The sequence below is a fragment of the Roseivirga sp. UBA838 genome (genome assembly GCF_002296035.1).
GTDB classification, from domain to species: Bacteria; Bacteroidota; Bacteroidia; order Cytophagales; family Cyclobacteriaceae; genus Roseivirga; species Roseivirga thermotolerans.
Genome location: NZ_DBHC01000027.1, coordinates 17,104 through 72,649, shown reverse-complemented (window position 1 = coordinate 72,649; position 55,546 = coordinate 17,104). Strand labels below are relative to the sequence as shown.

Annotated in this window: 39 protein-coding genes; 31 read left to right on the top strand and 8 right to left on the bottom strand. The window is 43.2% G+C overall.

Annotated features, from left to right (window positions below; genetic code table 11):
* The 26 genes from B3O12_RS09400 to B3O12_RS09275 all read left to right on the top strand — a co-directional run.
* Nucleotides 1-2,140: FtsX-like permease family protein (locus B3O12_RS09400; RefSeq protein ID WP_286756108.1), on the top strand; the 2,140-nt coding region annotated here is incomplete at its 5' end.
* Nucleotides 2,133-3,122 (top strand): M28 family metallopeptidase, encoded by a 990-nt coding sequence (locus B3O12_RS09395; RefSeq protein WP_286756107.1) that lies wholly within the window; start codon nucleotides 2,133-2,135, stop codon nucleotides 3,120-3,122. The genes B3O12_RS09400 and B3O12_RS09395, both read left to right, overlap by 8 nt.
* The gene (locus B3O12_RS09390) at nucleotides 3,119-3,535 is read left to right on the top strand and encodes a hypothetical protein (protein ID WP_286746749.1); all 417 of its coding nucleotides are present in this window, start codon (nucleotides 3,119-3,121) and stop codon (nucleotides 3,533-3,535) included. The genes B3O12_RS09395 and B3O12_RS09390 overlap by 4 nt, the downstream gene beginning before the upstream one ends.
* 15 nt (nucleotides 3,536-3,550) lie before the next feature.
* Nucleotides 3,551-5,974, top strand: a complete 2,424-nt coding sequence (locus tag B3O12_RS09385) for an ABC transporter permease (protein WP_286756106.1) — start codon at nucleotides 3,551-3,553, stop codon at nucleotides 5,972-5,974.
* A 24-nt stretch (nucleotides 5,975-5,998) separates the two neighbouring features.
* Complete coding sequence (locus B3O12_RS09380; protein ID WP_286756105.1) at nucleotides 5,999-8,404, top strand: ABC transporter permease; 2,406 nt, start codon at nucleotides 5,999-6,001, stop codon at nucleotides 8,402-8,404.
* A 172-nt stretch (nucleotides 8,405-8,576) separates the two neighbouring features.
* Nucleotides 8,577-9,146, top strand: coding sequence for a DUF4255 domain-containing protein (locus tag B3O12_RS09375; protein ID WP_286756103.1), 570 nt, complete (start codon nucleotides 8,577-8,579; stop codon nucleotides 9,144-9,146).
* Nucleotides 9,143-9,979 carry a hypothetical protein gene (locus B3O12_RS09370; RefSeq protein WP_286756102.1) on the top strand — a complete coding sequence of 279 codons (837 nt, stop codon included), beginning with the start codon at nucleotides 9,143-9,145 and terminating at the stop codon, nucleotides 9,977-9,979. The genes B3O12_RS09375 and B3O12_RS09370 overlap by 4 nt, the downstream gene beginning before the upstream one ends.
* Before the next feature lie 27 nt (nucleotides 9,980-10,006).
* Complete coding sequence (locus tag B3O12_RS09365) at nucleotides 10,007-11,587, top strand: phage tail sheath family protein (protein WP_189629973.1); 1,581 nt, start codon at nucleotides 10,007-10,009, stop codon at nucleotides 11,585-11,587.
* A gap of 43 nt (nucleotides 11,588-11,630) precedes the next feature.
* The gene (locus B3O12_RS09360) at nucleotides 11,631-12,086 is read left to right on the top strand and encodes a phage tail protein (RefSeq protein WP_189629974.1); all 456 of its coding nucleotides are present in this window, start codon (nucleotides 11,631-11,633) and stop codon (nucleotides 12,084-12,086) included.
* A gap of 20 nt (nucleotides 12,087-12,106) precedes the next feature.
* A complete protein-coding gene (locus tag B3O12_RS09355) occupies nucleotides 12,107-12,550 on the top strand; it encodes a phage tail protein (RefSeq protein WP_189629975.1) in 444 nt (147 codons plus the stop codon).
* A 7-nt stretch (nucleotides 12,551-12,557) separates the two neighbouring features.
* A complete protein-coding gene (locus B3O12_RS09350) occupies nucleotides 12,558-12,722 on the top strand; it encodes a DUF5908 family protein (RefSeq protein WP_189629976.1) in 165 nt (54 codons plus the stop codon).
* Complete coding sequence (locus tag B3O12_RS09345) at nucleotides 12,722-13,375, top strand: LysM peptidoglycan-binding domain-containing protein (protein ID WP_286756101.1); 654 nt, start codon at nucleotides 12,722-12,724, stop codon at nucleotides 13,373-13,375. Before B3O12_RS09350 ends, B3O12_RS09345 begins: the two co-directional genes overlap by 1 nt.
* Before the next feature lies 1 nt (nucleotide 13,376).
* Nucleotides 13,377-15,167 (top strand): type VI secretion system tip protein VgrG, encoded by a 1,791-nt coding sequence (gene vgrG, locus B3O12_RS09340; RefSeq protein ID WP_286756100.1) that lies wholly within the window; start codon nucleotides 13,377-13,379, stop codon nucleotides 15,165-15,167.
* A gap of 5 nt (nucleotides 15,168-15,172) precedes the next feature.
* Nucleotides 15,173-15,472 carry a PAAR domain-containing protein gene (locus B3O12_RS09335; protein ID WP_189629979.1) on the top strand — a complete coding sequence of 100 codons (300 nt, stop codon included), beginning with the start codon at nucleotides 15,173-15,175 and terminating at the stop codon, nucleotides 15,470-15,472.
* A 3-nt stretch (nucleotides 15,473-15,475) separates the two neighbouring features.
* On the top strand, nucleotides 15,476-15,901 hold the full coding sequence (locus B3O12_RS09330; RefSeq protein WP_286756099.1) for a GPW/gp25 family protein: 426 nt from the start codon (nucleotides 15,476-15,478) through the stop codon (nucleotides 15,899-15,901).
* The gene (locus B3O12_RS09325; RefSeq protein WP_286756097.1) at nucleotides 15,898-19,989 is read left to right on the top strand and encodes a hypothetical protein; all 4,092 of its coding nucleotides are present in this window, start codon (nucleotides 15,898-15,900) and stop codon (nucleotides 19,987-19,989) included. Before B3O12_RS09330 ends, B3O12_RS09325 begins: the two co-directional genes overlap by 4 nt.
* On the top strand, nucleotides 19,986-22,652 hold the full coding sequence (locus tag B3O12_RS09320; protein ID WP_286756096.1) for a hypothetical protein: 2,667 nt from the start codon (nucleotides 19,986-19,988) through the stop codon (nucleotides 22,650-22,652). The genes B3O12_RS09325 and B3O12_RS09320 overlap by 4 nt, the downstream gene beginning before the upstream one ends.
* Nucleotides 22,649-25,945, top strand: a complete 3,297-nt coding sequence (locus B3O12_RS09315) for a contractile injection system tape measure protein (protein ID WP_286756095.1) — start codon at nucleotides 22,649-22,651, stop codon at nucleotides 25,943-25,945. Before B3O12_RS09320 ends, B3O12_RS09315 begins: the two co-directional genes overlap by 4 nt.
* The gene (locus B3O12_RS09310) at nucleotides 25,909-27,276 is read left to right on the top strand and encodes an ATP-binding protein (RefSeq protein WP_286756094.1); all 1,368 of its coding nucleotides are present in this window, start codon (nucleotides 25,909-25,911) and stop codon (nucleotides 27,274-27,276) included. Before B3O12_RS09315 ends, B3O12_RS09310 begins: the two co-directional genes overlap by 37 nt.
* Before the next feature lie 96 nt (nucleotides 27,277-27,372).
* Nucleotides 27,373-30,444 (top strand): hypothetical protein, encoded by a 3,072-nt coding sequence (locus tag B3O12_RS09305; RefSeq protein WP_286756093.1) that lies wholly within the window; start codon nucleotides 27,373-27,375, stop codon nucleotides 30,442-30,444.
* 31 nt (nucleotides 30,445-30,475) lie between these two features.
* Nucleotides 30,476-31,318: a hypothetical protein gene (locus tag B3O12_RS09300; RefSeq protein ID WP_286756092.1), complete on the top strand. Its 843-nt coding sequence runs from the start codon at nucleotides 30,476-30,478 to the stop codon at nucleotides 31,316-31,318.
* A gap of 61 nt (nucleotides 31,319-31,379) precedes the next feature.
* Nucleotides 31,380-32,321, top strand: coding sequence for a hypothetical protein (locus B3O12_RS09295; protein ID WP_286756091.1), 942 nt, complete (start codon nucleotides 31,380-31,382; stop codon nucleotides 32,319-32,321).
* Nucleotides 32,322-32,551: 230 nt separating this feature from the next.
* Entirely contained in the window at nucleotides 32,552-33,043 is a 492-nt protein-coding gene (locus B3O12_RS09290) for a hypothetical protein (RefSeq protein WP_286756090.1), read from the top strand.
* Nucleotides 33,044-33,126: 83 nt separating this feature from the next.
* Nucleotides 33,127-34,641 (top strand): DUF4157 domain-containing protein, encoded by a 1,515-nt coding sequence (locus B3O12_RS09285; protein ID WP_286756089.1) that lies wholly within the window; start codon nucleotides 33,127-33,129, stop codon nucleotides 34,639-34,641.
* A gap of 79 nt (nucleotides 34,642-34,720) precedes the next feature.
* On the top strand, nucleotides 34,721-36,223 hold the full coding sequence (locus B3O12_RS09280; protein WP_286756088.1) for a DUF4157 domain-containing protein: 1,503 nt from the start codon (nucleotides 34,721-34,723) through the stop codon (nucleotides 36,221-36,223).
* Between the two features lie 235 nt (nucleotides 36,224-36,458).
* Nucleotides 36,459-37,694 carry a hypothetical protein gene (locus tag B3O12_RS09275; RefSeq protein ID WP_286756087.1) on the top strand — a complete coding sequence of 412 codons (1,236 nt, stop codon included), beginning with the start codon at nucleotides 36,459-36,461 and terminating at the stop codon, nucleotides 37,692-37,694.
* 10 nt (nucleotides 37,695-37,704) lie between these two features.
* Here B3O12_RS09275 and B3O12_RS09270 read toward each other — a convergent pair whose 3' ends face one another.
* Together B3O12_RS09270 and B3O12_RS09265 are read right to left on the bottom strand one after the other, a co-directional pair.
* The gene (locus tag B3O12_RS09270; protein ID WP_189629989.1) at nucleotides 37,705-38,439 is read right to left on the bottom strand and encodes a tetratricopeptide repeat protein; all 735 of its coding nucleotides are present in this window, start codon (nucleotides 38,437-38,439) and stop codon (nucleotides 37,705-37,707) included.
* Entirely contained in the window at nucleotides 38,432-39,022 is a 591-nt protein-coding gene (locus B3O12_RS09265; RefSeq protein WP_189629990.1) for an RNA polymerase sigma factor, read from the bottom strand. The genes B3O12_RS09270 and B3O12_RS09265 overlap by 8 nt, the downstream gene beginning before the upstream one ends.
* 241 nt (nucleotides 39,023-39,263) lie before the next feature.
* Here B3O12_RS09265 and B3O12_RS09260 point away from each other — a divergent pair, with 241 nt between their 5' ends.
* The 3 genes from B3O12_RS09260 (at nucleotide 39,264) to B3O12_RS09250 (ending at nucleotide 44,292) form a co-directional block, all read left to right on the top strand.
* Entirely contained in the window at nucleotides 39,264-41,153 is a 1,890-nt protein-coding gene (locus tag B3O12_RS09260; RefSeq protein ID WP_286756086.1) for a CHAT domain-containing protein, read from the top strand.
* Between the two features lie 131 nt (nucleotides 41,154-41,284).
* Nucleotides 41,285-41,617 carry a PadR family transcriptional regulator gene (locus B3O12_RS09255; RefSeq protein ID WP_286746757.1) on the top strand — a complete coding sequence of 111 codons (333 nt, stop codon included), beginning with the start codon at nucleotides 41,285-41,287 and terminating at the stop codon, nucleotides 41,615-41,617.
* Nucleotides 41,614-44,292, top strand: coding sequence for an ABC transporter permease (locus B3O12_RS09250; protein WP_286756085.1), 2,679 nt, complete (start codon nucleotides 41,614-41,616; stop codon nucleotides 44,290-44,292). The genes B3O12_RS09255 and B3O12_RS09250 overlap by 4 nt, the downstream gene beginning before the upstream one ends.
* 116 nt (nucleotides 44,293-44,408) lie before the next feature.
* On the opposite strand, the gene B3O12_RS09245 is transcribed toward B3O12_RS09250, so the two are convergent.
* The 5 genes from B3O12_RS09245 to B3O12_RS09225 all read right to left on the bottom strand — a co-directional run bounded on the left by B3O12_RS09245 (nucleotide 44,409) and on the right by B3O12_RS09225 (nucleotide 49,165).
* Nucleotides 44,409-45,104, bottom strand: coding sequence for a hypothetical protein (locus tag B3O12_RS09245; RefSeq protein WP_286756084.1), 696 nt, complete (start codon nucleotides 45,102-45,104; stop codon nucleotides 44,409-44,411).
* Nucleotides 45,105-45,185: 81 nt separating this feature from the next.
* Entirely contained in the window at nucleotides 45,186-45,650 is a 465-nt protein-coding gene (locus tag B3O12_RS09240) for a DUF6265 family protein (protein WP_286756083.1), read from the bottom strand.
* 38 nt (nucleotides 45,651-45,688) lie between these two features.
* The gene (locus tag B3O12_RS09235) at nucleotides 45,689-46,702 is read right to left on the bottom strand and encodes a polysaccharide deacetylase family protein (RefSeq protein ID WP_286756082.1); all 1,014 of its coding nucleotides are present in this window, start codon (nucleotides 46,700-46,702) and stop codon (nucleotides 45,689-45,691) included.
* Entirely contained in the window at nucleotides 46,702-47,544 is an 843-nt protein-coding gene (locus B3O12_RS09230) for a glucosaminidase domain-containing protein (protein ID WP_189629997.1), read from the bottom strand. Before B3O12_RS09230 ends, B3O12_RS09235 begins: the two co-directional genes overlap by 1 nt.
* A gap of 79 nt (nucleotides 47,545-47,623) precedes the next feature.
* Nucleotides 47,624-49,165: a hypothetical protein gene (locus B3O12_RS09225; protein WP_286756081.1), complete on the bottom strand. Its 1,542-nt coding sequence runs from the start codon at nucleotides 49,163-49,165 to the stop codon at nucleotides 47,624-47,626.
* 186 nt (nucleotides 49,166-49,351) lie between these two features.
* Between B3O12_RS09225 and gltB the strand changes: the two genes are divergently transcribed.
* Nucleotides 49,352-53,830 (top strand): glutamate synthase large subunit, encoded by a 4,479-nt coding sequence (gene gltB, locus B3O12_RS09220; RefSeq protein ID WP_286756080.1) that lies wholly within the window; start codon nucleotides 49,352-49,354, stop codon nucleotides 53,828-53,830.
* Nucleotides 53,830-55,275: a glutamate synthase subunit beta gene (locus tag B3O12_RS09215; protein WP_286756079.1), complete on the top strand. Its 1,446-nt coding sequence runs from the start codon at nucleotides 53,830-53,832 to the stop codon at nucleotides 55,273-55,275. Before gltB ends, B3O12_RS09215 begins: the two co-directional genes overlap by 1 nt.
* Before the next feature lie 52 nt (nucleotides 55,276-55,327).
* Here the strand turns inward: B3O12_RS09215 and B3O12_RS09210 are convergent.
* Nucleotides 55,328-55,546, bottom strand: a 219-nt coding sequence (locus tag B3O12_RS09210) for a hypothetical protein (protein ID WP_286756078.1), incomplete at its 5' end; no start/stop codon positions are given.

Genomic DNA, 55,546 nt, shown 5'->3' with positions numbered 1-55,546 from the left:
TAAGAACAACTACTCGGGTATAGCCGATGTGGTTAAAATTCGTAATAACAGCTATTCTATTATGCCACAGGGAAACGAGAACCGGAAAGTTTCGGTTGACTCGTGGTCTTCCAGCGCCAACTTTTTCGAATTTTTTGGATTTCCCCTTATTGAAGGTGACCCCACCACTGTACTCAACGATCCTTCGGCCATAGTGCTCACTGAAAGCACTGCGCGAAAACTGTTTGGTAATGCCAATGCAATGGGCAAGACGGTAACCATCAGGGTGGCATCGTTCGATAAAGAATTGGTTGTGAAGGGTATAGCCCAGGATGTTGAAAATACACACATTCCCTTTGAAGCAATTATACCATGGGAAATGACAGATTCAAGGGGCCGCAGTATTCCACACATGTGGTATCAGGCCTCTTTGTATACCTATATAAAACTGGCCGATGGTTACCCTATAGACCTGATCAGGCAAAGCCGAAATGCAAAGATCGCTGAAGAAGATCCGGAGCATGCCGATATGTATCGGTTTGATTATGTGCCTTTAACTGATATGTATTTGGGTACAAGTCATGTACAGTTCATGGCTTTTGAGTCGGGCAACATCAACATAGTCAATACCTTACTCTTTATAGCCATTACCGTATTGTTAGTGGCATGCATAAACCATGTAAATCTGCAAACGGCCAAAGGGTCTAAGCGTGCTTTGGAAGTAGGTGTGCGTAAGGTAATGGGAGCTCACCGTAAACAACTCATTTATCAGTTTCTGGGCGAGTCGGTAGTTGTAACCACTATGGCTGCGGCTTTAGCCGTTTTAGTGATAGATATTGTACTACCCTCGTTCAATCAGTTGTCGGGAAAATCATTTACCACCGGTTCTTTAATAGAGGTAGGTTTATTTCCCTTATTAATCATTATTACACTGCTCACGGCCTTTTTTAGCGGGGTGTATCCAGCGTTGGTCTTGTCTTCTTTTCAACCTTCGAGAGTGCTTAAAATTTCGGCCAATGCCAATTTAAAAGGAACCAAAGCCAGAAAGGTGCTAATCTTCTTTCAGTTTGCCATATCTCTTTTTCTTATTGCGGTTACGGCCATAGCCTATCAACAAACCCGCTATATCAATAGCAAGGAGCTGGGTTTTAACAAAGATCAGGTATTAACCTTCAGTATTTCTACCAAAAACCTGAGTGGTAAGTTAAGGGCCTTTCAGGCGGAGCTAGAAAGCAATCCTGGCGTTTTATCTACCTCAGCCAGTACAGATATTTTAGGATTGGGCTATACTAATAATTCGGGCGAATTTTACCCCAAGTCTAATCCTGAACAAAGCATTCGTACCACGTTGTTTGGTGTAGATCATGACTTTTTGGATACTTATCAGATTGAGGTGATTGAAGGACGAAACTTCGATAGAACACTTTCTTCCGACTCCATGGCACTAATTGTAAACGAAACATTTGTAAGCCAGCTTGGGGGCACCAATCCGCTCAATGAAAAAGTAGCACTTTTTAATGCTCAAAATGAAGGATTGCCAATTATAGGTGTGGTTAAGGATTTTCATTTCCAGAAATTGCACCAGGAGATTAGCCCGGTGGCTTTTAGAATTGCGCCATGGAACATTTGGAACCTTTCCGTATTGGTAGATAAGGAGCGGATTGCAGAAACTCTGTCTTTTTTGGAAACCAAGTGGAACGAATTTGAGCCAGAAGAAGCATTTACCTATTCTTTTGTAGACCAAAAGTTTGAGCGTTTTTATGAGTCGGAAATGCGATTGCTCAAAGCCATTACGGTGTTTTCCATCATCAGTATTGCGCTCACAGCTTTGGGGCTTTTTGGTATGGTCACTTTTGTAATAGAGCGAAAAACCAAAGAAATAGGTATACGCAAAGTACTGGGTGCCTCTGTTTTGCAAATCAACAGTATTATTTTTAGGGAGTTTCTTCTGCTTTTAATTATTGCTGCGGCAGTGGCCAGTCCACTCATTATTTGGGCAGGACAAGACTGGCTCTCGCAGTTTGCCTATCGAATAGATTTTGGAATAGCTCCCATATTTTTAGCGGTGCTGCTAACGCTCGTAGTCATTAGCCTCACGGTGGGTTTGCAGAGCATAAAAGCCGCCCAGCAAGACCCTGTAAAGTCGCTGCGCAATGAGTAAGCCCTTCAACCCAAAGATTGCCCGGAGAGAGAGTCCTTCCCGATTTTCGATGGGACTTCCGGTTTTAATATGGCTGATATTGAGTGCGTGTAACTCTCAGAACCAAGGAATAGTCTCACTTAATGAGCTACCTCAAAATCGGGCCGATTATCAGTCGGTAATGGTAGCCGAACTATCGGGGCATCAGACCTTGCCCGATGGCTCCAAAATGGTTAGCAGGTGGTCAGCAGATGGTAGGGCACAGGCCAAGGACTACCTAAAGGCCCGACTGGAGGAGTTAGGGCTAACTGCCAGAGAACATAACTATAAGGCGCCAAACCTTTCCCCGGCCATAGACCTGATTCTCAACCCCTTTAAAGGGAGTAATGTGTATGCAGTACTACCTGCCACTGAAGAAAGTAACGAGTATGTGGTGTTGGGAGCCCACTATGATACGGGAAAGAGGGGAGCGCCTGGTGCAATTGATAATGCTACAGGAATAGCTTTAGTATATAGTGTGTTGAAAGAATTGACTCAAACAGACCAACGGGCCAGAAATGTTATGGTCGTGTTTTTCGATCAGGAAGAAGAGGAGCTTATTGGTAGTCAGGCTTTTGCAGGTTGGCTGGCCGATACGGATTGGGAGGTCCACTCGGTGCATTGCTTCGATATGGTGGGCTGGGACTCTAACGGAGATTGGGCTATGGAGACTTTCTCGCCCAATGAGCAACTCAGTGAACTTTACCGCCAGGTAGCGCAAAAGCGGGGTATTCCTCTGTTTCAAAAAGCAATTAACCCTGTGGGTTTTGAAGTAGGAGCAACGGACTTCGATGCGTTTGTTCTGCCCGGATTCAGTGTAATAGGAGCCGGGGAGTGCTATTATCATGGAGATTCTAGTCCGTACAAAGACACTCCGAAAGACACCTACGAAACCGTAAATTTTGACTATCTGCTGTCTTGCACTCAGTTGGTAGAGGAGGTCATTAAATCTATAGTGATATGAGAGACAGCGAACAAACTACGATTGAGGATTTTAAGGCGCACTCTTTGCCTGGCCTGGCCCTGCTTTTAACTCTTTTGTTTTTTGCTTACAGGGGAGTAACCTATGCATGGTTGGGCAGTTGGCTGCCATTGGCTCTGGTTGCATTGGTGATTTTCTTATTGTTCTTTTCGCTGCAAAAGTCTGCCAAAGGCTTTGGTCGTGCGCTACGTTTTTGGGCGGTGTTACTCATTATCTGGTCTTCAATTCGACTGCTTCTTAGTACAGTAAATCAGTTTCTTAAACCGGTGCCGGAGGCTCATATTGCCGAACAACTGGGGTTTTTGGGAGCGTTAACCAGCCTGTTGTTTCTCTTTTCGGGCATAATACTTTATCGTTCTTCTTCCCGATTCTTAAAAAAGTCTCAGACATCTTAAGCCAACCGATCGACCATGCTTAAAAACTATCTCATCACTGCATACAGAAGCCTAAAGCGTAATAAAGCCTATACCATACTCAATGTATTGGGACTAACGTTGGGCATTACCTGCTTTGTATTGGTAGGCTTGTATGTGGAAAATGAATGGAGTCACGATCGCTTTATAAGTCATCCGTCTTACCGCTTTTTACTTACCGAACAAACCGGTGATGGGGAAGAGAGAACGTATGGTACGGTGGGAGTAAAAACTTTTAACACCATAGAAGAGCAAATTTCGGGTGTAGAAGATATTCTAATGGCCAGGGATCATGGTGCGGGGCCTTTGTTGGTAGAGCACGGTCAGGTTAAGTTCAAGTCAAGGAAGTTCTTTTTCTCCGAACCTGAGTTTTTCGATTATTTCGACATTGAGCTATTGCAAGGCAATGCCAAAACCGCCCTGGCTGAGCCCCAAAATGTAGTAATCAATGCCTCTACTGCCCGTAGAATATTTGGAGAGGCAAACCCAATTGGCGAAATGCTTCATTTTTCCGGAAGCATGAATTTTACAGTTCAGGTGACAGGCGTTATTGAGGATGTGAAGAACTCTCATTTGCAGTTCGATTTTCTCTTCAACTTCAATTTACGTGATGAAAAGGAAGACTATCAAATTATTCGCGAAGGCTTTGCCAATTCTGTGTATGGTTATTTCACCCTGTCGGAAGGAGTAGCTCCCGAAGAAGTGGCCAGTCGAATTAAGGCCTATTACAAGGAGCTCTACAGAGATAATGCAGAGGTATATGCTGCGCTCGATAGGGAGAGCTATGTGCTGCAACCGGTACACGATATCTACTTTGGTTCTAACCATGTGACTTTCGATGAAGGTTTTAAAAAGGGCAATAAAGACAACCTGCTATTGCTGGCTACAATTGGCTTTTTTATACTGACCATCGCCTGCATGAATTACATCAACGCCTCTACGGCCAAAGCTATCAAGCGAGTAAAAGAGATAGGGGTTCGGAAGGTATTTGGCGCTTACCGTATTCAGTTGTTCAGTCAATTTATGGGTGAGGCCCTGCTAGTCACACTTTTGGCAGTGCTCTTTTCCATTTTACTAACCGATCTGGCCTTACCCTATTTCGAAAACTTTATGCAAACCTCCTTTCGGCATCATTTACTGGCCAATCCGGTGTATTGGTGGGGGCTTTTTTTCATTTTAATCTTGGTAACCTTATTGGCCGGGACCTATCCGGCTGTGTTTGTAAGTGGCCTTAAACCCGGAGAGTCGCTGCGTCAGGGGCTCAGGCCGGGCTGGTTGCGTGGCAATGGGCTAAGATCCTTGCTGGTAGGAACACAACTGTTTTTTGCCGCTCTTCTAATGAGTTCTATTTTTCTCATCTTAAAGCAGAATAAATTTTTGATGCTCAGGGAATTAGGTTTTAGTAAAAATGATATTCTCATTGTGCCGAACAATTCTCAGAAGGTGGCCGACCAGCTTACCACCTACAGAAACGAATTGCTCAAAAGCCCTTATATCTATGCTGCAACCACCGGCATGGATGTACTTGGTTTTGGTTCTACTAACAATTCCGGTACGGCAGTACTCGATGGCCAGTCGATAGATAGAGCTCCGGTTTCCACCTATTTTACCGTAGGCATGGACTTTCTGGAGATACAAGAAATTGAGGTGGTTGCCGGTCGTTCGTTTGCACCTGGCCATGCCGCAGATAGTTCGGCAGTTTTAGTCAATGAAGCTTTTGTACGAGCCAATGGATTGAGTATAGAACAGGCACTGGAACAAAGGCTCCGTTTATATGGTCCGGAGTCGGGGAGAAGGCCGATTATTGGCGTGGTTAAAGACTTTAACTTTCAGTCCTTACACTCCAAGGTGGCTCCGGCTGTTTTTACGGTAAGTGGAAAAACCAATTGGTTCTGGACCATAAAAATTGATCCTAATCGCAAGAAGGAGGCCATTGCTCATGTAAAAAACAGTTGGGAGGCCATTGAAACCAATTACCCCATGGGTTACTGGTTTTTGGAAGACAACATTAATGGCTTTTATGAAGAAGAGACCAAACTTCAGAAGGCCATTCAGGTTTTTGCCATACTCTGCATTGTTATTTCATGCCTGGGCATATATGGCCTGACTGCTTACACCATCGAAAGGAGAATAAAGGAAATTGGTGTACGGAAGGTTTTAGGAGCCGGTGTAAAGCAGTTGGTCTGGTTAGTCAATCAAAAGTTCGTATACCTCTTTGCTATTGCCTTTCTGGCTTCGGTTCCGTTGGTCTATTACTTCATAGACCAATGGTTGCAAAGTTTTGCCTACCGGATCAATATCGGTGTTTCTGCCTTTGCGCTTGCCGGGCTCACAGTACTTGTTGTATTGCTCCTTACGGTGAGTATTCAGGCCGTAAAAGCAGCCTTGTGTAACCCTGCTCAAACTCTTCGCTCCGAATAATCGAAAAACTCAAAATTAAACAATATGCTAAAGAACTATTTTAAAATCGCCTTTCGCACCCTTTGGAAAAACAAGGCCTATGCCTTTATAAATATCATAGGGTTGGCCATTGGTATAGCGGGAGCTACTCTCTTTCTCACCTTTGTTAAGGCTGAGTTGAGTTTTGATAAAATGCATTCCAAATCCGACCGGATTGTAAGGCCGTTGACCATTCAGACCAATCTCGATGAACACCGTTATCATGGGGCCAATCCCATGATTTTGGCTACAACTCTGCTGGAAGAACTTCCCGAAATAGAAGATCAGGTTACCCTCTATCGCTATGGCAACCAAATTAATTACAAGGTCAATGATCAGAATTTTACGGATAGAGATTTCTTTTTTACCACTCCTGAGCTTTTTAGGGTCTTTGATTTTAAGCTGCTTCGTGGTGATGCAAGAACTGCTCTTGCCCAACCTAAGTCTGTGGTTATTTCACGTTCCAAAGCCATCGCTGTTTTTGGAACGGAAGATGTGTTGGGAAAAGTCATTCTTACTCAGGGCGGTAATGTAGAAATTACCGGGGTAATGGAAGACATTCCGGACAATTCGCATCTTTTTGCCGAGCTGTTCTTTAGCGAACTGCTTCCGCCCAACCTCATGGAAAGCGTAAAAAACTCCTGGACCGATTTTAACTCCACCTCATACCTGGTGCTTCAAGAAGGAATTAGCCATGACGCATTTGAAACCAAAGCATCGAACCTGGCACGTTCTAAAATGCCACAAAACGTAGCTTCTATGGTAAGGTTCGAATTTCAGAATTTAGAAGATATTCATTTTGAGTCTGCCCATATTGAATCGGATATTGCCCGATTTAAAAGTGATAAAACCTACACCACCATTTTTATTTTTATTTCTCTGTTTCTGGTAGTTATTGCCGCTGTTAACTACATGAATTTGGCAACTTCAAAGGCTGTTTTCAGGGCAAAAGAGATTGGAATTCGCAAGGTTGTGGGGGCAGAGCGCAAGCAACTTATAGCTCAAATACTTACTGAGTCGCTGGTTATAGCTTTCATAGGCTTGTTTATTTCTATTGCCATTACCGATATTACCATGCCATTCTTTAACCAGTTAACGGGTAGAAACTTTGAGTTTAGCTGGTATAGCCTGCTCAATTATGCCGATATACTCATAGGCCTTACGGTGGTTATCGGGGTTCTGTCAGGTATATATCCTGCTCTCTTCATGACTGGTTTTAAAACGGTAAGTATTCTCAAAGGAGAGCAGGTAAAGGGAGGTTCGTTCAACATTCGCAAGGCCCTGGTTATTTTTCAATTCATTTTGTCTACTGTACTCATTATTTCCACTTTGGTGGTCTCTAACCAAATGAGTTTCATAAAAAATAGAAACCTCGGTTTTAACCAGGAAAACCTATTGGTTATAGATATTAATAATGGTGCGGTAAGACCGGTGTTCAAAACCATGAAGAATGAATTTGCCCAGATACCCGGGGTAGAGAGTGTTGGAGTGGCTTCGCGAGTTCCGGGTGAGTGGAAAAACATAAACAGGGTAGAAGTGAGCGCTTTCAATAAGGGTGGAGCTGTGATGGATTCTACTGAGCTGTATTACATGAGTTTTGACCCCGACATGTTGAAAACCTTTGATATTAAGCTGGCCGATGGTACGTTTTTTAGTGGTAATGATGTATCTGACAGTACAAAAATTCTGATCAATGAGGCCGCAGTTAAATCGTTGGGTATTGAAAACCCTATAGGGGCAACGCTACAACTGGAAACGCGCAGCGGAGACGGCAAGTACACAATAATTGGGGTACTCAAAGACTTCAATTATCAATCGTTGCACACCAGTATAGAACCTCTTATTGTGGGTGCCTGGAATAACGAAGCCGCAGTTATCGACTATTTTATTTTAAAAGTTTCAGGACAAAATATCTCCGGTATTATAGATGAAGCCAGAAAGGTTCACGAGAAATTCGACAACCGCACCGTTATGGAATACCATTTCCTCGATCAACAACTGGAAACCTTCTATGAGTCCGACCGTCAGGCTCAGGTTATTTTCACCGTTGGGGCCGGTTTGAGTATTTTCATTGCCTGTTTAGGCCTGTTTGGTTTGGCATCGTTTACCATTCAGAAAAGAGTGAAGGAGTTGGGTATAAGAAAAGTACTTGGCGCTAGTGAATGGAAACTGTTTATGCTGCTTTCAGGCTCTTTTACCCGGCAAATTTTGCTGGCTTTTGTTGTTGCCTCTCCAATAGCCTACTGGATTATGAACAACTGGCTGCAAAACTTTGAATATAGAGTTAGAGTAGGGGTAGACGTGTTTTTGCTTTCAGGCTTAGGAGTATTGTTCATAGCCATTGTTACAGTGAGCTATAGAGCTTTAAGAGCGGCCAACTCTAATCCTGTCAACTCGCTTCGAAGCGAATAACCTTTTTTGTAAGTAATTGATAACCTGTAGGTTGTTTATGTGATAAGATCGCTGAAAGAATTAAATGTTCGGTAAAAAATTAAAAGCGGAAAATTTTTTTCCGCTTTTTTTCTTTTGGCAGGGTAACCTTTAGGGAGAATTGGAATAAAGGCACAGAATTGATGGTAAACACATGATCAAGGAAAGCCTGAAGTACATTGCCACTGAGCTGGACGACTTCCTAAAGAGAAAATACAACTCTCAGGAAAGCCGTGTTCAGCTTGGTGCTATTTTAGATCAGGGGGGAGCTATACCGGAAGAAAATCGGAATAAGGTTCTGGTTACTTTGGTAAACCTGGAACATGAAACCACCACTAATACTACTCTGCATGGGCGGGTAAACTCAGGAAAGCTAGATCAGTACTATCCGCCCCTGAGCTTCAATATGAATATACTTTTCTCCGGTTTATTTAACCAATATGAAGAGTCGCTCAAATTTATTTCAGACACCATTTACTTTTTTCAGGCCAAGCCCATATTCAATGCACAAAACTCTCCCAATTTAGACAGTCGTGTGTTGCAACTTACCCTGGAGGTGCTCAAGCTCAATTCTAATGAAACCTACAACCTTTGGTCATCAATGGGGGCTAAATACGTTCCTTCCATTGTCTTTAAGGTGCGAATGCTCACCTTCCAGGCCGATCAGGTAATGGAAATTGTATCGATCATCAACACGCAAGGGGTGGAGGCCCGGCCTGTATGAAGAAGATCACCTATCGACCGCTTTGCCAAATCGATCTATTGCATAGCTACTATGTCAACGGAATTTTCAGAGATGCAAAGGTAGTGCCCGACCAAAAGGCACAGGTCTTTATGTGGAATGCAGGGTTGTTGTTTAAGTCTACCGAAAAAGGCTTTGCCCTTTACCACAATGAGAGCTTTGATGTAGAGTATATTAAAGAGCTCACGAGCTTTTTTGGCAATTTTTATCTGAGGTTCAATCTGCATAGTACGGCCAAAGACTTTATTTATATCACCGATACTTCTTTAGAGCAGCTGAGCCTTTATCATTTCTCCAACAAAAATGTTTCAGAGAATGACACAGGCCTGTTGTTACCTACTTTACAGGCCGACATTCTTATGTCAGGAACACTCGGGTTTATTGATATTCACCTGGATGAGTTTTTGGTCAATAATAAGCTGGCCAGTAAAGATTATACCATTGCCTTCAGTGCCCGTACTACTCAGTGGAACTATTACCTGGCCAATACAACAGAAGATCATTCACAGGAATATGTAATTCAAGACTCCGAGGGTAATTTGTTTTCAGGTCCCGAAAAGCTCGAAATATCCGATGGCTCCGTTGCTTATAAATATTCATCCGGCAGCCGATATTATCCTTTAAGAGAGCAGCCTGCACACTATTGCTCGCTCAAGAAAATAGGAGAGAGCAAGGCAGAAAGTAATGATGCATTGACAAACAATATTGTCATTGAGAAGCTGCCGGTAGCTTCTCCATCGTCCATAACCAGTATTGAAAATATAGATGCAGGCAATCAGGAAATAGCTTGTTCGTCCATCTATGTGTATTTATAGAATTATTAAGCAGTAAAGAATAAAACTATGGCATTATCACCACTCGCAAGTCAAACTCCAGGTGTTTATATCGATGAAGTAAACGCCTTTCCCAACTCTGTTGTGGAAGTTGCAACCGCCATACCCGCTTTTATAGGTTATACACCACAAGCAGAGTATGAAGGACAGTCGTACTTGAATACCCCTGTTAAGATTACCTCTTTTCAGCAATTTCAGGCCTTTTTTACATTTCCAAATCCACCGGCTCCGGCAGCTCCCGCTAGTCAATACTCACCGCAGTATTATCTCACTCAGCAGAAGAAGGCCCCGGAAAAAGGTTCTTATTACACTATCAATGGGAGCATTTACACCATTGATCCGGATCCTGGCACCATTTACTATTTATACAACAGTGTCCGTTTGTTTTTCGAGAATGGTGGAGGTTCGGCATACATTGTTTCTGTTGGGTCTTATGGAGCAGGCACAGGCTCGCCTGTTTCGCCTGGTAGCCAGATAGTGAACCCCAATGTGAAACTATCTGATTTGCAGAATGGCCTGGCTCAGTTGCAAAAAGTGACCGAAGTAACCATGTACGTGGTACCAGAGGCCACATTGCTCACAGCCAATGACAACAGTACACTAATGGAGTCTATGCTTATGCAAAGTGACCAAATGGGTACGGCCATGTCCTTACTCGATATTATTGGTGGCGATGCGCCAGACCCGATTCTTTACACGCAGGATATTCAGAATTTTAGAAATAGCACAGGTAATACCGGGTTAGACTATGGGGCGGCATACTATCCATTTCTAAATACAACCATTACAGAACTGGATGAGATTAGTTATGAAAACCTGAACGGTGGAGACACTAGTTCACTTTCTGCCATAGTTAATCCTCCTTCGGCTCCAAACCCCTCAGCTGAGCAAATTTTGAATAACATTAAAAATCCGCCCAAAGGCATGACCACTGGTCAGCTTAATCAGGCGCTAATGAATTCCAGCAAACAATACAAACAGGTAATGAACATTGTTCAGACCAAAATCAATACCCTGCCTCCCAGTGGGGCAATGGCGGGCATTTATACCCTGGTAGATAATACCAAGGGAGTGTGGTATGCTCCGGCCAACGTTACCCCGGTGGGTGCAGTCGGGCTTACCTTAAACATAAATGACTCCATGCAGGCAGGACTTAACGTAGATGCCGTAAGTGGTAAATCAGTAAATGCCATACGTTTCTTCAACGGACAGGGCATTTTGGTTTGGGGAGCCAGAACTTTGGATGGGAACAGCGATGACTGGCGATACATCAGTGTTCGCAGAACGGTTACGATGATAGAACAGTCCGTAAAGCTGGCAGCCAGGGCCTATGTATTTGCACCAAACGATGCCAACACCTGGCGTTCGGTGCAGAGTATGATAGAAAACTTCTTAACCAACATATGGAAAGAAGGCGCTTTGCAAGGAGCTAAACCAGCCGATGCGTTTAGTGTGGCGGTTGGCCTAGGCGTGACCATGACAGCCCAAGACATTTTGGAGGGAATCATGCGTGTATCCGTAAAACTGGCCGTTACTCACCCTGCTGAATTCATCATTATTCAGGTAGAACAGGAAATGGCTAAGTCTTAATCAGTAAACACAGAATTTAAAACATCATCAAAAAAACATAATCATGGCAGGAGAAACCGAAAACAATGTATGGCCAATGCCCAAGTTTAGGTTCACCGTAGACTGGGGAACCATTGCACAAAACATAGCCTTTCAGGAGGTTTCAGGGCTTGAGGCCGAAACACAAATTATAGAATATCGGGCCAGTAATAGTGCTCAGTTTAGCACTATTAAGATGCCGGGTATAGCCAAGTATGGCAACGTAACTATGAAGCGAGGCATTTTTGTCAAAGACAACTCCTTCTGGAACTGGTACAATCAGATTAAGATGAATACCATAAAACGGCAGACCGTTACCATTAAGCTTCTCGATGAATCGGGGAAGCCAACCATGGTATGGACGCTAACCAATGCATGGCCCACCAAAATTACCGGTACTGACCTGAAGTCTGACGGTAATGAGGTAGCTGTAGATACCATTGAAATAGCCCATGAAGGGCTCACAATTGCTAACTCTTAACCTTTTGAACTAAGCTAGCCATGGATTATCCGGCTCCGTCATTTTACTTTTCTTTATCCTTCGATGGTATATCCGGAGATGCCGATGCCGGCTTTCAGGAGGCTTCGGGCATTAGTGCCGAAATAGAAACAGAGGAGGTGGCCAATGGAGGAGACAATACTTTTAAGTATAAACTTCCTAAGGCTACTAAGTATTCGAATTTGGTTCTCAAAAGAGGCATTCTGTCGCCAAATTCGGCACTTACCCAGTGGTGTATAGAAACACTGACATCAGGGCTGGACTCAGCCATTAAAACCAAGTCGATTAATCTTTCCTTGCTTAATGCGGATAAGTCGCCCCTGATGACCTGGAATTTTGTGAATGCTTATCCGGTAAAATGGAACATTTCGGATCTAAAGTCACAAGAAGATGGCATAGTGGTGGAAACGCTAGAGTTTGCCTACAACTCATTTAAAAAGTCTTAACAGCCTTATGCCAGTAGAAATCAAAGAACTCATCATTAGGACTAACATAGTGGCCAATCAAGGACGCCCTTCCTCGAGAGAGAAAAAGCTCACAGATAAGGAAAAGCGTGAGTTGATTGAAAGCTGTGTTCATCAGGTGGTTAAAATCATAGAACGTAACAAAGAGCGATAATGGCATTGAAGCAACTTATGATAAAGGCTTTTAAGGATGATACTTTTGGATCGGAGATAGGGAGTTATACGGCTATGCTCAATCCGGAGTCTTACACCCAAAGCTATAATATAAGCTACAATGAAGAACAGGCTCCGGGAACCCCGGAGGCTACTTTGAAGTATGAAAAATCTACTCCAACCACGCTTAAGTTCGACCTTATATTTGACGCCACCGGGGTGGTCAATACCAGTGTTACTGATGTAGGCAGCGAAATACAGAAATTTCGAAAGGTAGTTTATGATTACAATGGCAACATTCATAGTCCTAATTACCTGGAAGTAACCTGGGGTAATGCACTGGTTTATCAGTGTAAGCTTACTGGTATGACGGTGAATTACACACTCTTTAAGTCAGACGGAACTCCCTTGCGGGCTAAGGTTACGGTAGACTTTAAGGAGTACGTAGCGCCCACCAAACCTATCAAAGACAATTCACCGGATATGACCCATGTGAAAACAGTGGTCTCTGGCGACTTGTTGCCATCACTCACATACAATGTATATGGCGATGAAACGCACCTGCTAAAGGTTGCCGAGCACAATAAGCTCGATTCCATTCTGCACCTTAAGTCAGGCTCTACCCTTTATTTTCCACCATTAGCCTCACAGTAACATGCCTTCAGCACCGGTAAGTAGCGAAACGTATTTGATCACCTACCAAGTGTTGGCGAACGGTAGCCCTATTGATTCTACCTATAATGTCACTTCTATAAATATTCAGAAGGAGGTAAATAAAATAGCTACCTGTGAAATAGTGGTGTTAGATGGGAGTGCTTCGCAAGAAGACTTTCCAATCAGCGATTCAAATACATTTGTTCCGGGTACTTCCATTGAAGTAAAAATGGGCTATGAGAGTCACAATGAAACCGTGTTTAAAGGAATTGTGCTTCGTCAGGGCCTTCGTGTAATGAGCGGACAAGGGCCCGTTTTGGAGGTGGTGTGCAAAGATGAAGCGGTAAAAATGACCGTTGGCAGAAAGAATGCTTACTATAAAGACACAACCGATAGTGATGCCATAAGTAAAGTAATTGGAAACTATGGAGGCCTAACAGCTGATGTATCTTCCACCTCAGGCCAGCTACCCGAAATTGTTCAGTACTATGCCACTGATTGGGATTTTATACTTTCCAGAGCAGAGTTCAATGGCATGATAGTAACCACTGAAAGCGGAAAGGTTTCAGTAAAAGACCCTGACAGTGAAACCACCGAAGTTTTAGAGGTGGTCTATGGGCAGGATATTCTTGATTTTGATGCATCGGTAGATGCGCTTAATCAATATAAATCGGTGAAAGCCAATGCCTGGGATATGAAAAATCAGCAAATCATATCGGGGCAGTCAAGCCTTTCAGATTACTCGCAAGGCAATATTTCGAACAGCAAACTGGCCGAAGTGATTGGTCTTAGCGACTTTGAACTGCAGTCTACCGCTCCCTTAGATTCAGGTAGTCTCAACACATGGGCCAAAGCACAAACCACCAAGTCTAAGTATGCGAAAATAAGGGGTTCGGTGAGTTTTCAGGGCAATGCAAAAGCCTTGCCTGGCACGCTCATTAGTATAGGTGGTATGGGAGGGCGATTTAACGGGAAAGCCTTTATTTCCGGGGTAGAGCATAAGCTTTCCGCTGGCAACTGGATTACGGAAGTGCAAATGGGAATTTCTCCCGACTGGTTTGCTTCTCAGGTGCGCATGCAAGCACCTCTGGCATCAGGGCAGCTGCCCGGAATCCAAGGACTTCAAAATGGTACGGTAAAGCAGATCAATGAAGATCCGGATGGTGAATTCAGAGTGCTGGTAGACGTACCCATAATTGCGCCCGGAGGTGATGGAGTGTGGGCACGATACGCCAATTTTTACGCAACCAATGAGGCCGGCTCCTTCTTTTATCCTGAGGTTGGCGATGAAGTGGTATTGGGTTTTCTTAATGATGATCCCAGGTACCCCATAGTTCTTGGCTCATTGTACAATAGCAATAGCAAAAACGCGCCTTACACGCCCGATGAGACCAATAGCACTAAGGCGATAGTTACCAAGAATAAACTCAAACTGATTTTTGATGATGAAAACAAAGTGGTGACCATTATAACTCCTGGCGAAAACCAAATGGTGTGGAGCGATCAGGATCAGAGCATCACTATTAAAGATCAGAATGAAAATTCAATAGAAATGTCATCGTCTGGGATCACTATAAAAAGTGCCTCCAGCATGACTCTGCAAGCGGCTGAGTCCATTACCATGAAGGCAGGCGAAAGTGTCACTGTTCAAGGTGGGGAGTCAGTATCCATACAAGGGGCGAGCATTAGTGCTCAGGCCGATATGGAAGCATCGATTGAGGGAGGAACCAGCACATCGATTTCAGGAGGTACAGAAGTTTCCATTAGTGGAGCTATGGTAATGATTAATTAAGCCAAATGCCACCAGCAGCACGCCTTACCGATTTTCATGAATGCCCGATGGAAGATCCGGCCCCGGTGCCAATACCCCATGTGGGAGGCCCCATTGTAGGACCTGGTGCTCCAACGGTAATTATTGCGGGTATGCCAGCCTCTGTGGTAGGCGATATGCTCGTATGTGTAGGCCCGCCCGATGCCGTGGTTAAGGGCAGTACCACGGTGATGATTGAGGGCCGACCGGCAGCCCGTATGGGCGATGAAACAGCACATGGAGGTACCATACTTACCGGTGCACCAACAGTAATGATAGGAGGATAAGGCATGGACGATTTTTCTAAGAAAACATTTCTGGGTTCAGGATGGGGTTCGCCTCCAACCTTTGTAAAAGGTGCTAATCAGGTAATTATGACCAAGGATGTGGCTAACATTAACCAAAACCTTTCTGTTCTTTTTAAAACCAAAAGAGGAGAACGGGCGCTCAATCCTAACTATGGTTCTCAATTGAATAAGTTCATTTTTGCAGCTCAGTCGGGTATTGCCACTAAAGAAATTGAGAGCTCGCTCAAACGCACAATTCAATTTTATGAACCGCGTATTCTGGTCGATGAAATGGCCATTCAACTACGCAATGAGGAAAATGGCATTATCATTATTTCGGTTTCTTACCCCCTTAGAAAGGTGAATTCCCGCCACAATTTTGTCTTTCCATTCTACATCAATGAAGGTACTTATCTGGATACTAAATGAGTAGCCTTCACCTCCATAGAGCCCCCTTTGATTTCTTGAGTAGCAGCCAGAATGCCCTCATCAATCCATATTTAGACCCTAAGAAAGTGAAGTTGGATGAGCGCAGAGATACCGAGCTTATGGCTTTTCTTTCGAAACTGGCTGAACAGTTCTGGTACTACGATACTAACGACCAAAAACAAGGGGATTGGAGCGATTTTTTTAAAACCGACCTCACAGCCTTGTTGGCTACAATTAGTGAGCATTCCAAAGAAGACGAATACGACCGTGTACTCAATTTTTTAAACGGGATACCCTATACCGTAGAAAAGGCCAATCAGGCTGAGTTTTTATGGCTGATTTTTGAACGGGTTTTTAAAACGGCTCTTGAGGTTAACCAGTGGTACTATGTGATGACTCAATTCCATGTAAACCACTCGTTTCAAACCTATCTCAATCAAATGATATGGCAGAAGCTAAGCTTCTGCTTTAACCGCATTTACTCACTGTATTTTGAGGCGGTTAGACAAGAAGTGATTGACGACAAAGAAAAGATAGATGATCTGTTTAAAAAGCTTCAAGGGTTGCAGGCTATATGGAATTTTGAACCATTTCCTACTACGAAAGACCTAAGCAAATATCATTCTGGAAAAAGAGGGAAGGCTTACTTCAAAGCTTTGGAAAGTTCAATAAAGGACTTTTACAATCTCTACGGCTCCATTACCCAACATGCCCGAAAAGCCTACTATAATAGCCTGAAGAGTGGTACTGTGGAGCCCCACATAGCCTTAATTTCAGCTTTTTTAAAGGTGTATAAGCACCAGCAAAAGGCCCTCAATAAGTTGGTGCCAAAGCATTTACAGTTTTACTATGAAGATGTGCTCGATTTTCGAAAGCTCGGTGCCCAACCCGATAATACTTACCTGCTGTTTAGCCTGAACAAAGGTCAAACACCTTATGGACTTAAAGCCAAAACCCAATTAGCGGCTGGGGCAGATTCCCAAGGCAATCCACTTGTTTTTGAGACACGCAAAGAGCTATTGGTGGTGCCTTCTGTGATTGGGCAATACCTTACCATGTTATCATCCGGAGATGAAGGCGCAGCTGATGGTCTGGCTAAGACCTTTTATACTTCTGAGGTAACCGGTTATGGGCAACCCGTTATCGACAAAAACACAGGTAAGTACGAAGACTTTTACATGTTTGGACAGCCCGATCAGGCGTCTGTAAACACGTTGCCTAAAGCCATACTGGGATTTGCTCTTGCTTCTCCGGAACTGTGGGTTGAAGGGGGAGAGCGTCAGCTTAAAATTACCTTCAATCTACCTACAGATGGTCAAACAGAGCCGGACAAGACGATGAACAGTACGACTGTGGATCTATCTTCTCTTCTCGATGTTTCGATTACAGGAGAAAAGAAGTGGCTGCAGCCATCGTGTTACACGGCCATACTTACCGGCAACCAACTCGAGCTCACCCTCGGTTTAGACCGAGGGGTTGCGTCCGTAAGCGGTTACAGCACCAAAACACACGGACCGGGTTATAACACCTCCTGGCCGGTACTAAAGGCCCAACTGACCCAAAACGGTACTAGTACCAGTTGCACAACCCAAAAGGCAAATGAGTTAAATACCCAAAATGCTTATCAGGTATTATCGTCTATTGATTTCACCACTTTTACCATAGAGACTAGTGTAAAAGACCTTACAAACATTAGTCTAATGGCTGGTGCACAAAGTGTCCCCGCCACTGCTACCATAACCCCATTCGGAAGTGTTCCGGCTGTTGGCTCTCGTTTGCTTGTTGGTAACTACGAAGCTTTTATAAAGCACACTCAGTCCATGTGTATCAACATGAGTTGGGTCAACCTACCATCTGCTAAAGAGTTTAGTGAGTACTATGAGGCCTACAACGCCTATCTCAAAGTCAATCCGCCTGCTTCGGGCAAGTTTACTTTTTCACTTGATGCTTATACTTGCGATTTTTCCTGGTTAGACCAGGGGCAATGGCAAAGTGGAGCGGCTGATGTGGAGCTGTTTGGAAATAGCACCTGTCCTATATCAGATCAGACTACTGAGGGTGGAGATTCCAAAAACTCTAAAGAGAAGAAGTATTTGTTCTGCCAGATTGTTCATTGGTTATGGGGTATTATCAAAAGATTAAATCCTAAGCACAAAAAGCCCAAAGTTTCTACTCCGGAGACTACTTCCATAAACTACAATGTAGGGCTGGACAACAATCTAGAACCCGACTATACGCTCAATTCTTCATTGAAATACTCGGATAAATCGAAATCGGGTTTTGTCGGACTCACGCTTACTCAGCCTGAACAGGCATTTGGCAATGAACTTTATCCGAAGGTGGTTTCGGCAGTTACCATGCAAAATACTATGAGTGCCGCCAAGAAGTTTACACTTGGCAGCTCAATTAAAAAATTTCTTACTCTGGCGCCCATACTTCTTCTGATAGCCATCATTCTTGGACTAGTTGGAACGGTGAGCATTCCTAAAAAAACGCTGAGTTTGTTTAAGAAAGAGCTAACCATTGAAAAAGGTGCGATTACCATTAGTTCCGATAGCGTAACTATCGCTCATCAAAGCATTGGTGTAAATGGGAAGGCACCGACATTTCCCAAAAGTAACCGAACGGTAAAAACTACTGTAGTTCTGCTGGTTCTGGTGGCCCTTGTGATTGTGTACAAATTCTTTCTTAGCCGTAAAACCTTTAAATCCGTTCCCAATAAACCATACATACCCAAGGCAAAAGACATATCGCTGTCATATACTGCCTCTTATACAGTTACACCCGGGGCCGATTCAAATCATCAATTTTATCGCCTGCATCCCTACGGTATAGAACAGGCACAAAAACAGTCAAAGCAGACTCTAATTGCTCAATACCCTGCAAGCGGATATGTGTTCCTGGGGTTCGATTCACTGATTCCCAACACCACTCTGACGCTTTTCCTTGGAGTGGAAGATAGACAGGACACCACCATTTCGGATGACTTTCACTCTGTTGGGGTAGAATATCTTACCTCCAATGGCTGGCTTTCTACACAGGTTTTGACGGACTCTACTTACGGTTTGAACAAAACCGGAACCATTACATTTCAGATAGCTGATGATGCAGCGAAGAACAACTCTATAATGCCTGCCAATTGCTATTGGGTGCGTCTTTCAGGTACTCGGTTGCAGGTAAACCAAACTAAACTCACAGTGATGGCTACCAATGGGGTGTTAGCTTCCAGGCGTATAGAGAAAGACAACAGAAACCAAAGGTTGAATACCATAGCCGCAGGCACCATTAAAAGTTTTATCGAGCCGCTACAACCTATTGCTAAAGTAGTACAGCCCTTTGCCTCATTTGGAGGTGAAGAGCCAGAGTCTGCCAGTCAGTTTCATCAGCGAGTAGCTCAACGCATTGGCCATAAAGAGAGAGGAAACTCTGTGGAAAGTATACAGTCTATAGTGCTTGATAAGTTTAGGGAGATCTATGGACTCAATGTTGTGCCGGGTAAGTTTTTGCCTGAGGTTTCGGCTGATGTTATTACACTTACTATTGTTCCCTGGGTAGATAGTGCATTGGCCAAAGATCTGTTTAAACCTGTGGCTCCGGCCAATATGCTCACTGAAGTACTTCAGCTACTTACTGATAAAATGAGCGATGAGCTTAACCTGGAAGTAAAGCATGCCGGGTTCGAACCCGTCAAAGTTTCAGCGCAGATTACCTTTAACCAATCCGATGAATACTTTGGCCTGGCCAGGCAACTTAATAATGAGTTTAAATACTTTCTTTCCCCCTGGATTAAGGTAAATAGTGGAGCGTATTCAGGAAAAAGGCTCTATGTCAATGATATTATCCAATGGATTAGTAATAGGCCTTATGTATCAAGCTTCGACCATCTGAAGATATACCTGAATGGAAGAGAGCTTTATAGTGTAGATCATGCCTCCGATACCGTTAATGCTCAGGTAATTGCGGCTTCGAGTCCGCTCAATATCCTTATCTCAGCTTCGAGTCATCATTTTTACCCGCCTCAGGAGGTAGCCGTAGCTATTCCTGCTTCTCATCAACCAGTTCAAAGTCCACAAACGATTATGGCATGAGTGTAGAAGTCAACCATATGACCATGCCCAAGGAGGTTAAGAAAGATGCGCACGTGAACTACGATGCCATGTTTAGGGAAGCCATTGAGGCAATAGGTGAAATGGCGGGCGAAAACTGGACCAACTACAACCCTTCAGATCCCGGGGTAACCATACTCGAATATCTGTGCTATGGACTGCTGGATCTGGGGTATAAAAGTAGTTTTCCTATGAAGGATCTACTTACCGACAAGGAGGAGGAAGTTAAAACACGTAACCGGTTCTATACAGCCCGGCAGATACTGTTTTCCAACCCGTTGACAAGCAAAGATTTTCGAAAGGTGCTTGTAGATAGGGTAGAAGAAATAAAAAATGTTTGGCTTGAAAAGAGTAATACACAGCATGGTTTTTCAGGTACTTATGAGGTGTTCTTCGAGTTGAGCGATAGCCTGAAAACTGAATTTCTTTCCGTTTATAATGAGTCTTTGCCTGGGCCAAAACAGCAGCTTCGACAAGAGTTTCAGGAGCAGTTGTTGGTCATTATCAATGGAATCAATGCCATACTTCACCAGCATAGAAATTTAGGAACCATTTTCTACCGTCCAACGCTGCTGGCCCCGCTAAAAGCAGAGGTGCAAGGCAGTTTTTATCTGTCTAAAGAGGCAGATGTGGAGAAAACCATTGCCAAAATTTTCTTTACTCTAAATAACTACTCATCCCGTTTTATACATTTTAAAACCTATGGGCAGCTCAAAAAAGATGGCCTTTCGGTAGGAGATATTATGGAGGGGCCAAGGCTCTCCAATGGCTTTATTAATGATAGCGATCTACAGCCAAGAAAATCAGTTATTGATACAACCACCCTAAAATCACAATTGGTAGCTGTAAGTGGCATAAACAGTGTTTTTTCGTTCGGGGTGGAAATGCCAAATTCCGAAAACACAACGGGTAAAATAAAGATACCCAAACTTACTTCACCTTTTTTCGACTACACCAATGCGGCTCAGCTTCTGACCGATAAGGAAAGTCTGTTCCAGATATATCATGGAGAACAGCGCATTTTTAATGTAGATCAGGCAAAGGTAAATGCCTACTACCAATCGTATACCCAACGAAAGGCTGTTAGCAGTTATAGTTTTAAGGAAGAATTAGGCCCACAAATTCCTACGGGGAAGTTTAGAAATGTTGAGAAGTTCTATTCCCTGCAAGAGTTATTTCCATCGCTCTATGGCCTTCAAACCACAAGAAATTTAGACGGACTATCCAAAGAGAGGAGGGGACAGATTAAACAGCTCAAAGCCTATGTGATGCTTTTTGAGCAAATCATAGCTGACCATCAGTCGCAACTGGCTCATTTAGGAGAATTGCTTTCGTTCAATTCGGGGGTGAAGGTGGCTAAGCCATTGTGTAATACTTACTATGCTCAAGGTTTGTATGACAGTCCTGGGGCGGAGTTGATCCTTAAGGCCTTTGATGTATACAAGAACAGAAACAGTTATTTAGATCAGTACCCATCTACCAACTGGAACGAGTTCAAAGCCGATCCATTTAATCTGTATGAAGATAGACTGGCTAAGAGCAAGGCTTCGGAGAAGGTCAATATTAGAAGAAAGAACCAAATGCTTTCTCATGTGCTGGCGCGTTATGGGCAGCAGTATAATCTGGAGTCTCTGTTGGAGCTAAATCCCCGATATGGTAATTACAAACTGGCGAGAGTAGAAAATATTAGTGCTTTGCTCAAAAACTTTGCGCTTTACGGAGGAAACCTGAGTCGTTCTTATTTTTTACCGGAGCACTTAAAAAAGCGTAAAAGGACCAGCAAACTAAAGGCTATCAGAACCGATTTGTTTAGTGGGTTGGAGTATAAAATGGGCTTGCTCTTTCAACTGAATAACTATTACAAAGGCATCATTGATGTGGTTTCGCGTGGTTTGGCAGAAAATGATCCTAACCTTCAAACCGATGAGTTTTTTGGGCCAGCTCCAAACACTACGCCTGAAGAACCACTAAGCATACGGTTTTTGCAGGTGAGCTATTATGATGAAGAAATCCTAAAACTGCCTAATCCAACCAATGAAAGTCCGGAGACACTAATCGCCAGCTACTTAACCGCCTTGCGCAAATGGGTACATGAAACCAAAGGTTTCGTATTGATAGATAACAGCCTCATTGTAGATAACCTTCAGGCTGAACAATGGCAAATACTTAGAAATAGCCAGCCTGTGTTGCTTAGAAGAAAGGGAAGTAAGCAGTCTCCCCAAAGTGTAAATCTCCGGCAGGCTCAGCGGGTTGTTGAACAATATGCCAATGACTGGAGTAACGACTCACTAGAACTAAACTGCCATTGGCAAGCCAATGAAAATACCGAATCGGTTAGCTCGGGGCAGAGTCTTTTCAACGGACATGTCAGTTTGTTTTTACCAAAATGGGTTTGTCGCGTTGCTCAGCCCGATTTTCTACAAACTTTTCTTACGCAAATAGCAAAAGAAGGACCACTACAGCTTGTGTATAACCTAAGCCTCATAGACCAACCCGCTATGAACGAGCTGCTGGGATTAAAAAAGACATGGTTGGCAGGCAATTATGAAATTCAGCAAGGAAAAAACATGTCAGAAGAGGCTATCGAGGCTACCCGCTTACTAGCTCAGTTCATTCTTCATCAACCCATCCACTTAACTCAATGAAAGAAGGAAATCACATAGTGAAAAGTAAGGTATTTGAGGTTTCCTTCAATTTGGAAAAGCAAGGAATCGATTTTCAGAAGCGCCTTTCCCAGCTCATTAAAGAAGAGCTTAATAGCATTACGGAGAGATGCCTTGCCCATTTCGATAGCCCCATAACTCAATACATACACCGTATTGAGTTAAATCTGAGAGACATTCCGTACGATGGGTTTGAAAAGCTTTTGCCTCAATTGTATGAGGAAAAACTTATGAAGGCCTTGACTGAAAGACTTTCAGACCAGCAAAAGAAACCCACAGAACCGAGGTCCAAGTCAGGCTCTGATCATGTGATAGTCATGATCCGCTACTTTCTTATGAAAGGGTATATGCCCTGGAACTTCAACAATGCTAATTGGAACTCATTCAATGAACTCTTTGACCATGCCTTTTTAAAACACGAGCAAGAACTTCTTCAGGAGCTTCAACTTCTGCTAAAATCATCGGCAGCAAGGGTTCGGTTAGTGAACCACATCAATGATCGTTCTACCAAAGAACTGGTCCGTAAAGTAGAACCGGCCCAAGCCGAACTGATTATATCCTATCACAAAGATTGGATGAACATTCAGAAAAGACAGCCGGTTTTCAAGTCTAACGAGAAAGAACTCTCAAAACGTTTTTGGCTTTTTATACTCAATTACCTCTATGAAGAAAGGGGTTCGTATTTTAATACTAAAGCCTTCTTGTTGAGTACCTTAAGACAGGTGGCTTCGCACTTTAATGTGTCGTTTGAGTTTGCTATTTCCCTGCTTCAGCATAGTTATGAAGCCGAGGCGAAAAGCGGTGCCAAGGGCACCTTTCACGATATGATAGGCGATATTCTCAATGAATACCACTTGCAGGAGGGCTTTCCCAGTAATGCGCAAGACGAACGCCAAGAGCTAGCCAGCAACCTCTTAAGTCTTGATCAATTGTGTGCTTTCGCTTTGCACAACGAATGGAAGTGCACGTTGCCCCAATCCAGTCATTTGGTTGAAAAATCCATTGCCCATTGGGTGCAGAAGAGACCTCAGAAGATTATTGAACTCCTAAAAAACCTGGCTATTAATGTACAGGCAGTATATGACTTTATCTATCCCCTGAGCGAGCCTGCTATTCACGGTTTGGTAAGAGTACTCGCTCCCGGTGAAGAAAGGCACATAATACAATACCAGGATCAGGTTGTCAGAATACAAAAGGAAAAGAACATACTCGCACATAGCGGAACCAATTTCTCCAAACTCATATGGAGTATGGTAATCTTAATCCTGGCCGATAATCATGGTAGCTATTTCAACCATAAAACTTTTACAAGAGCACTTGTTCAGCAAATGGCCCGGCAGTACAATATAGCCTACAAAACACTTCTTCAAAGCTTGTGGGACAACCTAAAGGCAACAAGTGCTGAAAGACATGGTTTTGTCAGACTTTTCAATTTAATAAAAGATATATATAACGAAGACTTTGGGGGAAATACCAAGACAAAGGTAAGGCCACTGGCTCTAAAGGAAATGGAGATCATTTGGCTCTACCGGTCCATTAGCGAGCAGCGACTGGTTAAAGAAATCGAGGCACAAGGATACCGTCACCTGGATGAGTTTCTGAAACTATACATAGAAACTGAGCCCCAATCCTTTTATCAACTCATACTAAAACATCATAAAGAAGGACTCTTCAATCAAAAACTTCTAAAACTAATGAGTTCCAGGCTTTTATGGATTCTGCTTAGGGAAGTACAACCCCGGGAAAGTGTTCATTGGCAGCGGCTTTTAGAAGCAGCTGAGGAGGTTCCATCCCTTAGAATTCTAAATCCTGCTGCTCACCAAAAGGTAATTAGAGAGTTTGTATTTGCGTTTGTGCTAAATCCGGCAGGCTATCAAAGTGCAACAATTGAAAGAGCACTTCTTCAAATCACTGCCAGACATGGTGTAGATTTCAATGCCTTTATAAGGTCTTTTCTCTGGCTCATCAAAACCACTCAGCATGAGCAGTTACTAGTACCCGTAGTTCAGATAGCTGAAAAATACCGAATAGCCACAGATAGTCGACCTGAGAAGCTGGAAGCCAAAGACCAGGAGCATGACCCTCAAAAGCTAGATGCAGCCATGACCGATCAGCTAATGACTATTTTACTCTCCGGCATCCATGGTATTTTTGATAGAAAAAGTGCCATTAAACTCGGCTTTAAATCGGTAGACGAGGTTCTGACCTATTTAAGAAAAAACCGTCCTGACCGACTTAAGAAGTCCATGGGTAGTTTACAAATGGAGAGCCATCCTTTTGTTGGAATTGGCCGTGAGATACCTCTAAGCTCCTTCTATGCTCTTTTAATAACACTTAAACCGCATGAGGGGCGCATGTTAGTTGAATTGCTGAGAATACTCGAACTAAACCTTCAAGGAAGTTCTCAATCGCTCAATCGATTCCTGAGTGCTGCGCGTTCTCTGGCTCTTGTTAACCTAAGCAGGAGAGTATTCAATCTCAACCATTTTCTGGAAGAGTTTGCAGCACTTATTTTAAGCACTGCTCCCGGGGTTTATATTCAGGTTATACCCATTCTTACCAAAAACTTGTCTTCATTGAGTCTGCCGAGCAGTGGCAATGTCACTTCTGCCATTCATCAGTTGGAGAAGCACCTGAATCATGGTATTGATCTACGCTCTCCAATGGACAAAGAGTCACTAAAGAAACTAATTGAGCAGGAATACTTTAAGAAAGGGCTTTCAAAAGAGTCTACCACCATACCCTATTTTGAGGAAACCACCAATGCTATTTTCGATGAGGTGTACATTAACAATGCAGGTTTAGCCATTGTAAATTCTTACATCCCTGTATTGTTTGAGCGATTTGGACTCGTTAAGTCCGGGGCTTTTCTTTCATCAGATCACCAGCAAAAAGCCGCTTTGTTGTTGCAATACATTATGCTGGACAGGCCACCACTTGACGAACACCATCTGCCTTTCAATAAACTCCTTTGTGGACTACCGCTCGAAGAACCTATTCAAACGGCACTTGTACCTACCGAGCAAGAAATGAAAATGGTTCATGGCCTCATTGAAGCCGTTATTCAACACTGGTCGAGTATAGGGAAAAGCAGTGTGGAAGGCTTTAGAGGCTCATGGCTTTGGCGCAAAGGCAAAATGGAACACAAAGAAGAAAACTGGCTTTTGCGGGTAGAGCAAAATAGCTACGACATTCTATTGGATCGAATTCCCTTCAGTCTTTCTCCAATAAAATATTCATGGATGCCAAAACCTTTAATTGTGGAGTGGAGATGAGCAATGTTCTTCAAAATATGGCCGCTATAGAGAAAGAGATGCAATGGTTTGTTCTTGTGTTGGATGACCGTTTTAGAGCCTATTTTGAACAAAACGAGCCATTGAATATTCCCCCGCCAGACCTATCTGAAGATCCTTCCAAATATGCTGAGACCGTTCGGCAACACAGCTTTAACGAAGAGGAGCGGCTTATTTTAATGCTGGCTATGGCACCACACCTTTGCCCGGAACGGTTAGACTTGTTCTTTACAAAAAATGCGCACTTCGACCGGGGCTTTACGGAGTTTGGCGGTTATCTCGGCAAATATCATGGTGGTTTTTTGCCCACGGGAGAAACAGCTGTGTTCCTTATAGCCCTCGGACATTTAGAACATAGAATACGGGCTATCTCATATTTTGAGCCTTGTCATCCTTTTATTCAGCATGAGATGGTCTTTCTTCAAGAGCAGCCTGAAAAGGAGCCTAAGCTAAGCCGTCCGCTGGTAATGAGTGAAAAGTACATTAAACGCTTTACCACAGGAGAGTTACACACACCTGAAAGTTATTCCGTGTTTCCAGCCAAAAAGATTAGTACGAAACTCGAGTGGACTGATCTGGTAATCGACAAGCACGTGAGAGAGGATATAAACCTCATAAAAGGTTGGATAGAGCATGGCCAGTACTTACTCCATGAACTGGAACTAGATCGGAAAATAAAACCAGGCTATAGAAGCCTGTTCTATGGTCCACCCGGAACGGGAAAAACCCTCACCGCATGCCTTTTGGGTAAATCTACCGGTAGAGAGGTTTATAAGGTAGACCTTTCTGTGATTGTTTCTAAATACATTGGAGAGACGGAGAAGAATCTGGCGCGCATTTTCGATTATGCCGAAAAGAACGATTGGATACTCTTTTTTGATGAGGCCGATGCACTCTTTGGTAAAAGAACACAGACCAATAGTTCCAACGACCGATTTGCCAATCAGGAGATAGCCTATCTACTCCAGCGCATAGAAGATTTTCCCGGAGTAATCATTTTAGCTTCTAACCTGAAGTCGAATATCGATGAAGCCTTTTCCAGAAGGTTTCAGTCCATGGTGTACTTCGGTATGCCCGATGCCAACCACCGGTTAGCCCTTTGGACCAAAATATTTGATGGACCATTGCAGCCGGAATCTGCTCTCGACCTCCATGAATTGGCTACTAAATATGAGATATCGGGAGGTTCTGCCATAAATGTCTATCGTTTTGGTGCCCTGCGAGCCATGCTGCGCCAATCGGAAGTAATTCTAAAAAAAGATGTGATAGAAGGCATACAGAAGGAATTTCAAAAAGAAGGAAAAACACTATAAACCAACAGCCATGCAAGTAAATGATCCACAAAACGATACCAGCTAAAGGTCAAGGACACCGGCAATTAAAATTTTCAACGATTAAACCTTATGACAATGAGTATTACATACACCGAGGAGCTCCAGGGCTCAATCAACAACTCGAACAATCAGTTTATACAAGAGGAATACGACCTCGATCATGCCAACAATGCAGCTAAAATTTCGCTGTACTACGCCCATGGCGAGACCGAAAAAAATGCCATTAACTACCGAAATGCAAAAATAGAACAAAGCAGAGCCCTTAACTTGGACAATCAGGCTGTTCAAGGGGTAAACTTGGCCACCAACGCGGCCACTGCAGCCAAGCAATCACTGGTAGATTCCGGTAAAGCCACAAGCAATATCTCCACAGCGGCCGCCAACATGCAAATTGCTGCCAATGCCATTACCAAGCTCTCTAGCGATGTGGCCGGAATACTGGCCGTGGCTAATGCTGCAGACCATGGAAGCCAAATTCAGAACTCTGTTGAAAGAGCCTATAAGAAAATTAGAAAGGCTGCTAAACTGGCAGAGGAAGTAAGTCTTGTTTCTTTGAATGCGACTATTGAAGCCGCACAGTCTACAGCAAGCACGGTGGTTACAGACTCTCAGCAAACTGTTGCGGCTATGGGGAACTTCCAGAAATCAACTGCCGCCCAGTATAGCAACACCTCGGCACAGGCAGTGGCCGGAAATGAAGGCCTTACTGAAGCCCGGAAAAACGAAAAGGCTGCAGCGGGCAACTTCGATATTACCAAAAAGCAAGACAAGGCCATAAAGTCTACACGTCAGCTTATCAACAAAGTATCTAACTACAACCTTCAGCTATTCGATCCAGCTCTCAAAAAGACAAAGTCGGCTACTACCGATCAGGTTTGGATAGTTCCACCGGGTGAATCCTATACCATCAGCTTCAATAAATTTGAGGGCGATGGCCTATCAGGCAATAATGGGAGTGACCCAACCGAAAGCGGTTATGTAAAATACTATCGACTTATAATGGTCAAGTATGATGCCTCTGCTTCTTTCGATATCAATGTGGCCAAAGATCTCGATGTAGGCACATATCATCAAATTCCGGCCAAAGGGTATAGCAGTTATGCTCGGACTTTCTACTTATTGGGAACCGATCAGGCACTTATTCCAAGAGACCCCAGTGTGCCTAAAGAAACCGATCCGAACTCGCTAGATGCAACAGATGCCAAGCATGTCAGAGGTATAGCCGTAGACTACCTAGGCAAGCCGGTTGAACCGGGAGAACATTATGTGGCCTATGTATACGCTGTATATTCAGATGCATACCAGAAGCTTATTAGCAATACCGATGGCTTGCTTTCCCTGCCTTCAAAAAACCTTCAATTGCAAATGGATTTACCTAAAATTCCGAAGCATGGTTTAGACAAAGACGGCAAATCAAAAGACAACCTGGTTTTACACGACCCAACACAATTGAATTCCAGAAATTTTGCAGTGCAGTTTGAGGTAAAACAGAAAGACTATAATCCAGATCTCATGGAGTATAGGATCATGCTGGTAGAAAAACGAAATGTAGATGCACAAAACCTTAATAAGAAAGTGCAGGCTGCCTTAGATAGGTTAGACAGAGCGGAGTATAACTACAACCGGCAAAAACAGAAGCTTCAAACCATGCAGCAGGCATTGAATAGACTGGAAATTGAGTTTAACACCACCCAGGTCAACGTTCAGGAACTTGAAGCAAATCAGATTGAGATTGACGAAAAAACACCGGTGTACATTAAGGCGCAGCAAGATGAAATTACATTGCAGCTGGGCGTACTGAACAAAAAGCTGGAGACCAACCGAAGCAGTCAGGTTCAGCTGGAGGTGAGCATTTATGGCAATGCTACTACAGTAGGCCAGCAAAAAGTAGTGGCCAGTGCCTATAAAGAGTATCAAGATGCGTTGCAGGCAGATCAGGCTATTTCTACTCAGAAAATTGAACAAAACGTAAGCGATTTTATTTTCGATGCTGACCTGATGAATAGTGTACAACCGGCCAATTACTATTCTGCCACGCCTTTTAAATGGACAGAGGAATCGGCTAAAAGCCAGCATAAGGAAGCCAAAGAAACCTTAAAACTAGCGCAACTAAAGGCTACAGATGCCATTAAAGAGTATGCCTTCTACGATTTTGACCTAAAGGAGGCTCACAATGCCGTTCAGGAAGCTAGTGACAAGGTAAATGAAATGAAAACAGCGCTTAGCAAGGCTGAAAGTGACTTAGATAAAGTGGAAATGAACACCTCCGGTTCTACGGATAGCCAAGAATTGAATGACGCTATCGCAGCACTGAACACAGCCCGTGACAATTTACAATTGGCAGAAGCTGAATTGGCAGGAAGAGAAGTTGACCTCCAAATTGTAGAAGCCAATAAAACTTCAGGATTATCAGGAATTCAGAAGGTGCTGGACGGTTATGTCGTAGCCAGTTCTAACAATGAGCGTTCTACCGAAATTTTAGAGTTAAGTAAGAAGAACAAGCGGACAAACAGAGGTGCTTCGGCTACAAACGAGGTGGTGTTGTTCTATACCGAAACAGGTGAAGACGCTACTGATAATTATGGAGAACCGTTGCAGTTCAATGATATCAGCAATTGGAAAACAACGCTCGATATCTTTGAAAAGCTTTGGGAGAAGGAAGCACAGAAATTCGATCCGTTCTTCAACGGTATTGAACAATTGGGGCAGTCACTGGAGAAAGATCTCAAAAAACTCAAGCTGCAAGAAGCTGCTGAAAAGTCTGTTCAAGAGACGTTCGGCCATTTGCTTGATAGTAAGGATATAGGTCCTTACCTAAAAAGGTATCTCAAAGAAGTTGAAGATGAGGCTGAACACAAGATCAATGAAAAAGAAGCCCTAACCAAAGCTGCTATTGATCTTGAGAAGGAGATTCAGGCCATTCTTAAAGCCATTCTTGAATATAAGATCGATCAGGAGGCCGACCAGCTTCCTGAAGAAGTGAAGGATCAGTACCTGGCTCAGAAAAGTAACAATCCAGGTATTTCTTATCAGGCAGTAGTACTTACAACCATTCAGGCCAACAATGAAGAAGACCTGGTAAATCAGTATCGCCTGCAGCACTCACACTATTCTAAACCCAGTGCTCTATGGGGAGTAGTGGAGTAATCAATTAGTTCAAAACAAAAAACACAGAATCATGAGTAATTCAAAAATGAAAATACAGCTCCAAAAGAGAGCCTATAAAAAAGTTTTTCAAGATGTGACAGCCGAAAAATCTACGCGAATAAAGCATTTGCAACGGATGGTTGAGGAGGCCAAAGACAAGCTGGCCAAGGCTGAAGCTACTTACAATAGTTACGCATCAAAGTCAGAGCTCTTCGATCAGCTGCATGCCAATGCAAGCAATACGCTAAGCGTGATGACCGATCAGGAAAATCTCGCTTCGGATCTTGTTCAAAAGGTGAATTCGCTTTTCGAGACAGCTACGGTGGCTATTGGAACAGCCAATGATACTTATTCAGATACAAAAAAACTGCTTCAGTCGGTGCAAAAGGTGGTAGACGCCACCCTGGCTGCCGCCACAGATATTAGCCTTTCTGGAGAGCTGATTATGAAGCGAAAAGCAGCTAACCCGCTCATATCGTCAGAATTGGTCAGTGAGGCCTCAAGAGCCACTACCGATGCAGGCAAGGCGGTTTCTCTGATTATAAACGCGCTAACCTCTACCTTCAACGCGCTGGCCACGGCCAATCAGGCCAGTAATACAGCCGAAATAGTGCAGGCGGAGATATTGTACCTCAAAGATCTGGTGGTAAGAGATACGTCCATGAGTAATTTAGATAGTACCATGATAACCATTCAGGAACGTGCTAACCAGAACTACATTAACGCCAGAGAAGCTGAAAAAGAAGCTCTCAGCGCAGCCGATGAAGCGCGTCAGCAAATGATGAAGAGTAAGAACGAACTTAATCGGGCCACAGCCGAACTGGCGAATGCCGAGTCGGCTCTCAATGCAGCCGAGGCAGCCGTTGGTAGTTGAAATGAGAGGGTGAAACTAATTTAAAGTTTCACCCTTATTAACCCACCTAATGTATGGAGCCATGAACAACTATGCTCAGTTATTTAGAGATCTTTTTAGAAAGACCAATGGATTTATGCTCAACTGGCCCTTGGGAAAAACCATTAGGGTTGGTGATTTCTTTACATTGCGTGCTGGTAAAATCAGTGTGGTAGGCAATATTTATGAGTCCTACTTTCAACTGAGTATTAGCGACACTTTTTCGAAAGATCTCCATCGTTTTGAGGCTCCACTACTAGAACCCTATGACTTCGACAGGATGGGATGGGAGTCTTTCAGGCCTCCCGAAGGAATGTGGAATATAATGAGTGGTTGTTATACCAATTACCAAAGCAAGCACCTTACGAAACCACACAAAAAGAAACTCCTGCCGGCTGAGGTGAACATATATGATACCCAGTTTCCCTTGCCCGGAGGTTATTTTTTTGCCTCTAGCCACCCTCACTATTGTAGAATGCCTCATTTTAAAGAGATTCATAAAGAACTCATAAGAAGGCTCACTACTGAGTTTTATAATTTCCACAGAATATATCTGGTTACCGATGTGGCCGCAGTTAAAGATTTTTCGGTAGGAGTAAGTGCTATAGAAAATGCGGTTATTCAGGTGTCCCGATCCGACTATTACAATGGCAACCTCATTGATCTGGTAAACTCCGAAGAGACTTTTGATGTAGAAAAAGTCTTTGGAATGGAAACACTCAAACTCAAACATGAGGGAGGAGGTATTGCTTTTAGAGCAAAAAAGATGGGGTTGTCAATTAAGGCTAAGGATACGCTTATTCGTGAGATATTTGCGACAAAAGACCGTGATATTGAAAAGTATGCGGTAGAACTGATTGACAATGAGTTGTTTCATCTATTTCCAAAAATTGAGATTAACCCCAGCAATGCCAATGAGTTTTTTGAATGGACCGATATGAGTCTGGAAGATATAGAATACTTTTTAGGGGGGAGCTTGGCGTGAAAGAGTTGAAAAGTCAGAATACCGATATTTCTGTTAAGTCAGTGGCCAATCGGTTGGGGGAAAAATCACCGGGAGCATCATCTTTAAATTCACCGATCCAAAGAAAAGTACATTTCAGTAGTAGGTTTTTTAATCTCACTAAACGAATCGGAAATCCCCAAACGGTAACTGCAATAAACCTCAAGGTAAAGAGCCTTAACAGTGATATACCCTCAGCTGAACAAAAAGCTTTGGAAGGCCTACAGCAAAAGAACGATAAAACGCCACACCAGCTAGAGTATGTGAGAAACCCTACCGCGGCCAATTGGGGCTATTGTATAGAGGAACAACTTGATGACTATGCCTCCAGCCAAGGCTGGAGTACGCAGATCAGCGTGAAGAGTGATAAAGTGGAGACCTCGCAGAAGTCAAGACCTGATTACCATCAAAAAATAGATGGTATAGATGTGTATGTAGATTTGACCTCAGAAAGGCAGTCAGGTTCTACCGGACCACACATTACAGGTAAACTATTCAAAGCTGGATTCGAGAAAGAGAAGCATATCGTTGGAGCCGACATTACTTATTCCTCTACAGGACCAAAACAAACCGAAACGTCAGTCAAAGATCTTAAGAAGATCCAAAAGAAAAATCAGAAAAGGGCCCTGAAGGAACTGGATGAGTATGTTCCGCCTGGTGAAAAACTCAGAAAAAAGGTGCATACCGATAATGAGACGACCTAGAATGATGTGGATACTTGTGAGTCAGGCAATGAAAGTACTTATTCCTACCATCATCAAATAATGTGTATTGAGAGAAAGTGATTATGCAGGAAAGTTCAAAAAAATATAAGTCATGCCCTGAAATGATGAACAGGCAAGCTGTTGCTCAAAGAAAAGGAAAAGAGGGAACTTCATTGGAACCACCTGTTCAAAAGAAATCTAACCTTACGGGCTTGCCAGACCAACTTAAGACAGGTATTGAAAACCTCTCCGGTCATTCAATGGACGATGTAAAAGTCCATTATAATTCATCGAAACCGGCCCAATTACAGGCTCATGCCTATGCCCAGGGCAATCAAATTCATTTAGCACCCGGTCAGGAAAAACACTTGCCACACGAGGCCTGGCATGTGGTACAACAAAAGCAGGGCAGAGTAAAACCAACCATGCAGTTCCAGCACAAGATAAATATCAACGATGATGCAGGTTTAGAAAAGGAGGCCGATGTGATGGGAGAGAAAGCTTCAGGCAACTCTAATATGAAACACCAATACCAGCTAAGACTAACTGCAGGGAGTAATTTTAATAGTGCTTCAATAGCTCAACCAAAGGTTAATGTGAGTTTAAAAACTAACAACTCTGACAATAATGATTCTGAATACTTCGTCCGGTTTTTGGGTTCTGGGTCTTATGGATCGGCTTATGAAACTTCGAAAAATAACGTTGCCAAAATTGGAAGTATTAGAGCCAATACAGTAAAAATAATGAACTCCGATGGTTTAGAAATTGACCCTGAATACCAGGCAAATCAAAACCCTAAAGGGTTGAACGAGGCAAAAGAAAATTCCTTAGAAAAGGAATATCATCTTATGGAGGAAATTCATAACAAAGCACCACATGGTTTTATAGCTCAACCGTTGTTTCTTGGGAAAATTTCAGTTCAAAAGGGAGTTGAGCCAACGGCCTTTGATAATGATGTCTCTACAGGACAACTGGCAATTGTAATGGAGAAAGTAAAAGTTCTGAATATTCTAAAACCAGAAAAAACTATTAAAAGTGAAGACCTTAAAGTGGACCACTTTAATAGTATTAAAAAGGAGATTAAAACATTTACTGAATTAATGGAATTAAGATGGAAGTTCATCGCATTGGGTTATCTGCATAAAGATATAAAGCACAACAATGCAGGATATGACGATAAGTCAAACCTTAAAGCAATTGATTTGGGTATGACTGACAAAATTGGTTCAGGTTATCACAATAAGGTCGATGAAAAGTTGATTGATCAAATGGTTCCTAGTTATGCTAATGGGACAGTTTTTAATGATGTTGTGAGAAGTTATAGTATTACTCTGAGTAATATTTTAGCCCATTTTGGAATTTCCAAAAGCGATAACAATTTGGTTCCTGAGAGTTTACGTAATATTTTAAAAGGATTGATTTTACGAGAGAATAGAGAGTCTTTCAGTGATATGTCTAAGTATATAGATGTAAAATTAGAACCGGCTACCATCGAATATATAAAAGCAGTAGTCAAAGAAGAGATAAACCCTAAAATTTGGCGTAAACCTCAGGAAGAATCTATCTCCGAACGATTGAGTAATCAAGAAAGTGATTAGAAAACAAAGTCATTTGACAGCATGAAGGTAACCTTTTCTGATTTTTTGGCATTAAGCAATTGAGCACCCAAAATAAACAATGCTTGAAAAATCAACCTTTCAAAAATCCACCAATAGGATTGAAAGTAAAAGCGTTCCTGCCCAGCGGGTAGGGAAGAAAGGTGTTTCACTAGCTCCCCCAATTCAAAGAAAACCGAACCTTACGGGCTTACCAGACCAACTTAAGACAGGTATTGAAAACCTCTCCGGTCATTCAATGGACGATGTAAAAGTCCATTATAATTCATCGAAACCGGCCCAATTACAGGCTCATGCCTATGCTCAGGGCAATCAAATTCATTTAGCACCCGGTCAGGAAAAACACTTGCCACACGAAGCCTGGCATGTGGTACAACAAAAGCAGGGCAGAGTAAAACCAACCATACAGTTCCAACACAAGATAAATATTAACGATGATGCAGGTTTAGAAAAGGAGGCCGATAAGATGGGAGAGAAAGCCATGGGTTTTAAATCTACCACCGGTTCGGTAAATAACCGTAAACTCATAATTGCGTCATTGACTAATCAACCGGTTCAAAAAGTCAAGAGTATTCAGGTCAACAAGTCAATAAGCCAGGAGTTGATAGACCCCGGTAAAGACAGTGCTACTTCGTATCAATGGGAAAGTAAATTCACCATTTATATATACGGACTTCATGAAAAGGAAGAACGGCCTAAGGTTCTGGTCTACATTAGAATCGAAACAGCCGCTGATGACTCTGTAGTTCAGGCGTGGAGTCGTCAGGTACAAGGTGAGTGGAGTAATAAATTTGCGATTAAAGATGAGGGTATAATCTTTCCAATAGAGGTACAGTTAGTAAGGAGTGAAGAAAAGGCTTATACCAATTATACAATAGAAAATGTTAAACAATCAAAGTCCCATGGAGTGAGAGGGCTTTTTGGAACAGAGAGCATGACCAAATGGGGAGAGGAAGACCCACAGGATATTCCGCACGAGGTAGGGCATATGCTGGGCAATAAAGACGAATATGGTACTGTTGATGGTCACGACTGGGAGGCTGAATATAATGAACTTAATGCTGAAACACACAGCATTATGCATAAAGGAGGACAACCACCCAGAGTCAGACATTTTAATCTCATCTGTACTGAGATTGCTGGAAGTGGCCTAATGAAAGACCCTACAATCATTAAGATGTCAGGAAGTCATGGTTTAAAAACGGCTGCATCCTCTTCTTCTTCCAAACCAAAAGCTTCCGTAGAAGATCCATATATGTCTGAGTTGAAAGCCAAGATAATGAAAAGAGAGGTCTCTAAAGAGACTGTTGCCTCCTCATCACATGAGACCAGCTCATCAAGTTCATTAGCGATTGCCAGTAAAGAAGAAACCTCATCGAGGTCTACCGGAAAGAAGAAAGTTCCCAACCACGATGAAAGGGTAAAATTGATTGAGAATTATGCTATAGACAATATTGATCAAATAAGTGCAGAACAAGTGAAGTATCTGAAATCCTTGAACTGGAGTGAAAGTGAGGAGGGAAGTTTGCAGGCTTATAATTGGATATGGGGACAACACGAATAGATCATATGCCTCCCTATGGAATGAATTTAATATGCTGATATCTCTTGTTTAATAGCAAACACTAGGGGTAACCTTTTCTCTTTTTGGGTATCAAGCTAGAAAGTATCCCAACCAAGCAGTGCTAAAGAAGTCATTACAACCAGTAAAAAGGAACTCCGATAATGAAAGTGCTCCGGCTCAAAGAGTGGGTGAGAAAGGTGTTTCCAGAAATCCTCCAATACAAAGAAAACCCATCATGCAATTTAAAGGTGGAATTAGTGTCAATAATGATGCTGGTTTAGTGTATGGAACTGGTGTAATGGACTCAAAACCTTTGGGTTCCGTTCAAAGAACGGGGGAACAATCCATGCGCAGTGCGAGCAAAATAAATGACCCTGTGGTTCAAGGCAATTTTATTAAGAATTGGTACAGGAAAAAATTCGGTATTCGCAAAGGAAAATATGATCAACAGAGCTCTCCTTTGCTGAAAGAAATGGGAGTGAGCATTGACGCAGAAAAGGTAGATCAACATATCGAAAAGAACAAAGGTAGCAAGGCTTCGTTGGTAGCATCAGGTCTTAAAGGGGTTAGTTCTGCCGTTGGTAAACCAGCTGATATCATTTCTAAAATATCTCCAGCATCAAGTGGCACCGCACTGAAGGTTAGCTCTGAAGCAGCCGGAATTGGTGGTATAATTGGAGCCACCGGTTCTTTAATTGATGCCGGAGTTGCTTTGCATTCACATATTACCGGAAACCAGTTGGCTGGAGATAAGCATTTGCTTAAGGCAGAGATTGCATCTAGCTTGTCTAGTGCAGGCACGAGTGTGGGAAGCTCCATGCTAGGGTTTGCCCATGCGGCTAACAATACCGGGTTAGTATCTACAGCGGCTAAGGTTGCTTCTCCGTTTGCCATTGCATCAGGTGCCTTCGATGTAGGTGCTGGTTTGGTTGGGTCAAAAGTGGCATCAGATCGAGAGGAAATGCTAAAAGGAATTGGTAAATCAAGCCAATCTGAAAAGGTGAAAGATGTAGCCCTGTTGGGTGAGGATGCCCAGGAAACTAAGAAAAAAACAGGAGTGGCTCGAGCACTGAAGGGTGGTCTGGCTTTGGCGGGTGGTATTGTCCTTGCCGCAGGCAGTGGCCCTATTGGTTGGGGACTTTTGGGAGCAAGTGCCTTAGTGGGTTTGGGTAGTACGGTTTATAAGATGTGGAGAAAGAATAAACATGGAAAGAAAGCCTTGGCAGGAGTAAGACATGGTAATATTGTAGAACAGGAAGAGCTAAATCGTATTCTGGACTCACAATCAAGACTGAAAAAGATGTCAGGGACAAGAGCCATGCGCGCACATGATATTATTAGGGGAGCTGCAGCAGATAAGCTTATAAGTGGAGGAAATGAAATTAGTGCCGATGAAAGGGAACATTTACTCCAAGCTCTGGGACTAAAGACTAATGCAACAGGCAAACAAATAGCTGCAGCGTTAGACTAAAGCTGGGGTATTATTTTAATTGATCTGCCTTGGCTTTGAGGGCAGTATCTTTCAATCCTGTCCATACTTGCTTGGCAGCCGGGTCATTACTTGTATCATTGTCTGTCAAATACAACAAACCCAAATACCATCTTGCCTGATCTTGAAAAAGGTGAGAACTGTCGCTAATTAACTCTAAAAATATAGGTTCAGCCTGTTCAAACTCCTTTAGGCCCATGTAGGCTACGGCCATAAGAAATCGGGCTGTATAGTTTTTGGAATCCTTAGAGTAAGCCTTTTCGAACAAAGCGATGGCCTGAGCATACTGCTGTTCATCATACCGCACAAGTCCGAGCATGAAATCATCATCGATATTCGTTATGTCTGTTCCCCTTAGGTTGGTAGGAGCCTCGTAAGGTTCAAAATAATTATCGAAGATGTATTCAGGCGATTTCGTAACGGAGCTTCGCCAAATCAAAAAACCAAAAGTGGCTATCACAGCAAAAACTGCGGCAGCCCTCCAAACCTGTTTAGTCTGGGGCTTTTTTGCTTCGAAATACTCTTTTTGCGCATCATTGACCAACGATTTAAATAAATTGAAATCGCTCTTTTCATTGAGAGCAGAACGAAGCTCAAGCTCCAACTGAAGCGATTTTTTTAGCTCTTTATCGGAACCAATGAGGTACTCAAATCTGGCTAACTCTAAACCCTCAAGCTCATTGAGTAGAAACTTATCAATCAGTTCATTTCTTTCCTGTTCAGTCATTTCCAACAAGTATTTGGTACTCAGGGTCTTTTTCGATCAAAGCAATCAGCTTTTCTTTACATACAAACTTGCGCTTCTTGGTATAGGAGACACTCGCAAAGCCAAAATGTTCCGTAATGCGTTTCATATTCACACCATTGAGGTACATCTTTAGTATTTGCTGACACTTTTCGCTGAGCTCCTTGAATTTTCGGTTATAAAACTGATAGCGCTCCAAGGTTAGTACAGCATCGTCAATTTCTTCTTGTGCAAGGTGAGAAGCATCTTGATATTCGGTCAGTGTTTTTCCCTTGATATCCCGCAGTTTCTTTTTCCAGATGTTGCTACTAACCGCGTGCAAGTAGGTTTTAAACTGGCAGGTAAGCTCAAAATCTTTGTTCGACACATTTTGAAAAATGGCCATCATGGCGTCCTGAAAAACATCTTTGGCATCATCTTCCGAACCTGAGTTTTTTAAAATATGACTCTTAATATAAGGGAAGTATTTTTTGTAGATATGCAGGAGCGTTCGTTTGCGCCCCTTCTTTATACCTTGAATAAGGCTTTCGTCATCTAAGCCTTTGCTTATCTCTATCTTAAGCATTGCAGGTGTGTGTGGTTGAAGCCATTAATTTTAGACATTTATTGTGCCTATCACAAATATTATCACTAAATTCCTTTCCCCAATTTTTTTAGTGCTCCCCATATTTTTCGATTAAACACACACATGTATGATGGGTAGAGGACTATTGCATTCCTGCCTAAACTGCCTTACTCAATATTCACAGCGAACGATTTTTATCAGTTTCGTATGTCTTATTGTTGCTCATTTGCAAAACCGAGTAGTGGCTAAAGATTGTAGCGACATAGCCGGGCTTACTGAATTATATTGGGAAGGTGATATTACCAAAGAACAGTTTGGCCAATGGCTTAATGAGCTGCCTGAGAACTGCAGTCCAAGCCGCCCTGCAATTCAGCCTCACAGCATTGATCGTTTAATAAGTTTTTATACGACTATGCTGAAGCGCATTGAGAACACACCTCACTTGTCAAAGCCTTCAACTCTTTCCCTTTCTCAGAAACTTAAAGAGGAACTTAACCTGGTGAATAGTCAACCCCAATGGTTTTCCGGCCTAAGCAGGTATACTACCGATTTTCATATGGCAAATTTACAAATGGAGCTATATGAGTTAGAAATAAAGGCACTATGGCTAAAATACACATCAGGTCAACTAGAGCAACAAGCCATTGAAGATAAGTTAGGAGTATGTATTCAGTATCTAAGACAAGTATACATGTCTGGACTTATGAGCGGCAGACGAAAGAATTACGTAACCCATACCTATGGTCTGATTGAAGGGGTTTTGCGAATTCTTGCTCAGTTAAATACCTCTGAGTCAACCAATAAACTTGTTTTACATGCCATGGAGGTAAGTCGTTTAGGTGAACTTACAGTGAACAATCAATTTCTGAGCCAAGGAGGGGCACAAGCCAGGCTTTTGAGAGAAGTCTTAAAGACCATTGAAAAAACGGAGTTAGAGCTTACAGAGGTGCCAGACTTTGACCTTCATACAAAATCAATGCTTAGAAGAACAATCAATACCCATCGGAATAAGTATTATTTAATTATTGATAGTGGTGTCAAAAACTTGGTAGGTCAGGAAAAGATACCATTGATTAGAGAAGAAGGAGTGGTGCGAATCACCTTTTTTGAAGGGAGAGATGGAATATATCAGGTGGTTGAAAGTCAGGAGAAGACCGATCTGGTAGTTCATCATAAAGACCGACTCAAAAGGTTGGTTAGTGAACTATTTACCAAACTCACGCAGGCCAAAAATGCATTAACAGGAGGTCATGAAGAATTTAAAGAGCTTACAGCTGCCTTGAACAGTTTGGGAGCAATCTTAATTGTGCCTTTTAAAGTGAGTAGGTATAAGCAGGTATATATACTGAGCGATGGTATTCTTAATGACCTGCCTTTTGAACTGCTCTTAAATGCAGAGAATGAATACCTCATTGAGAAAAGTAATGTGACTTACGGAATGTCAGAGGCATCGATTCATTTGGTCGACCGGACAGTTACCTATTCCATCGGTCAGTATCATCAGGCTGAACGTAGACTAAAGCATGTGAGTCGAGAGCTACAGTCTTGGAGAGGAGTCTCCGGTTTAGCAAATAATGCCTTTGAATTTGCCAGCAGTAAAGAATCGAACGTATACCACATGGGTAATCATCAACTACTGGACTTGAATAGAGAACCTTTGCTGCTAAAGTCCGACTATGATACGCTTTATCGTTATGCCCTGTATAATTTCAAAATTATACCACAGGTAATGATTCTAAGCAGTTGTCACTCCCGAGCAGGTTGGCCGGTTAGTGGAGAAGGCAACAAAAGCTTTACCAGTAGGAGTCTTGAAATAGGAGCACAAAGCGTTATTGGGAGTTTGTGGAATGTAGATGACAAAGCCTCCCAGCAACTCATTACAAGTTTTATTAAGTACTTAAAGCAAGGAATTCCCAGCGATCGCAGTCTTAAATTGGCTAAAATAGATTATCTGGCTAAAGCAGATGATTTTCATAAGAACCCATTCTTCTGGTCTGCCTATGTCCAGGAAGGCCACATATTCAGGTTGAAAGACAATTCTACCAATAGGTGGTTTTATTACATATTGGTGTTGGTTTCCTCTGTCGCAGTTTTGCTGGTTAATCTCAAGGTTAAGGTCATTATTTCCTAAACTATGCTGGCTACGGTTCGCTACACAAATCTGCCGATTCATACCCAAGACCAGGTTAACAAGTGTTAATTACTTGTACAAATATGAAAGATATATTTGTTTTATATTTGTGTAACTAATATTACACGCTTATGAAAGGTACATATCTAGGTGAATTCGAAGAACTGGTCTTACTTACCGTTGGGGCCCTTTACCCCGAAGCCTACGGAGTAGCTGTAATGGATGAAATAAAGAAAGAGACTGGCCGAACTGTGAACATAAGCGCCATTCACTCGGCCTTGAGGAGGCTGGACGATAAAGGTTTTGTGAAGAGCAAAATGGGTGGTGCCACCAACGAAAGAGGCGGGAGGCGTAAGCGCTATTTCGAGCTTACTTCCCAAGGCAAGAAGGCCTTGGACGAGGCCCAGTCTTTGCGATTGAAGCTTTATAACCGAATAACAGATATCTCATTGGGAAGTTCTTGAGTAAGCAACAGCACATATCGCCCCCAAGATTGGCCAAGCGTTTTTTGCGACTCTACTGCCGGCAGGAATTTCTGGAAGAAATAGAAGGAGACATTTATGAACTCTTCGATAGGCGGGTTTCTCAAAAGCCCAGGCGCGCCCGGTGGCTCTTCTGTTGGGATGTGCTTCGCTTCTTCCGCCCAATGAACATCAAGCGAATCAAAACAACAAACTCAAATATCATCAACATGACAAGAAACAATTTTAAGGTTGCAGCCCGGGTTTTGTGGAAACAGAAAACCAACACGGTGTTAAATATAGGCAGCATTGCTGTTGGCATGGCATGCTTTATACTCATAGGCTTATATGTGAGGCAAGAACTTAGTTTCGACAAATTTCACGATAAGGGAGACCGGATATACCGAACCTGGACCAAAGAAGATTATGGTCAGGGCCAGCAGTTTTTCTACACCTCCTCACCATTGCCACTAGCCCCCACTTTAGAAGCTAATATTCCTGAGGTAGAGGCCACTGTGCTGGTAGACTACAGCAATTTTTTGGTAGGAGATGGAGAAAACAGACTTAATGAACGAGTGGCATTTGTAAGCCCCAACTTCTTCGATGTTTTTAGTTTTAAGCTACTAAAGGGCAATGTGCAAAAGCCACTAGAGCGTAACACCATTGTGCTTTCGGAAGACTATGCCTTTAAATATTTTGGATCGGAAGAAGCTGTGGGTAAGCACATAACGCTGCAGGTCAACGACAATAAGGTGAGTTATGAGGTATCGGCCATAATGGCCAATATGCCCTCTAACACCGGGTTTCAGATGAATATGATCGTTTCTAATGAAGATAAGGAACGATTTTATAACCCCAGGGCTTTGCAGGCTTGGTTCAATATTGCACCGGAGACCTTTGTATTACTTCGTGAAAATACTTCGGCACAAGAAGTGGTTGAAAAGTTTCCTGAAATGATTAACAGTGTTTTAGGTGACCGAATAGAAGAAGGTCAATACGAGTTAGGCTTGCAACCATTGGAAGACATACATTTAAACCCCGACTTCCCTGCAGCTTCCATGCCCGTGGGTAACCCCAGGTATGTCTATGTGCTGGCCACTATTGGCATGCTGGTGTTAGTAATGGCTTGCATTAACTACACTACTTTGTCTACCGGTCAGTCCATTAGAAGGTCTAAAGAAGTAGGCATCAGAAAGGTAGTTGGGGCGCAGAAAGGCGGCCTTATCTGGCAGTATCTTTCAGAAAGCATCCTTATCACCGCTTTTGCCACTTTGGCTGGTGTAGCTTTGGCTCTGTTTCTATTGCCCACCTTCAACCATCTGGCCGGCACTCAAATAGCTATCATTTTTGATTTACAGAACCTATTACTTCTTATCTCTATCATTTTATTGGTAGGAATTGCCACGGGCTTATATCCTGCCTTTGTGCTTTCAAACCTCAAGCTCATCAATATTTTGAGAGGAGGAAAGAGCGGAGGTCGCGGAGCTGGTATATTTCGAAAGTCGTTGGTGGTGTTTCAACTATTGCTCACCATTTTTCTTATTTCAGGCTCCTTAATTATGCGTCAGCAGCTTAATTTCTTACAAAGCAGCGATGTTGGCTATGAAAAAGACGCCATGGTTTATGTGAATCTGTACCCGAAAGAAGGTGCCAATGGAATGCTCAATGGGATAGTTTCCGGCTTCGAAAATGCCGAATTATTGAAAGCACGATTGAGCCAGTATCCGGAAGTATCGGGTCTTGGAGCGGCCAACCATATGTTTGGATCTACCGGCTGGACTCAGGTGGGCTTCAACGATGTGAATGGACAGTTCAGACAGTTTTATGTATTGGCTACAGACGCTCATTTTGTTGACGGCTTTAACATTGCCATGAAAGAAGGGAGAGCCTTTGACGAAGACATGGAAGTGGATAAGCGGGAGTCAATCATCATTAATCAGGCGGCAGTTGACTATTTTGGTTTAGAAGACCCAGTAGGTAAAAAGCTTCCGGGCAACGACTTTGGTAACCATCGAATTATTGGGGTTACAGAAAACTTCAACTTTCAATCGCTACATACAGATGTAGAACCCCTGGTTATAGTGCAAAACCTGTCACCCATATTTGCCGGAATAAGCGATGTTACTATCAATGATAACCCCATACCCAAGGTGTTTTTCAAGTATACCGGTCAGAATTTGCTCGCGGTTAGAGATATTTTGGATGAGGCATGGTCTGAGTTATTTCCAAATGAAGAGTTAAACTTTAGCTTTATCGATGAACGGTTGCGACTTCTTTATGAAAACGAAGCAAGGGTAAATAAGATAGCGGGCGTTGCCACCGTAATAAGCATACTGATTGCTGCTTTTGGCCTTTTGGGCTTAACCATACTTGTAGTCAACACCAAGGTTAAGGAAATTGGCATTCGAAAAGTATTAGGAGCCTCGCCAATAACCATTATGAATATATTACTCCGGCAGTTCAGCATTCAACTTGGATTGGCGTTCTTGATTTCCATTCCCGTTACTTGGTATTTAATGAATCAGTGGTTGAGCGATTTTGCTTACCGGGTAGACATTGGTTTGCTGGTGTTTGTGGCCAGTGGTTTTCTATCTTTCTTAATTATGCTGTCCGTTATAGTGTATCATGCCGTGCGGGCTTCCAGAATTAATCCTGTAAATGCTCTTAGAGTAGAGTAGAGTAGAGTAGAGTAGAGTAGAGTAGGGCACAAGCAAAAAATGAAGGTCATGTATAGAACTTAAGAAGCTCATACATGACCTTTTTCAATTCTGTATTACAAGTTGAAAATAGTTGGCTAGTTCTTATCGGTTAGTTCTACTCCGTGAAATGGACAGTAAATCCATGTTCCTTTCATTTTCTTTCCATCGGTAGGGCAATATTTCGGTGGTAGGAGCGAGGCAAGCGGAAGTTCAAAAGAGAAAACCTCATCGCCCAAATGTACTTTAAACGAATGTTGTTTAAAGGGATCGATAAGCCGATCTTCCTTACCCTTAGATTTGAACATGAAAAACTGCATGTTTTTCCCCATATCGCCCATCATATTGGCTAGCATGGGTTGCATGAAAGACATTAGCGTACTGGCATCATTGCTTATTTCGGAGTCATCTAGTGGCAGATGTTTTTTACCATCAGATGTTTCTAGGCGAATCATGGCTCTTACCTCAGATATTGGTGTGTATTTTATGTTACCAAAAACACCAAACTCTCCATCAATCACGGCTATCAGTTCAAAATCATCAAAAATATCAATCATTTCTTCCAACTCATCGGCCGATATGCTCTCGTCAGCAGCAAAAGAAGCTTCCCAGTACTCTAAAGGAATGTACCAAACCAACCGCATCAGGTTCTGGTCTTCGGACATTAGCTGTGTTTCATTGATGAGCTCATTGATATCTATAGCTCTTTTTTGAGCTTGTGCTGAAAAAGTAAAAATCAAAGAGGCGATTACGGATAAAATTACAGAGCGCAAGAGAAATGGTGAATGTTTCATTGGTTAGGTTTTACTTGCTAAACTTAAGTGGAAAAATGAAAAAACTAAAGCCCGGGCATAAGTTGAACGTTGGTTTTGGTACTAATTCAATTTATTGAATACAAAATCTCTCTTCCTGGACGCACCATCTGATATAGATGCAATGAGCTTGTTTTGTTCGAGTTTGTAGCTGATAACTTTCGGGAAATCGTGTTCTGGATTTTCGCAAATAAACCCATCAGCATTAGTATAGGTAAGCCTAAAGCGTACCGGATTATCATTTTCAGCCACTTTGGCAATATAAAAGAGCGCATTGTCTTCTTGGAGTAGTTGCAGGTGTTCTACAAATACCGTATCCGTATCTTTCAGTGTAAAGCCAATTCCTTTATACTCTGTGTCTGTTTGTTTTTCCCAAAACTCAAAAGCGGTAGTGCCGGGGGGAGCATTTAAGCGTTGCCATTGACCTAGTAACCAGCTTAGCTCGTCTATACCTTGTGGTTTCTGATGGCCAGAATGCGGAGCAACTAAAGCAGCGAGTGTTAAAAACAAAGGCAACAACTTTTTCATAACAATTAACACTTAAGAAAGATAAGCTTTTTTATGGGTTACTCGGCAATTTGAGGGATTACCCAAAGGTAACTGAACCAGTGCCAACGGCCTTCACTATCGGGCACGGTAATGGTAAATAGTGTCCTCCTTCGTTTTAGGTCCCGGTCTGGCCTAATGCTTAGCTTAACCAACCCTTCTTTTACAACCTGTATGGATTTACGACATTCGGCTCCCTGAACAAAGCACTGCAATTGCTCTAGTTTTAGTTTGTTTTCTGTAAACTCCAGCTCAATTCGCGGAAGACTTTTGCTACCCGAAAAACCATTGGTATTGACTTCCTGACGGCTTACTACCAGAGCATGCATGTTAGCTTTCTGTTTAAATTCATTGAGATTGGCATAGAACTCCGACATGGGAAATCGCGGCAAATAAAACTGGTTTTGCTGGCTGTGCATTACTCCTGAGTTTTGAGCAGCAGCTCCTTTATAACCTCTTTTTTTTAGGGTATTGGCCATAAAAGCATTCCACTCTCCATAGGGATAGGCATAAATGGTAGGTTTAGTACCCAGGTGTTCTATAAAAGCATCTTCACTTGTTTGTAAATCCTCTTCAAAGAAGGCGTCTGTTTTGTTGAGAAAGTAGGCGTGTGAATGTGAGTGATTGCCTATTTCTATACCGGCCTCTTGTACCTTTTTCAGTTCAGACCAGTTCATATAGTCTTTTCCTCCAACCGTTTCAGTGTTTACAAACAATGTGGCTTTAAAGCCATATTTCTGTAATAGAGGAAGGCCTTTTTCGTAAAAGCTAGAGTAGCCATCGTCTATAGTCAGAACCACTGCTTTTTGGCCTTTCTTGGGTCTCTTTAAACGATCTATGGCTTCAGAAAAGGTGAGCACTTCGTAGCCTCCATCCTTTAAAAATTTCAGGTGCGCCTCAAACTTATCGAGCGATACGTTGGTACTGGGGAACCTGTCATCTCCAAAACGATGATACACAAAGGCACTTATTCCGCCTTCCTGGGCACTTAGCTGCGTGCCAATTACCAATAGAAAGATTATCAAACTGCGCATTACTTAAGCGGGTATCTTAGATATGTTGTGTCCAAGTGATGATGATCGTACTGTTCAAACCTATTGTAGCGAATCATTCCAAATACCTGCTCCACATATTCGTCTCCTCGCTCCGAGTATTTATCCAGCAAGGGAACCAGGGCCCTGATGTCTGAAGTTTCGGCCCTTTTTCTACGGAACCGGGCATATGCAGGGGTTCTGGCTATGGTTTGAAAATAGTCCATCACCGATTCTTCAATATGATCATATTTTCGCAGATATACCTGGTAATCTTCTCGCCTTACACTAGCGGCAATACGAGGCTCATTGGGATCGAATGACCAAACCCCGAAGACATTGTTGGCTTCTCTGAAAAAGCGAGATTTGCCCCAGCCCGATTCAATGGCAGCTTGCGCCAATACGATGCTGTTGGGGTGGGTGAGCAGCCTTCTTTTAAGCAACAGAATATCGTCTGTTTTATAGGTTTCTGTTAGTTGTAGAAAAAACAGGCTGTCTTCAGCATTCAATTTCTTTTTAATCTGAATGCTTTCCAGTCGTTTTAGGTCTATTTCCAGTCGTTTTTTAGCCACCAGTATGGCCGGCAACATTACGGCAATAAAACGCTGTTTGGCTTCGTCTGAATCGAGTGAATCCAGAAAGGTAACGTTGCTATAAAGGATTGGTCGTACAACAACGGAATCAATTAACTGGATTTCTTCGGGGCTAAGTACCTCTCTGTATTCGGTAATAATTTCGGGCCATTCTGCTCTTTCGACTTCCTTTGTGGTTCTAAACCAGCGGGTCGAAAGAATAATCAGGAAAATAAAGGTGAGAATGACAATGACCTTCCGTTCATCAGACATGAGGCAAATATAACCATCCTTATGGAATCTTTTGTAATTCGTAGATAACCGGCTCTGCCTCTATGCGGCTTCTGCCCACTCAACTGTAGGCTTTACGCTTCTCTCGCACCAGTTCGGCAAAGTCCCTGCCCTCAATTTTAGAGTCAATCCAACTCATCAGGTCAAAATAGAGCAGTGTTTTTTTGGAGAAGTCTCCTTCATTCACTTTTTCAATTTCTGCCTTTAGGCTCATAAATCCCTTTTTGAGGTCTTGTGGAAAAATAGAACCTATTTTGCTCATAAATTCCAGAAAGACTTGCTGTACCTTTCCCAGGTTTTCTTCGAAAACAATATAGTCGTGGGCGGCTTGTAGTTTTTGTTCCATATAATCTTCTTCTCCGGTGTCGTAATCTATGAGTATGCTCAATATACGGGCATAGCCTTTGAGATCACTGCGCAGTCTGTCTCCATCGTTTAGCAACCGGTTCAGGTAGAGCCTTGCCTGGCTGTAGTGTTTTAGGGCAAAATAATAGACTGAGGCTTTATAGTAGATTACAATAAGGTTGTGCTTGTCAATGTATTTCCTGTTAGCCTCCACCTCTTGCATTATGGTTTTTATTTCGGGCAGCTTGCCTTCAAAGTCGGTGGTAAGAAACACGTGATTGAAAGCCTGAATAGCCTTATACTTCACCAATAATACCTGCGTATTACTGGCCAATGAGGGACCTTCCTGCTGTTCAAACCGTTGAAATAGGCTATAGTAGTGCTCAAACTTTTGAATGCTGTTTACTCTGAAGGCCGATTGCAATAATCGATTGAGCCCTTTTAAATACCCGGCTCGTCTTTTCTTATCGAGTCCCGTTTCGTGGAATATGTCGATCCACTTTTCGGCATAGGTAATGCACTTTTCGAAGTCGTAAGTAAGGTAGGAAAACCAGTAGTAGGCTCGGTATAGATAAAACTTTTCGTTGAATGCCAACTCCGACTCTTTAAAGTCGGGCAGGTTGGTGTAGAAGAGGGCCTTGAGATTGTTTAATTCCCTTTCCGATTTCACCATGCCGTGTTCCACAAAGCGGGCTTTTAGCTTAGTGGCCAGCGTGAAAAACTGTTGCACATTCATAAATCGCTTCATGGCCTGCTCAGTTTGGGCGTTGAGTTCATCGGCCTGTTTTTCTTCCAAATCAAATACCTGCTGAGACCTAATCTGCTTTTCGTAGTCGAGCAGTGCCAGCTGAAATAAGTCTTTTCGATAGTCACCCGTTATATTTTTGGCCCTGTTCAACAGCCTCAGACTCTGGTGATAAAGCCCCTTTTTATAGAGCACCCTAATGTAATCCAACTGTTCCCGCAGGTCTATGTCTATATCGTGTTTCAGGTTAGAAAGACGCAGACTAGCCAAAATCTGACTGTATAAGTGAGATTTGAGATTGGCAAACTGTGTCTTGCTGGTTTTGGGTAGTTTTTTGAGAATTAGTGTTTCATCGTACACATCCATTTGCTCCATTATGTCGAACAGCTTTATGTATTTCGTTTCGCGCGAGCTTCCTACCCGGTTGGCATATAGCTTAAAACTTCTCTTCTCAGACTTGGTGAGTGACTGTATGAGTTCAAAAAGCAGTTGTTCATTCTGAATCTTGGACATGCTATAAGTTAAGGTTTTAATCGGTTGGTTTACAGTTGTTTATTCGTGTTTTTCCTAAGCATGGAGTTCATATGGTCTATGAAATCTACTGGCTTCAACACAGACAAATTAGATAAATTCAGAATGGTTGACTTTACAAAGAGCTATCAAATCAACGTAAACGATTGCCAAGTTTAAACGAACAAAATGAGCAAACCCAAAGGACTATATAGAGAAGAGTTTGAGAAGGATGCCTGTGGCATTGGCTTTATTGCCCAACTTAAGAACCAGCCATCGCACAGCCTGGTAGCCGATGCGCTTAAGATGTTGCACCGAATGGAACACCGGGGAGGTGTGGCGGCCGATGATAAGACGGGCGATGGGGCTGGTATTCACACTCAAATACCCCATGCATTTTTTAGCCAACTGGCAGCCAAAGAGGGCGTTGAACTTCCTGACAAAGAGCACTATGGTGTAGCTATGCTGTTCATTCCCACCCCAAATACTGCTGATTTCTTTAGCTTGCTTGAAGAGGCTCTAACGGAGTTAAACCTGGCGTGCGTATGGAAAAGGAGGGTGCCTACCAACGGAGTAAAACTTGGTGATTTTGCTCGTAGCAACGAACCGGAGGTTTGGCAGTATTTCATAAGGGGAGAGGCCGGCTCTGGAATAGATTTAAACAGAAGGCTCTATTTGTTCAGAAAACTGTGTGAACATAAAGCTGCTATGCTTGAGGGCGGAAGAGCATTTTACATGTCTTCCTGTTCGGTACATTCCATAGTTTACAAGGGGGAGTTGCGCACCTGGCAGCTCGATGAATACTACCCGGACCTCTCCGCGCCACACTTTACCTCTGCCTTTGCCATAGTTCATTCGCGCTTTTCAACCAATACGTTACCCGAGTGGCGATTGGCCCAGCCCTTTAGGTATATCGCCCACAACGGAGAAATTAACACCATAAAGGGCAACATAAATAAAATGAAGTCAAGAGAAGCTCTTTTCAGATCGGCCCATTTCAGCCAAGAAGAGCTAAAGGTATTGCTGCCGATATGCCAGGCTGAGTTTTCTGACTCGGCCAACCTCGACATGGCTGTAGAGTTATTAGTAATGGGAGGAAGAGAAATTGAGCGTGTTATGGCCATGCTTATTCCTCCGGCATGGAGAGAAAATTTGGCCGTTAGCCCCGAACTAAGAGCATTTTACGATTACCACGCTACCTTTTTGGAACCATGGGATGGCCCGGCTGCCGTATGCTTTACGGATGGGAACAAAGTAGGGGCCTGCATAGATCGCAATGGCCTTAGACCTACGCGATATACACTAACAGACGATAATCGCCTCATATTTGCTTCAGAAACCGGTATTGTAGAGGTGCCTCCTGAAAATGTATTGAAGAGAGGTAAGCTAAAACCCGGTCAAATGCTACTGGTCAATTTAGTTGAGCACAGTTTTGAAGAAGATGCATCTATTAAAAAACGACTAAGCAGGGCCAGTGACTATATAGGCTGGAACAAAAAGCTAATTATCAATGAGTCCGAATTGGGTGAACCATTCCAATCCAATGCCCACCGAGCGGCCCGGCCTGAACCCTCAGACCTCCTTAAGGCCCAGTTGCTGTTCGGATACTCCAAAGAAGACATTAAGTACATACTAAAGCCTATGGTGGCCAGTGGTTCAGAGCCCATAGGCTCTATGGGAAACGACAGCCCATTGGCCGTATTTGCCAGGCGAAATGCTCACCTTTCCAATTACTTCAAGCAGCTTTTTGCCCAAGTGAGCAACCCGGCCATAGACCCCATTCGCGAAAAGGCCGTGATGTCTTTGGCGGTTTACCTGGGGCAATCCAATAATCTACTGGAAGACAATGACCCCACATCTCGAAAAATAGTACTTGAACAACCCGTTCTCACTTCACAGAAACTGGATAAATTAAGGAATGAACCACCTGAAGGGTTCAACAGTCAGTATCTTAAAGCTTGTTACAATCCTGAGAAGTATGCACTCAAAGAGGCTATTGAACAGAAAGCGAAAGAAGCGGCTCAGTGGGTAAGGGCCGGAGCAAACCTCCTGGTATTGAGTAATAAACCACAGCCTAACCAGCTTTCCATTCCTTCGCTGCTCATTACCGGAGCAGTACATCACCATTTAATCAAAGAAGGCATTAGGGCAAGAGTAAGTCTTATTATTGAGGCCGGAGATGCTACAGAAACCCATCATTTTGCCACGCTTATTGGCTATGGAGCCTCTGCTGTTTGTCCGTATTTGGCTATAGACACCATTCGCTCGCTAACAGAGCCAGAACAAGAAGAGCAAGCGGTGAGTCAGTATATAAAGGCCATTGGCTATGGATTAAGGAAAATTCTTTCCAAAATGGGTATCTCCACCCTTCAGTCCTACGAAAGCGCTCAAATCTTCGAAATACTTGGCTTGAATGATGAGGTGGTGAACCTATGTTTTAAAGGAACCCCTTCCCGTATTGGTGGAAAGGGATTTGAAGAGCTAGAGCAGGAACTAATACAAAATCAGCAGCTCACCCGTTCGGTTATTAACTCCGGAAGTGTATTGGCCGATGGAGGAATATACCAGTGGAGGGTAGAAGGAGAAAAACACCTTTTCAACCCAAAAACCATTCACTTGCTCCAAAAATCAACCCGTTTGAATGATCAGGAGCTTTTCAGAGCCTATTGCAGAGAGATAGATCAGCAAGAAAGTGCCCATGTAACGTTGAGAAGTCTGTTCGACTTCAGGGAATCATCAGCCATTGATTTAAAGGAGGTTGAACCAGCCAGCGAAATAATGAAACGTTTTGCAACCGGGGCTATGTCTTTTGGTTCCATTTCGGAGGAGGCTCACACTACCATTGCCAAAGCCATGAACCTGATTGGAGCCAAGTCGAATAGTGGAGAGGGAGGAGAAGATGCTTCGCGATATACGCCCGGAAAGGATGGATTATTAGCAAGATCGGCCATAAAACAGGTGGCCAGTGGCCGTTTTGGGGTTACCACCTACTACCTTATCAATGCCGATGAGCTACAAATAAAGGTAGCTCAAGGAGCAAAACCAGGAGAAGGAGGCCAACTCCCCGGACTAAAAGTTGATGAAAACATAGCCCGGATTAGGCATTCTACTCCGGGTGTAACCCTTATTTCTCCACCACCACACCACGATATTTATTCCATCGAAGATCTTGCACAACTCATTTTCGACCTTAAAAATGTAAATCCAAAAGCGGAAGTGAGTGTGAAACTGGTAGCAGAGGCAGGAGTAGGAACCATTGCGGCCGGGGTGGCCAAAGCCAACGCAGACACCATACTTATCTCAGGCCACGATGGAGGCACCGGGGCTTCCCCTCTCAGTTCCATTCAACATGCCGGTATCCCTTGGGAAATTGGTCTGGCAGAAGCACACCAAACGCTCATGCGCAATGGTCTGCGCAATCGTATTAAGCTACAAACCGATGGTCAAATAAAAACAGCCAGAGATCTGGCCATAGCCACTATGTTGGGCGCTGAAGAATGGGGTGTAGCCACGGCCGTGCTGGTGGTAGAAGGCTGTATAATGATGCGCAAGTGCCACCTCAATACCTGCCCGGTTGGTATAGCTACTCAACGTCCTGAATTAAGGCGGCTCTTTACCGGTGAAGTAGATCATATTGTAAACTTCTTTAGGCTCATGGCCGAGGAGTTGCGCTATATTATGGCCCAATTGGGGGTTAAGACGGTTAATGAACTGGTTGGCCGAACAGACCTACTGGCATTTAATAAGGACAAAGCCATTAGCAAAGGAGGTAGGGTAGACCTCAGTGCACTTTTAGAAAATCCATTAGCTACAGAAGGGGCTCCTCAGCATAAAACAGTACAGCAACCTTCACGAATTGACCACGTGCTCGATGTAAAGCTCATTGAGTTGGCTCAGCCTACCTTTCGCCATGGAGAACGAGTACGGTTCGAACAATTCATTCATAATGAAAACAGAACCACCGGGGCTATGCTTTCCGGTTCTTTTACTCAAAAATTCGGACCGCAAGGCCTGCCGGATGGCACCATTACAGTAGACTTTAGCGGTACGGCCGGGCAAAGTTTTGGAGCTTTTCTAGCCCATGGTATCACCTTTAACCTGGAAGGGGAGGCCAACGACTATGTTGGCAAAGGACTCTCCGGTGGTAAACTGGTAATATACCCTAAGCCGGAAACTACGTGCAAGGCGGCCGATAATGTACTAATTGGCAATGTGGCCCTGTATGGTGCTACCCGAGGAAGGCTCTATGTGAATGGACAGGCAGGAGAACGATTTGCCGTTAGAAATTCTGGAGCCAGTGCAGTGGTAGAGGGGGTGGGCGACCACGCCTGCGAATATATGACCGGAGGCCGGGTAATTGTTTTAGGTGAAACCGGAAAAAACTTTGCAGCCGGAATGTCTGGTGGAATAGCCTATGTATATGCGGCCAACTTTGACTTTCAATCGTGTTGCAATTTGGAGCTTGTTCAGCTCGAATACCCCGAGGAAGATGATTTTAACTTCCTGCATATGATGTTAGAGAAGCATCATCGATACACCAATAGTGTAAAAGCTATTGAACTGTTGAGTCAGTGGCCTTTGGCCAAAGCAGACTTTGTAAAGGTTATTCCTACAGAATATAAAAGAGTAATGGCTCAAAAAAGAGACTTCAAAAATGTGATGGCATAATGGGAGATATACAAGGATTTTTAAGATATGGCAGAGAACGCAAAAACAAACAGGCTGCCAGTCAAAGACTACAGCACTTCAAGGAATTTGTAGAACCCTGGAACGAACAACAATACCATGAGCAAGCCGCCCGCTGCATGGACTGTGGTGTTCCCTTTTGTCATCAAGGTTGCCCGTTGGGCAATAAAATACCCGACTTTAATGATGCCGTATATCGTGGGCAGTGGAAGGAGGCCTGGGAGGTGCTCAAGAGTACCAACAACTTCCCGGAGTTTACCGGTCGAATTTGCCCGGCTCCTTGCGAGGCTAGTTGTGTTTTAGGTTTAAACAACGCGGCAGTTAACATAGAGCATATTGAACTCGAAATTGCTGAAAGAGCCTTTCAGGAAGGCTGGGAACATGCCATTGTTCCGTCCGATGATACAGGATATAGAGTTGCTGTGGTGGGTTCAGGGCCTGCTGGTTTGGCAGCTGCGGAAGAACTGCGGAAGCAAGGACATTCAGTAACTGTCTTTGAACGTGATGAAGCCCCCGGTGGGCTTTTGAGATTAGGCATTCCAGACTTTAAATTAGATAAAACCGTAATCGATCGTAGAATAGAACTGATGCAAAGGGCAGGCATTGACTTTTGCTGCAACACTGAGATAGGAAACGATATTAGCGTGACAGAGCTAGAAGAGAGGTTCGATGCTATTGTGCTTTGTGTTGGGGCAACGGTGCCCCGAGACTTGCCCATTCCGGGTAGAAGCCTAAGCGGAGTCCATTTTGCCATGGATTTTCTGCGTCACCAGAATCGTTTGATTTCCGGAAAGGTAGATCGGATATCTCCCGAGTTGAATGCCAAGAATAAGAAGGTGTTAGTGATTGGGGGGGGAGATACCGGAGCCGACTGTGTGGGGACAAGCAACAGGCAAGGGGCGCTTTGTGTTACCCAGATTGAACTAATGGAAAAACCACCGGAAGAGCGTACTGTAACCAATCCATGGCCTGAGTGGCCCATGACCTTGAAAACATCAAGTTCGCACGAGGAAGGAGTAGCAAGAGATTGGTCTGTGCTTACCAAACGGTTTATTGGAGAAGATGGAAAGCTCACAGGAGTGGAAACGATAAGAATACGGTGGACAGATAAAGCGAAGTTTCGGTATGAAGAAATTCCCGGTTCTAAAGAGGTGATTGAGTGTGATTTGGCCTTTCTGGCAATTGGTTTTGCTCATCATGAAAAGAGCCTTTCTACCCTGTTTGGCCTTGAGCTAGACCCGAACGGCAATGTAAAAACTACTGGCTTCAAGGCATTAAAAAAGACGGGAGAAACCAGTCGGTCAATGATCTTTGCCGCAGGTGACTGTAGAAGAGGTCAGAGCCTGGTAGTTTGGGCTATTGCAGAAGGTAGAAGAGCGGCAATGGCTGTGAATAATAGCCTTGAGAAGGCCGCTCTGCAAGCGTGAAGATGGCATGGCAGAGGCCACTGGTTTTGAAATGAGGTATTTAAAGCACCGGCTAATTTTGCTCAGTTTTTATAGGCGAAGTATAAATAAAGAGGGTTAAGAAGCTCAAAAACCACAGGGCAAAGCCAATGCCCACAGCGGTTTTGGTACTAGCGGAACTTGTGTCGTTTGGTATTTCAGGGATTAGAAACGTGAATAATGAAAAGAGTATTGCCAATGAGGCAAACATTAGCTTTTGGCGGGGATAATTTTTGGAGATAATGAGTCCAAT

What these genes read in the sequence shown, in the direction of transcription:
- B3O12_RS09285 (WP_286756089.1), top strand. Translation starts at nt 33,127, where the DNA reads ATGCAGGAAAGTTCAAAAAAATATAAGTCATGCCCTGAAATGATGAAC.
- B3O12_RS09270 (WP_189629989.1), bottom strand. Translation starts at nt 38,439, where the DNA reads ATGACTGAACAGGAAAGAAATGAACTGATTGATAAGTTTCTACTCAAT.
- B3O12_RS09360 (WP_189629974.1), top strand. Translation starts at nt 11,631, where the DNA reads ATGGCAGGAGAAACCGAAAACAATGTATGGCCAATGCCCAAGTTTAGG.
- B3O12_RS09395 (WP_286756107.1), top strand. Translation starts at nt 2,133, where the DNA reads ATGAGTAAGCCCTTCAACCCAAAGATTGCCCGGAGAGAGAGTCCTTCC.
- B3O12_RS09235 (WP_286756082.1), bottom strand. Translation starts at nt 46,702, where the DNA reads ATGCGCAGTTTGATAATCTTTCTATTGGTAATTGGCACGCAGCTAAGT.
- B3O12_RS09300 (WP_286756092.1), top strand. Translation starts at nt 30,476, where the DNA reads ATGAGTAATTCAAAAATGAAAATACAGCTCCAAAAGAGAGCCTATAAA.
- B3O12_RS09335 (WP_189629979.1), top strand. Translation starts at nt 15,173, where the DNA reads ATGCCACCAGCAGCACGCCTTACCGATTTTCATGAATGCCCGATGGAA.
- B3O12_RS09385 (WP_286756106.1), top strand. Translation starts at nt 3,551, where the DNA reads ATGCTTAAAAACTATCTCATCACTGCATACAGAAGCCTAAAGCGTAAT.
- B3O12_RS09390 (WP_286746749.1), top strand. Translation starts at nt 3,119, where the DNA reads ATGAGAGACAGCGAACAAACTACGATTGAGGATTTTAAGGCGCACTCT.
- B3O12_RS09320 (WP_286756096.1), top strand. Translation starts at nt 19,986, where the DNA reads ATGAGTGTAGAAGTCAACCATATGACCATGCCCAAGGAGGTTAAGAAA.
- B3O12_RS09240 (WP_286756083.1), bottom strand. Translation starts at nt 45,650, where the DNA reads ATGAAAAAGTTGTTGCCTTTGTTTTTAACACTCGCTGCTTTAGTTGCT.
- B3O12_RS09355 (WP_189629975.1), top strand. Translation starts at nt 12,107, where the DNA reads ATGGATTATCCGGCTCCGTCATTTTACTTTTCTTTATCCTTCGATGGT.
- B3O12_RS09330 (WP_286756099.1), top strand. Translation starts at nt 15,476, where the DNA reads ATGGACGATTTTTCTAAGAAAACATTTCTGGGTTCAGGATGGGGTTCG.
- B3O12_RS09310 (WP_286756094.1), top strand. Translation starts at nt 25,909, where the DNA reads ATGGATGCCAAAACCTTTAATTGTGGAGTGGAGATGAGCAATGTTCTT.
- B3O12_RS09380 (WP_286756105.1), top strand. Translation starts at nt 5,999, where the DNA reads ATGCTAAAGAACTATTTTAAAATCGCCTTTCGCACCCTTTGGAAAAAC.
- B3O12_RS09280 (WP_286756088.1), top strand. Translation starts at nt 34,721, where the DNA reads ATGCTTGAAAAATCAACCTTTCAAAAATCCACCAATAGGATTGAAAGT.
- B3O12_RS09225 (WP_286756081.1), bottom strand. Translation starts at nt 49,165, where the DNA reads ATGTCCAAGATTCAGAATGAACAACTGCTTTTTGAACTCATACAGTCA.
- B3O12_RS09365 (WP_189629973.1), top strand. Translation starts at nt 10,007, where the DNA reads ATGGCATTATCACCACTCGCAAGTCAAACTCCAGGTGTTTATATCGAT.
- B3O12_RS09295 (WP_286756091.1), top strand. Translation starts at nt 31,380, where the DNA reads ATGAACAACTATGCTCAGTTATTTAGAGATCTTTTTAGAAAGACCAAT.
- B3O12_RS09350 (WP_189629976.1), top strand. Translation starts at nt 12,558, where the DNA reads ATGCCAGTAGAAATCAAAGAACTCATCATTAGGACTAACATAGTGGCC.
- B3O12_RS09275 (WP_286756087.1), top strand. Translation starts at nt 36,459, where the DNA reads ATGCAATTTAAAGGTGGAATTAGTGTCAATAATGATGCTGGTTTAGTG.
- B3O12_RS09305 (WP_286756093.1), top strand. Translation starts at nt 27,373, where the DNA reads ATGAGTATTACATACACCGAGGAGCTCCAGGGCTCAATCAACAACTCG.
- B3O12_RS09345 (WP_286756101.1), top strand. Translation starts at nt 12,722, where the DNA reads ATGGCATTGAAGCAACTTATGATAAAGGCTTTTAAGGATGATACTTTT.
- B3O12_RS09215 (WP_286756079.1), top strand. Translation starts at nt 53,830, where the DNA reads ATGGGAGATATACAAGGATTTTTAAGATATGGCAGAGAACGCAAAAAC.
- B3O12_RS09315 (WP_286756095.1), top strand. Translation starts at nt 22,649, where the DNA reads ATGAAAGAAGGAAATCACATAGTGAAAAGTAAGGTATTTGAGGTTTCC.
- B3O12_RS09245 (WP_286756084.1), bottom strand. Translation starts at nt 45,104, where the DNA reads ATGAAACATTCACCATTTCTCTTGCGCTCTGTAATTTTATCCGTAATC.
- B3O12_RS09325 (WP_286756097.1), top strand. Translation starts at nt 15,898, where the DNA reads ATGAGTAGCCTTCACCTCCATAGAGCCCCCTTTGATTTCTTGAGTAGC.
- B3O12_RS09370 (WP_286756102.1), top strand. Translation starts at nt 9,143, where the DNA reads ATGAAGAAGATCACCTATCGACCGCTTTGCCAAATCGATCTATTGCAT.
- B3O12_RS09255 (WP_286746757.1), top strand. Translation starts at nt 41,285, where the DNA reads ATGAAAGGTACATATCTAGGTGAATTCGAAGAACTGGTCTTACTTACC.
- B3O12_RS09375 (WP_286756103.1), top strand. Translation starts at nt 8,577, where the DNA reads ATGATCAAGGAAAGCCTGAAGTACATTGCCACTGAGCTGGACGACTTC.
- B3O12_RS09265 (WP_189629990.1), bottom strand. Translation starts at nt 39,022, where the DNA reads ATGCTTAAGATAGAGATAAGCAAAGGCTTAGATGACGAAAGCCTTATT.
- B3O12_RS09230 (WP_189629997.1), bottom strand. Translation starts at nt 47,544, where the DNA reads ATGTCTGATGAACGGAAGGTCATTGTCATTCTCACCTTTATTTTCCTG.
- vgrG (WP_286756100.1), top strand. Translation starts at nt 13,377, where the DNA reads ATGCCTTCAGCACCGGTAAGTAGCGAAACGTATTTGATCACCTACCAA.
- gltB (WP_286756080.1), top strand. Translation starts at nt 49,352, where the DNA reads ATGAGCAAACCCAAAGGACTATATAGAGAAGAGTTTGAGAAGGATGCC.